The sequence below is a fragment of the Streptomyces sp. NPDC002994 genome, assembly GCF_040611155.1.
Classification (GTDB): Bacteria; Actinomycetota; Actinomycetes; order Streptomycetales; family Streptomycetaceae; genus Streptomyces.
Genome location: NZ_JBEXNQ010000022.1, coordinates 1 through 56,743 on the forward strand (window position 1 = coordinate 1; position 56,743 = coordinate 56,743).

Here is a 56,743-nt window from a genome sequence, read left to right on the forward strand (position 1 = left end):
CTCTCAGCCCCTCCGGCGTTTGAGGAGCGGGGTCTGGGGCGGAGCCCCAGCAGCCCACCCCCGGCCGCTTGAGCCCGTCCGGCGTTTGAGGACCGGGGTCGGGGGCGGAGCCCCCGTTCGGGAAGGGGCGGGGTGGGGTAAACGCGCCGCAGGCCCGTCCGCTCCCGCGCCGGGGCTAGAAGAACGTGCGGATGTAATCCGTCACCGTGCCGTCCGCCTCGACGACAGGGATCAGCTGCCACTTGTCGAACGACGTGCACGGGTGGGACAGCCCGAGGCCGAGCCAGTCGCCGACCTCCAGGTCTGCCCCCGGCTCCGTACGCACCCAGCCGTGCTGGTCCGACAGCCCGGTCACCGTGATGCCGGCCGCAGAGCGGAACTCCCCCGTCCGGGCGTCCCGTACCGCCTGCGCCACCGGCAGGTCGAGGTCGTACGCCGCATCCCGCTTGCCCGCGTTGAGGAAGGCCTGCTCCGGGGTGGGCCGGGACACGACCTGCGACCAGAGGCGGAACGCGGGCTGGAGCTCGCCCTCCTCCGCCACCCGGTTGAACGGGGTGAGCCGGCGGTAGTGGCCGTCGTCGTGCGACACGTACGCACCGGACCGCAACAGCTTGAGCACCGGCAGCGAAAGCTCGGGGATCTCCGCGAACACCTCCGCCACCGCGTCGAACCACGCGCTGCCACCCGCGCTGATCACGACCTCCGACGAGTCGGAGAACCGGCCCGCCTCGTCGAAGTCCGCAGCGAGAGACACCAGTTCGCGCAGCCACGCGCGGACCTTGTCGCCGTCCGCCTGCGGGACTTCGCCCTCGTACCCGGCCACACCGACCAGCCGCAGCGTGCCGCCCGTGGCCGCCACCGCGTCCGCGACCGCCGCGCAGTCGGCGGCCGTCCGGGCGCCGGTACGGGCCCCCTCGCCCGCGCCGAGCTCGACGACCACGTCCAGTGGGCGCGAGACCGAGGCCCCCTGAAGGGCCTCCGCCATCAGCTCCACGCCGCGCACCGAGTCGACGTAACAGATGAAGCGGAAGTCGGGGTCGGCGTCCAGTTCGGCGGCCAGCCAGCGCAGCGCTGCCGCGTCGACGACCTCGTTGGCGAGGAAGATCCGCTGGATGCCGTACGCCCGGTACACGCGCGCCTGGTGCGGCACGGCGGCCGTGATGCCCCACGCTCCGCGCTCCAGCTGGCGTGCGAAGAGCTGGGGCGACATGGACGTCTTGCCGTGCGGTGCGAACGCGAGGCCGTGGCGCTCGGCGTACGTCTCCAGGAGCGCGAGGTTGTGCTCCACCGCCTCGGCGGAGAGCGCGAGCACGGGGGTGGTGAACCCGCCCGTGAAGAGGTTGCGGCGCTCGGCCGCCAGCTCGCCGACCGTCAGGCCTTCGGCGTCCGGCGGGAGCGCCTTGAAGCGGTGGTCCACGCGCTCGTCGGCGAGTCGTCCGACCGGGTTGCCTGTGGCCATGGGAGTCTCCTGATATGTCGTGTTGCAGCATATGCAACGACCATTGCGCATATCGCTGAACGCTGTCTAACATCCGAGCCGATGCAGGGTCAATGGTGAGTCAGTGTGAGTCAGTGTGAGTCAGTGGTGAGGAGCCCGATCGTGACCGCGCCCGCGGACGAAGCAGCAGCAGTGGTGGATGTGGTCTGCCTCGGCGAGTCCATGGTGACGTTCCTGCCCTCCCGGCCCGGCCGCCTCGCCGACGTACCCTCCTTCGGCCGCGGCATCGGCGGCGCCGAGTCCAACGTCGCCTGCGCCCTCGCCGCCGCCGGGCACCGCACGCGATGGGTAGGCAGGGTCGGCGCCGATGGTTTCGGCGACCACCTCGTCGACGCCGTCGCCGCGTACGGCGTCGACACCACCGCCGTCCAGCGTGACCCGCACCGCCCCACCGGCATCTACTTCCGTACGGCGACCGACCGCGAAGCAGACGGCTTCGAGGTCGTCTACTACCGCGCCGGGTCGGCGGCCTCCGCGATGTCCCCGCGGAACATGCCGCTCGACGAGCTGGCCGCCGGCCGCGTACTGCACCTGTCCGGGATCACGGCCGCGCTGTCCGCCGACTGCCTGGCCCTGATGCGTGCGCTCACCGCACGCCGCCCCGGCCGCCCCCTGGTCTCCTTCGACGTCAACTACCGCGCCCACCTGTGGAGGAGCGAGGCCGAGGGCCCCCACGTCCTGCTCGACCTCGCCCGCGGCGCGGACCTGGTCTTCGTCGGCGAGGACGAGGCGCAGGCGGCCTGGGGCGTCCGGGGCGCGGCCGAGATCCGCCGGGCCCTGCCCGAGCCGGAGGTCCTGGTCGTCAAGCAGGGCGCGGCCGGCGCGACGGCCTTCACCCGGGAACCGACAGCACCCGACACCGGCACCGACACCGTGACCACCGTCCCCGCCCTGCGCGTCGACGTCGTCGCCCCCGTCGGCGCCGGGGACGCCTTCGCCGCCGGGTTCCTCTCCGCGACCCTGCGCGGTCTGCCCGTACGCGAACGGATCCGGCACGGTCACCTCATGGCCGCCGCCGCCCTCACCGTCCCCGGCGACCTCGGTACGCCACCCTCCCGCGCCCACGCCGACCGCCTCGCCGCACTGGACGCGGACGCCTGGGGGACACTTCGTCTCGGCCCCGGCTGGACCGACGTAACGCAGCCAATGGGCGCCGCCGACCAGGAGGTACGTACCCCATGAGCCAGACCGTCGACCGCGCGCTGAGCATCCTGCCGCTGCTCGCCCAGGGACCCGCCGACCTCGGCCAGGTCGCCGAACGCCTCGGCGTGCACAAGTCCACCGCGCTGCGTCTCCTGCGTACCCTCCACGAGCACGGTCTCGTCTACCGGCAGCAGGACCAGCGCTACCGCCTCGGCGCCCGCCTCTTCGCGCTCGCCCAGGAGGCCGTCGAGAACCTCGACGTACGCGAGATCGCACACCCGCACCTCGCCGCCCTCAACCACGAGTGCGGGCACACCGTGCACCTCGCGGTCTACGAGGAGAACGAGGTCCTCTACATCGACAAGGTCGAGAGCCGCTACCCGGTACGCATGTACTCGCGCATCGGCAAGCCCGTCGCGATCACCGTCGCCGCAGTGGCGAAACTACTGCTCGCCGACCTCCCCGAAGCCGAGCGCCGCACCCTCGCGGAAAAGCTCGACTACCCCACCTACACGTCCCGTTCGACGCCGAACGCCGCGGCCTTCCTCAAGGAACTGGCGCTCGTACGCGAACAGGGCTGGGCCACCGACCTCGGCGGCCACGAGGAGTCCATCAACTGCGTCGGGGCCCCCATCCGCGGTGCGGACGGCCGGGTCGTCGCCGCCATGTCGGTGTCCGCGCCGAACGTCGTCGTGACCGCCGAAGAGCTCCTCACCCTCCTGCCGCTGGTGCGCCGCACCGCCGACGCCATCAGCAGGGAGTACTCAGGAAATACACCCCCGAAGGAAGCAGCAAGCGCATGAGCAGCAGCGTCGAGAAGACCGCGATCACCCCGTCCACCCACACCGCCCCGCCCGCCAAGTTCTCCCACGGCGTCCGCAAGGGCAACATCCTCCAGGTCGCGGGCCAGGTCGGGTTCCTGCCGGCGGTCGAGGGCGAGGCGCCGACCCCCGCCGGCCCGACCCTGCGCGAGCAGACCCTCCAGACCTTCGCCAACGTCAAGGCGATCCTGGAAGAGGGCGGCGCGAGCTGGGACGACGTGATGATGATGCGCGTCTACCTCACCGACACCGACCACTTCGCCGAGATGAACGCGATCTACAACGCCTACTTCGAGGAGCAGGGCCTCAAGGAGGCCCCCGCCGCCCGTACGACCGTCTACGTCGGTCTCCCGGCCGGACTCCTCATCGAGATCGACGCGCTCGCCGTCCTCGGCTGACGCGCGCCCCCTCTTCGCCGCTTCTCCGTACGTCGTCACGGCACGGCGCGCACCGCTCGGGCGCCGTGCCGCGATCCCCCCTGCCCCGAAACGCTTCAGCCTTCATGGAATTACGAGGTTCTCCTCATGTCCCTGCTCGCCGCCGCCACCGCCCCCGTTCCCGCGGAGACCCCACCCCACACCGGCGGTCTCCTCACCCTCATCGACGGCACCGCCGGTCTGCTGACCGTCGCGACCCTCGGTATCGCCCTGCTGCTCTTCCTGATCATCAAGGTCAGGCTCCAGCCGTTCGTCGCGCTGCTCGCCGTCTCCATCGCCGTCGGCCTCGGCGCGGGCCTCTCCGTCACCGAACTCTTCGGTACGGTCCAGAAGTCGGCCGTCGTCTCCGTCATCGAATCCGGCATGGGCGGCATCCTCGGCCACGTCGCGATCATCATCGGCCTCGGCACGATGCTCGGCGCGATACTCGAAGTCAGCGGCGGCGCCGAGGTGTTGTCCTCCCGCCTGCTCGGCCTCTTCGGTGAGAAGCGCGCCCCGCTCGCCATGGGCCTCACCGGCCTCATCTTCGGCATCCCGGTCTTCTTCGACGTCGGCATCTTCGTGCTCGCGCCGATCGTGTACGCCGCCGCCAAGCGCTCCGGCAAGTCGATCCTGCTGTACGCGATGCCGCTGCTCGCCGGCTTGTCGATGACCCACGCGTTCCTTCCCCCGCACCCGGGACCGGTCGCCGCGGCGGGCCTCTTCCACGTCTCGCTCGGCTGGGTCATCCTCATGGGCATCGTCTGCGGCATCCCCGCCGTGCTCGCCGCCTGGGCGTACGCCGCCTGGATCGGGAAGCGCGTCTTCGTCGAGGTCCCGCACGACATGGTCGAGGCGGCCGAGGACGCGAAGGCCGCCGTCATCGCGGAGCAGACCGCCGCGGGCCGCACCCCGCACGAGCAGCCCGTCTCGCTGCCCACGGTCCTCACCATCATCGGTACGCCGCTCGTCCTCATCCTCGCGGCGACGTTCTCCTCGATCGCGCTGGACCCGTCCACCCTGCGCTCGGTCGTCGAGTTCTTCGGCAACCCCTTCGTCGCCCTGACGATCGCGCTGCTGATGGCGTACTACCTGCTCGGCATCCGGCGCGGCTGGTCGCGCAAGTCCCTTGAGCAGGTGTCGACTTCGTCCCTCAAGCCGGTCGGCAACATCCTGCTGGTCGTCGGCGCGGGCGGCATATTCGGCGCGGTCCTCAAGGCGAGCGGTGTGGCCCAGGCCCTGTCCGACACCTTCAACGACGTGGGTCTGCCGGTCATCGTCCTCGCGTACCTGATCTCACTGGTGCTGCGCGTCGCGCAGGGCTCGGCGACGGTCGCGATCGTCACCACGGCCGGCATCGTGCTCCCGCTCGTCGAGAACGGCGACCACTCGCAGGCCTTCCTGGCGCTGGTCATCATGGCGATCTCGGCGGGCTCGATCTTCGCGTCGCACGTCAACGACGGCGGCTTCTGGATCGTCGCGAAGTACTTCGGCATCTCGGAGCGGGACACGCTGAAGTCCTGGACGGTGCTGGAGTCGGTGCTGTCGGTCGCGGGCTTCGCGGTCGCGGCGGTGCTGAGCCTGGCGATCTAGGTCGTCCCGGGGCGCGGTCTCGCCTGTCGGCGATACTGGGCCCCGGAAACGAGAGCCGAGGAGGCCGACCTCAGTGGACCCCCAGCAGCCGCAGCCGCAGTACCACCCTCAGCCGCAGCAAGGCTTCGGCCCGCCGCCCCCGGCCTTCGCTCCCGCGCCTGTGCCGGTGCCCGCCGGCCCCGACTTTCTGGCTGCGGATCGGCGTAACGCTGTCGTGGTCGACGCCGAAGGCGTGTCGCTGGAACGCAACGGCGCCAGTCTGGACTTCCCGTGGCGGGACATCCAGACCGTGCACTACAAGGCCGGTCCCGGGGGTGAGGTCCTGATGGTGGCCGTGGTGCTGCCCGACGGCCGGTTCTTCGAGGGAGTGGTCGCCGCCCGCAACCGGGCCAGGCTCCAGGAGTGGTTCACGGAACTCGCCCCGGTGCTGGGCTTCTACCTTGCGGGCCGAGGTCGCTAGCCGCTAGAGGGAGTCCTGCGGAGCTGTTCCCCGACCCGCCCCTTCCCGAACTGGGGCGGAGCCCCAGTTCGGGAAGCCCCGCAGGGGAGTCCGGCTCAGCTACCGGCGGCGCAGTACTGCTGCTCCTTGCCGATGGACCGGTACATACAGTCCGCGTTCTCCAGCAGTTGCAGCACCGCGTCCCGGTTGCGGCTGGTCTCGCGCTCGATCACCTCGTCGGGTGGGTAGAAGCCGCCGCCGGAGGAACTGCGCGGGTACATCTCGAAGGTGTAGCCGAAGATCTTCTGGATGCCCCAGAGATAGTCGTCGATCGACCCGTCCGTGATGTACAGGTCACTCGACTGCTCCGGCGTGTAGCCGTTACTCGCGGCCATCTTCCGCCCGACGGTGGCGAACGCGTCGCGGTCGTCCTGGGTCATGCCGGGCGCCGTGTCCGCATTGGTGTAGCCGAACGGCCACAGCACCAGCTCGCTGTACGTGTGGAAGTCGATGCCGGCCTTGATCTGCTGCTTCCCGCCGACGATCCGCGAGCGGACGAAGTCGGCGACGACCTTCACCTCGGGGGCCGACTCGGGCGCGCGCCCCCGGTACGTTTCCGAGCTGAACGATCCCGACGAGCCGCCGCAGCAGCCCCACTTGTAGTCCCAGTTGCGGTTCATGTCCGTACCGACGTACGAGGAACCGGTGTTGGGCTGCCGGTTCTTGCGCCAGCTGCGGTACGAGCCGGAGGCGATGTCGTACTCGCCACCGTCCGGGTTGAGGTCCGGCACGATCCAGAGCTCGCGGTTGTTCAGGATGTTGGTGACCCGGGAGTCCGAGCCGTAGCTCGCGCCCAGCTCGCGCAGCAGGTAGAGCGCCATCTCGACGGTCAGGTGCTCGCGGGCGTGCTGGTGGTGGGTGAAGAGGACCTCGGGCTCGTTCTCGTCGGTCGCGACGTTGTCGCTGATCTTGATGGCGATGAGATCGCGGCCCTGGTACGACTTGCCGATGACGCGCTTGCTCATGAGGTTCGGGTACTGCTGGAGGCGCTGGTTGATCTCCGCGTTCATCTCGGCGTAGTTGTGATAGCGCGAGTCGGCGGGCGGGAAGTCGAACGGTTCGACGGCCAGTCCGTTGGTACGGGCGGGCGGCCCCGGCAGCGCTTTCGGGGCGTATCCGAGCGCCTTCAGCCGCTTGAGCTGCGCGGCGTTGGCGCTCACGACGACCGAGTGGTCGTCGGCCTCGTCCACCGAGACTCCGGTGGCCGCGACGGCGGTACGGGCGGCGGCGGTGGCCGGGCCGTGGATCTCGTACTGCCTGATCACTTCTTCGGCGGTGGCGGCGGGGGAGGGTTTTCCCTCGGCCGAGGTCGCGCTCGCGGTAAGTGGCGCCGCCAGGGCGAGTGCCACGAGGGCCGCGAGGGTGGCCGGCCCTCTTCCGCGTATGCGAAGTCGCATGCTGTCTCCTGGGTGGGGAGTGTGGGGGTGTGCGACGCATGTGGTGCGGCAGTGCTGATGTACGGGAGTACGGGAGTACGGGAGTGCTGGGGCACATCGTGGGTGCATGGCATGAACCGGTCAAGAGTGAGGTTCGGCCATTACGGCTGGCTCCCGATTACCTCTTGCGCGATCACCCCCCGCCCCGCTTTGGTGATCTGGATCACCATCGGGGACAAGCAGGAGGGTGCCGGAGATGACAGGCACGACAGAGAGCGGCACGGGAGAGGCGATCTCCCAGCCGCGCAAGTCCAGTTGGAAGTACATCGGCCCCGGCATCGTCGTCGCCGCGACCGGTGTCGGAGCCGGTGACCTCGTCGCGACGCTGATCGCGGGCAGCAAGTTCGGCTACACGCTCATGTGGGCCGCCGTCATCGGCTGCGTCGTCAAGATCTCCCTCGCCGAAGCCGCCGGCCGCTGGCACCTCGCCACCGGCCGCACCCTCTTCGAGGGCTGGCGCAGCCTCGGCCAGTGGACCACCGTCTACTTCGCGATCTACGTCGTCATCTGGGGCTTCGTCTACGGCGCTACGGCCATGTCGTCCTCCGCCCTCCCCATCGTGGCGCTCTTCCCCGACGGGCCGAGCCTCAAGGTGTGGGCGATCGTCACGGGCCTGATCGGCCTGGCCTTCGTCTGGTTCAACCAGTACGCCGTCTTCGAGAAAGTCATGACGGTGCTGGTCGGCGTGATGTTCGTGGTCGTCGTGTACGTCGCGGCCCGCGTCGGCCCGGACGTCGGCGCGTCCTTCGCCGGCCTGGTCCCGGTCCTCCCCGACGGCTCGCTCCTCTACACCCTCGGCCTGATCGGCGGCGTCGGCGGCACGATCACCATGGCGGCGTACGGCTACTGGGTGAACGCCAAGGGCTGGACCAACTCCGGCTGGATGAAGGTGATGCGCCTGGACAACCGGGTCGCGTACATCACCACCGGCATCTTCGTCGTCGCGATGCTGATCGTCGGCGCCGAGCTGCTGCACTCCTCCCAGCTCGCCCTCACCAAGGGCGACCGCGGCCTGATCGACCTCGGCAAGATCCTGGAGGACCGGTACGGCGCCGTCACGGCCAAGCTCTTCCTCGTCGGCTTCTTCGCGACGTCCTTCTCGTCCCTGATCGGCGTGTGGCACGGCGTGAGCCTGATGTTCGCCGACTTCGTCGAGCGCCTCCAGCGCGACCGCAAGGGCGCGCCGGTCGACGTCGGCACGGCGCAGGAGGTCGCGGCCGGAGTGAAGGAGCGCTCGCTCCCCTTCCGGGCGTACCTGCTGTGGCTGACGTTCCCGCCGATGGCACTGCTGTGGCTGGACCAGCCGTTCGGCCTGGTCGTGGTGTACGGCGTGCTCGGCGCGTTCTTCATGCCGTTCCTGGCGCTGACGCTGGTGTGGCTGCTCAACTCCTCCCGTACGCCCGCGGAATGGCGCAACGGCATGCTGAGCAACGTGATGCTGGTGGCGGCGGGCCTGCTGTTCGTCGTGCTGTGCGTGCAGCAGCTGCGCGAGCTGCCCTGGTGACGATCCTCTCGCGGCTGATGCCGGAAGATTCCCACCAGCTACCCGTGGCGGGTAGCTGGTGGGGCTTCACGCGTCCGCCTCCGCCGGTGGGCGGGACCTAGCAGTGCACGCACGGGCGCGCGCAACGTTCGTCCGAGGTGATACGGCGCCCCTGCGGCGACCGGGCCGAGATCATGATGTGCCGCAGCCGGAACGCACGCGGCAGCGCCGCCGGGGGAGCGGCGGCGCTGCACCGGGAACGGGTTGCCGTTACGGCAGGTTGTGTACGTGCGGGCCCACCGCGTTCGACCAGGCGTTGCTGGCCGTCGCGTCCCAGTTCGTGGACCACGTCATGGCGCCGCGCAGACCGGGGTAGGTCTTGGCGGGCTTGAACGATCCGCAGCCGGTCCCGCGCGTCAGGCAGTCCAGGGCGCTGTTCACGATGGACGGGGAGACGTACCCACTGCCCGCGCCCCGCGTGGACGCCGGTACGCCGATGCCGACCTGGCTCGGCGCCAGGCCGCCCTCCAGCTGAATGCAGGCCAGCGCGGTGAGGAAGTCGACGGACCCCTGCGCGTACACCTTGCCGTCGCAGCCCAGCATCGAACCGCTGTTGTAGTACTGCATGTTGACGACGGTCAGGATGTCCTTCATCGCGAGCGCCGTCTTGAAGTACTCGGTGCCGGTGTTCTGCATGTCGATGGTCTGCGGCGCCATCGTCAGGACGAGCCCGGAGCCGGCCTTCGCGGACAGCTGCCGCAGCGCCTTCGTCAGGTACGTCGAGTTGATGCCGTGTTCCAGGTCGATGTCGACGCCGCTGAAGCCGTACTCCTGCATCAGGGCGTACGTGCTGTTGGCGAAGGCCGTCGCGGAGGCGTCACTGTTGATCGTGACGTTGCCCTTCTCGCCGCCCACCGAGATGATCACCGACTTCCCGGCCGCCTTCTTGGCGGCGATGTCGGCCTTGAAGTCGGCGACTCCCGCGTATCCGACGGCCGGGTCGAGGTTGAAGACGATCTGGCCCGGCGTGGCGGTCGAGTCGGCGAACGAGACGGCGATGATGTCGTACTGCGCCTGTACGTCCCGCAGCTTCTGCACCGTCGCGCCGTTGTCGAAGTTCTGCCAGTAGCCGGTCAGCGCGTGCTTGGGTACGCCGGGCCCGGGCCCGGGGTTGCCGCCGCCGGGTGCCGTCCGGCCGCTGACGGTCGCGGACTTCGGGGACTCGCCAGCCGAGTTGGTCGCGGCGACCTGGAAGTCGTACGCCGTGTCCGCGGCCAGCCCCGAGACGGTCGCCGAGGTGCCGGTGACGGACTGGACCTTCGTACCGCCGCGGTAGACGTTGTAGCCGGTGGCGCTACTGACGCCGGACCAGGAGAGCGCGACGGACGACGACGTGGTCGCGCCGACCGTGAGCCCGGCGGGGGCGGCCGGGATGCCCGGCTCGGGGTCGGTGCCGCCGCCGCCGTCGGGGCCGAAGACCGAGAGGTCGTCGACGTAATAGGCGCTCTGGCCGTACCAGCCGTGCGTGTAGACCGTCACGGACGTCGTGGACGGCCCGGCCTTGAAGCTCGTGGTGAGCTGCTTCCAGCCGGAGGAGTCCGGTGTCCAGGTGGAGACGTCGGTCGTGCCGGTGCCGCTCGCGCCCAGGTAGGCGTACCCGCCCTGCACCCAGGCGCTGAGCGTGTACGTCGCACCCGGCTTCACCGTGACGGTCTGCGAGCAGCGGGCGTTGTCCTGCCCGCCGGGGGTGGCCTTGAGGGCAGCGGCGCCACCGTGGGCGGGGGAAGAGACGGTGGCGCCGCTGCCTGCGGAACAGGCCCAGTTGCTGAGCCCGGACTCGAAGCCGCCGTTCTTGGCGACGTTCAGGTCGGCCGCCTGGGCGGCGGGTGCGGCGAGACCTGCGGTGACGACAACGGCCGCGGTGAGGGCAGCCGTCAGGGCGTGGCGGGGGAGTGGTAGGCGGTCCACTTGCTGCCTCCGGTGGGGGAGTTTGGGGGAGGAGACGCTGGGACGGTGGCCACCGTTTGTTGTTGGTCGTTAAAATGGTTCAGACCAATTGAGTTGTCAAGACCTCTGGCACAGAAGGGGATTGGCGGGTGGCAAGCAGCGGGAAGTCGTACAGCTGTGGGCGGTGCTCGGCGACGACCGCCCGCAGTCGTGAGCTCTGCGACCAGTGGAAGCCCAGCGCCTCGGTGGCGCAGCGGAAGGTGACGTACTCCAGGCCGGGCGGGTTGTTCCGGGCCCGGACCTCGGTCAGCCAGGTGTCGAGGTGGGGCAGGGCGTCTTCGATCCGTTCCGTCACCGAGATCTCCTGCTTGCCGATCCGGGCCCTCTCACGCTCGCGCTCGACCTCGGAGAAGCCGTACGTGTCGATGCTGACTTTTTCGGCGGCGTCCAGGGTGCCGGGTGAGGCGTCGTACAGCGCGCGGGCGAGGGGGCTGAGCTCCAGAACCCGGTCCAGAGCGATCCGGTACACCCGAGCACTCGCGTCGGTCAGCGGAACCGGTGCCCCGGTGTCCCTGGTCACGCAGGCGCCCCGCAGTCCCCGGGCCGCCGCCGCCAGCAGGGCGCTGGCCTCGGAGGGGTGCCAGTCGAAGAGACCCTCGGCCCATACGGTGTCCCCGGGGCCGAGGGTGAAGTAGTCGTCGCCCAGGCGCGGCAGCAGCTGCCCCTCGGGCACTTCGCTGTCGAGACCGGGGCCGGCCAGGTACACGGTGGCCGGGACTCCGGCGGTGCGGCACGCGGCGACGGCCATGGCGTCCGGGAGCGGACTGGCGAGGGTGGGCTCGTCACCCCGGGCGACGATGTCACCGCCCACGTCCACGATCCGGACCTCGTCGGCGCCGCAGAAGTCGGCCGCCTCGGCGATCTGCCGTGCCAGGCCGGGGATGCCCGCGTACGGGTCGAGCAGCCCCAGCCGTACGGGAAGCTGCCCGGCGAGCCGCGGCAGGGTGGATCCGGCGGGCGGGACGGGCGCCGAGTCCGGCTCGACGACGTACACGTGCGGGGTGAGTCCGCGCAGTCCCGTGAAGTGGACGGGTCCCAGGGGGCCGGGGGTGGGGTCGACGGTCAGCCGCTCCCAGGCGTAGGTGAGGACGACAGCGTCCTCGTGAGGCGCTGTGGCCTGGTGGACGAGTGCGGTGCCGATGGGGTCGCCTCCCCCTCCGGCGGCTATGAGCAGTTGGGTCACCGGGGTGCGTTTCCTTTCGTGACGGGGCAGCGACGCGCCCCGGCCCGCAGGCCGGGGCGCGTCGCCCGGAAGAAGTGAGGGACTGAAACGAACTCAGGCAGGCTCAGGCCGGCTTGCTCACTGTGGCGCGGCTCGTGATGCCGGAGATGCGCAGCGGCTCGCCCATGACCTTCTGGGCCCGCTTGTTCTGCTGGTGCAGGTTCTCGTAGTACTCGCGGTCGAGGTCGACGACGTCGTCGGAGAAGAACATCCACGACAGGATGTCCCGGTACTTGAAGCCGTCCGGCGTGAGCTGGACGCGTCCGCCGGGCAGGCGGAGCAGCAGCCCCGTCTCCTCGCCCGCGGAGATGACGGGCTCGAAGAGGTGGGCCTTCTCCTGGTACCCGAAGCGGTCGAGCTCGCGCAGATTGAGGTCGAACAGGTCCAGGACCAGCCGCTTGCGGATGTTCTCCTCGGGGGTGAGGACGAAGCCGGTCTGCGGGGTCAGCTGGTGACTGCGCGCCTTGTCGATGTAGTTGCCGATCTCGGCCATGCTCGGCTTGACACTGCCCACCATGTAGTCGAGCACGCTGGAGTAACTGCGCGCGCCGACGCCCAGGCCGAGCAGCGGTACGCCGTGGAAGGTGAGGACCTTCTGCGCGTATCCGCCCCGGCCCAGCTTCTTGTAGCGGACGTTGGACTCCTGGACGTAACCGGCCTCGCGGAAGACCTGGTTCGCGTAGTCGTACCGCTTGTAGAGGTCGGGATTCCACATGTACTGGTAGGCGCCGGTCTTGGAGAACCAGGCGTCCGGGCGGACCGTAAGGAAGTACGTACTGATCGTTTCCGGGCTCAGTGCCGCGAGTTCGTCGACGGACTGGCGCCAGCTTTTGTCGGTCTGCCCGGCGAAGCCCATGATGAGGTCGGTGCTCAGGTCCGGGAGATTCTTTTCCCGGGTGATCTCGATGGCGCGCCGGATGACCTGCTCGTTCGCCTGGCCACGGCCGGCATCGCGGATCTCCTGGGGTACGAGCGACTGAATACCGACGTTGGCCCGGGTCAGGCCCAGGCGAATGAGCCCTTCGAGGGTGTCGGGTTCATTGACGATGGAGTCGGGAGTGGCCTCGATCGCCACTTCCTCGACGGTGCTCCGCCAGTTCGGGTAAATCTCGGTGATGGTGGAGAAGAGCTGCTCGAAGTGGCGCAGTGAGAGCAGGCTCGGGGTGCCGCCGCCGATGTAGATGGTCCGCAGCCTGCGGGCCTGGATGACCTCTGTGTGGTCGCGTAACTGCGTGCACAGGGCGTCCATGTAGGCGTCGTAGACGTCCTGGTCCTCGGATATGACGGTGTAGAGGTTGCAGAACCCGCATTTGTATCGACAGAACGGGACGTGCAGATAGAGGTTGAGTTCCGGTGTCTGGTGGTTCTCGAGATCCTCCGCCCAGATGTCGCCGACGTTCCACGAACTGTCCAGGGGGCGGTAGGTCGAACGTGACGGATAGGAATAGTTGAATGGCGGAATGACACCCTGCTCGATGTAGCTGCTGAGCACATTGGTGATGTCGTTCACGTAGTTCCCCTCGTCGGTGCCTGAGTGGACCACGTCAGTGAATCCGCGTACCGACGGGTACTGGAGGGTCGGGAACCACCAATTCTCCACTCGTGTCGGCGCACAACCCTGTGTGGACCTCCGAAATTGCGGCAAATCGCGTACACCGGGCGTCCCTATCCACTATGTTCCGCCGCCTCACCCCACTTGGGCGTAGCTACAAAACAACTGGGCCGATCGGGCCGCGCTTTGGACTTCGCGCTGATGGCCGCCTCCGACGAGCGTGCTGTCTACTGTTCGCCACTACCTGAACGGGGGCGGCAGCACGTGAAAAAGGTCCTGCTCATAGAGGCATTGGCCAACTCCGGCGCGTATTTGGTCGAAGCCGCGAATGGTCTGGGGATCGAGGCGTTCGTCGCGACGCACGCGGACATCTACGACACCTATCCCGAGGCGCTGCGGCGGGGATTACGCGGCGCCGTGTTCACCGATCTCGCCGACTCGCAGCGCGCGCTCAACGACATGGAGGCGTTCTGCCGCGCGGAGGGCATCAACGGTGTGGCGGGGTGCTGGGAGTTCTTCACCCCCCTGGTCGCGCAACTGGCCGCGCGGCTCGGGCTCCCCGGGAACGTACCGGAGCTGGCGGCCGCAGGCCGGAACAAGGCCGCCATGGCCGAGGCGTTCCGCGCGGGCGGCGTTCCCGCCCCGGCGACGGTGACCGCCCGTACGTGCGCGGAGGCGGTCGAGAGGATCGCCCGGGCGGGCATGGGATACCCCCTGGTGGTCAAGCCCGCCGAGCAGGGCGGCTCCTGGGGCGTGTCGGTGGTCGGCTCGGCGGCCGGGCTGGCGCAGGCGGTACGGGAGGCCCAGGCCTGGCCGGTGGCCGAGCCGCACCAGGTGAAACTCGACCAGCGGGTCGTCGTACAGGAGTACGTGAGCGGCGCCGAGTACAGCATCGACACCATCGCGTCGAAGGGCCGCTTCCGCCACATGCCCGTGGTGGAGAAGCACACCACGGGCGGGTCCTTCCGCGCCGAGCTGGGGCACACCGCGCCGGCGCCCCTCCACCGCGACGTGCTGCCGCGCGTCCACGCCGTGACCGAGCGGGCGCTGACGGCGCTGGGCATACGCGACGGCGTGGCGCACACCGAAGTCAAGATCGCGTCCCACGCATCCGACCCGGTGGTGCTGGAGGTCGGCGCCCGGCTGCCCGGAGACCACCTCGTCGACGTCGTACGCCACGCCTGCGGCGTCGACGAGGCACGCGCGTACCTCCAGGCCGTGCTCGGGGAGCGCCCCGACACCACGGCCACCCGTGATCATGCGTGCGCGATCCGCTTTCTGACGCCTCCCCGTGCCGGGATCTTCCGGGGAGTGCGGGTCCGGGGCCCGCGGGAGGAAGGTGAGGAAGGCGTGGAGCGCCACATTTCCGTGGAGCCGGGTACGCCGGTGCGCGATGCCCGTGACAACTCGGCCCGCGTCGGGCACCTCCTCGTCACCGCCGGGACTCCGGCTCAGGCGAACGCCGCCGCCGCGACCGCGCTCGCCGGCACATCTGTCGAAGTCGAAGTCGAAGTTGAAGACGAACCCGAAGTCGAAGCCGAAGTGAGCTGATACCAATGCGGCGACGCATCGCCTTTCTGCGGTCCGTGGACATCCAGCGGGCCGACCCCTACATCCACGGCATCGCCGGTGTGCTGCGCGCCCACGGCGCCGAGGCGAGACTGTTCCACACGCACGGCACCTGCGCCCCCGGGGAATTCCCCGGAAGCGCGGAGAAGGTGGACGCTTCGGCGACGCCGGACGAGATCGTCGAGCGGTTACGCCGCTGGGGCGCCGACGGCGCGATCTCCATCTCCCTGCCGGACGAGAACGCGCTCCGGGACTCCGTGATCAAGGACAAGCTGGCGGTGTACGGCATCCCGACGGTGATGACGCCACCGGCTGCCACGCGGGCGCTGTGCGACAAGTGGGAGACCAAGCGCCTCCTCACGGAGCACGGGCTGACCACGCCGCCAGGTGTCCTCGTCGACGGAGACCTGCTCAACGGCCGCGGCCTGCCGGTCCCGGCGTACGCGGACAGCATCCGCCTCGCCGCCCGGGACGTCGGCTACCCGCTCCTGTCGAAGCCGCTGTGGGACAGCACCAGCATGGGCATCCGCTTCATCGACAGCCCCGAAGCTCTTGACGACCTTCTCATCGACGCGCCGAGCGGCAACGTGATCCTCGAACGGTGCGTCGTCGGGGAGCTGTGCACGGTGGACATCGTCGGCGCGGAGGGCGAGTACCGCGTACAGCCTCTGTGCTGGACGGGTACGGCCGGTGGCCCGCCGGTCTTCACCTTCGCCGACCTGCGGTACTGCGGGCCGCGCGAGAGAGCCGACGCCGACTTCCGGCCGGTGGCGGAGCGCCTGAAGAGCATGTGCGCGGCGCTGGGTGTTCAGGGCTCCGTCAACGTCGACATGATCTACAGCGACGGCGTCTATCACGTGCTGGAGGTCAACCCACGGATCGGCGGGGCGACGACACTGTCCATCGCGGCCTCGGGGCACAACACGTTCGAGTCGCTGGTGCACATGCTGCTGGGTGACTGGCCACGGCCGGACGGAGCGGGTGAGAGCCCAGGAGGCCCCGGCCGCTGGGCGCTGGAGTGTCTGATCAGCAACCCGACGCCGGAGCTCGTGTCCCAGCTTCGGTCCCGCGTCGACCTGGTCACGGCGCACGACCTGATCATCGACGGCGAGAACCACGGCGGCATCATGACCTTCACCTGCCCGCGTGGTGACGAGGCCCGGGTGACGAAGGAGCTGGGGGAACTCGCCGCCGCTACCGGCTTCATCGCTCCGGAAATGCTGGAGAAGATCCGTAATCTGCTGACACCGGCAGCCTCGGCAGCCCGGTGACCGGCGCCACGCAGACACGCCAGGGCAGCCGTATCAGCAGGGCGGCACACGCCTGGGGGCTCCCCGATGTGTCCGGCGCGGGAAGATTCGTCGCCGCGAACGTCGTGGACAGCCTCGGCACCGGGCTCGTACTCGCCTTCACCGTCGTCTACTTCGCGAGCACCACGCCACTGTCCCTGGCAGCGATCGGCGCCGCGCTGACGACCGGCCATCTGCTGGCGTTACCCGCGCCGGCACTGGCCGGCGTACTGATGGACCGGTACGGGCCCCGCGCCGTCGTCGTATCCGCCAATCTCGTCTCGGCCGCCGGATTCGCCGGAGCCCTGTTCGCCGACAGGGCGTGGCACGTGGGCGCCGTGTACGCGGCGATCCAGGGCGGCATCAACCTGTACTGGACGGCGAGCCGTTCGCTCGTGGCGCTGGCCGCCGCGCCCGATCAGCAGCGCTTGTGGTTCGGCTTCCTCGGCGCGCTGCGCAACGTGGGGCTGGGCGCGGGGGCCGCGGTCGCGTCGGTCGTCCTGGCGGTGGCGGGGAGCGGCGGGCTCCGCGTGCTCGTCGCCGTGAACGCGGTGACGTTCCTGTGCGCGGCCTTCCTCTTCGGTACGTGGCGGCCGGCGGGGAAGGGAGATGTGGGGGCGCAGGCGCCGGAACCGGAGGACTCTCCCGCCACCGGCGGCAGCTGGCGCGACGTACTGCGCGACCGCCGCTATCTGCTGCTGGTGGGTACGAACCTCGCCTTCGTCTTCGCGCAGATGGTGCCGTCCGTACTGCTGGCCGTCTACATCACCGAGAGCCTGCACGCGGGAGCGTGGATCGCCGGCGCACTGCTCGTGATCAACACCGCCGCAGTGGCGCTGACGTCGACCCTGGTGACGCGGCGTGCCCAGAGTTACGCGCCGCACCGCGTCATCGCCGTGGCGTTCGCGCTGAGCAGCGGAGCCTTCGTGCTGTTCGCCGCGCTGACGGGCGCACCGGGGTGGCTGGTGGCCGCCGGCCTCCTCCTGGCGGTCCTGGTCTTCACCCTGGGCGAGATCCTGTGCTCGCCCGCGCTGAACGAACTCAGCGTCACCCTGGCGCCTGCCCTCCGTCAGGGCCGCCACCAGGCTGCCTTCCAGTTCTCCTGGTCGGCGGGGAGCGCCGTGGCGCCGGTCCTGTTCACCGCGCTGCTGGACCGGCACGCGGCACTGCCGTGGGTGTTCCTGGCACTGGTGAGCGTGCTGGCCGTACCCGCCGCGCTGACGCTGAAGGAGAGGAAACCCGCATCGTGAGACTGTCCTTTTCCCCCACCCTTGCCGCCGTCCCGCGCGAAGGGTGGGACGCCCTCGCCGGCACGGCGGGGCTCTACCTCAGCCACCGTTGGCTCACCGCGCAGGAGAGCGACCCCACCGCGCGACCGCATTACGCGCTCGTTCACGACGACGCGGGCGCCCTGGTCGGGGCGACACCTCTGTACGTGGTCCACTCCGAGCCCAACGCCCTCTACCGCGTGGCCGAACTCGTCCCCGGCGCAGCCCCCGAGCAGCGGGTGGTGGTGGCGGGCGCCCGGCGCGGATACCTCAACGCACCCCTGCTCCACCCCTCGCTCGAACCGGGCGAGCGGCGGCGCTGCCTGGAGCTCCTGGTCGAAGCCGCGCACACGCTCGGAACACGCCACGAGGCGCGACCCTGGTGGCTGTACGTGAAGGACTCCGCCGCCAAGGAACTGGCGGACGTCTGCGGCACGGACCCCGTACACCTCCAGCAGGACGCCGCCATCCCGCTGCCGGGCTCGTCTTTCGACGACTACCTGCGCACCCTGCCTTCGAAGCGCCGCGTGGTCATCCGGCGAGAGCGGCGCGCGTTCCAGGAGGCGGGTTACGAGGTCCGCGAGCTCAGGCTGTCGGACTGCGCCGACCGGGCGGGCGAGCTGCTGGCCGGACTCCAGGACCGCCACGGCCACGGCTCGGACCCTGCGGCCATGGCCGGCCTTCTTCGCCAACAGGCGGACGGAATGGGCGACTCCGGGACTGTACTGGGCTGCTTCCTGGGAGGCGTGATGGTCGGCTTCAGCCTCTTCTACCGTTTCGGCGGCACGGTATGGGTACGAGCGCTCGGCTTCGACTACGCGCGGCTGCGCGGCGCCGAGGAGTACTTCAGCCTGGCCTACTACCTCCCCGTCGAACACGCCTACCGGAGCGGCGAGACGGAACTGCACCTGGGGATGGACTCGATCCGCGCCAAGGCTTTGCGTGGCGCCGAGGTCTCACCACTCTGGGCGATCGCCAACGGATGACAACTCGCACCAGACGGTCTTGCTGTCGGCCCCCTGCCGAATCCCCCAGCGCAGAGCGACTGCGGCCAGCAGCGCCATTCCGCGCCCGGACTCGGCGTCGTCGACGGCCAGTAGGTGCACGGGCAGAGCACGGGGGTCGGGGTCGGTGACTTCGACGCGGGTGGTGCGGCGGTCCCGCGTCTCGCTCACCCGGAGCGTTACGGGAGTGCCTTCACCGACGTGCGTGATCACGTTGGTGAGCAGCTCACTGACGCAGAGCTGCACGTCGGCACATGGCCCACCGAGGTGCTGGCGCACGGCGCGGCGGAGTTCGGGGACTGCCTTGGGGATGGCGAGGAGTTCGACGTGGAGGTGGGTGGTGGGGATCACGGGCGTACGCCTTCCAGTGCACTGTGTGACGAATTGCTCACACAGTGACGCGATCCGCCCTACCGTAGAAGGGCTTTGGGGTCCACACGGGTAAGCGTGGAAGGTGATCAACTGTGGGACGGCGTAAGGATCTTGATGCGTCGCTGAGCGTGCCGTCGTTCTACGGTGGTGAGTTGCGCTGGAAACGGGAGCAGGAGGGGCTGACGCTTGCTGATGTCGTGGAGGGCAGCTTCTACAGCCCCACGCTCCTGAGCGAGATCGAGCTCGGCAACCGGCGAATGCCTGCGGACCTGGCCCAGCACGTGGACCGTGTACTGAAGACGGACGGTTTTTTCGAACGGCGCTGCGAGGACGTACGCAGGGCCCGCAGGGGCGCGCATGCGGAGTATTTCCTCAACACGCTGGAACTTGAGAAGCGGGCCCAGGAGATCGAAGAGTGGGCGCCTATGCTCATTCCCGGCCTTTTGCAGACGGGAGCCTATGCGCGGGCGGTCATCGAGTCGGCTCACCCCATGCAGCAGCCGGACGAGGTCGACGCGAAGATCACCGCTCGCCTGGAACGGGCGCAACTCTTCGAGGACCCCAGGGTCCCCGAGTTCTGGTGTGTTCTCCACGAGTCGCTGCTGCGGCAGCCGATCACCGGCGACGAGGCGATGGCCGAACAGCTGGACAGCATCGCGGCGTTGGTGCGCAGGCGGCGGATCGTTCCACAGATCGTTCCGTGGAACGTTGGTGCGCATCCCTTCATGATGGGCATGACGAAGCTCATGACCTTCGATGACGCCCCGCCGGTGGTGTACACCGAGGGCATGTACAGCGGGCAGCTCATCGATGAACCGGCACTCGTGAAGCTTTATGCGAAGGCATACGCTCGGCTCAGGGCTGCCGCGCTGCCGCCAGCGGTGTCCCTGGCCATGATCGAGGCTGCGGCAGAGGACTACCGAAATGGCAAGCAGCGAGAGTGACTTCAGCGCCGCAGTGTGGCGTAAGAGCAGCTACAGCAACGGCGACGGCGGCGACTGCGTAGAGGTCGCCGAGCGCTTCCCCGGCGCCGCGACGTGGCGTAAGAGCACCTACAGCAACGGCGACGGCGGCGAGTGCGTCGAAGTCGGCCACGGCCTCACCGGCATCGTGCCCGTACGCGACAGCAAGACTGCCCCCCACGGTCCCGCCGTCGTCGTCCCCGCCCACGCCTGGGCAAGCTTCGTCGCGGCGGTCCAGCGGGGCCACCTCACCGCCTGAGCGTCATTCGGCGGTCCACTTGATCCATCCCGGTGGACGCCAGGCCATGCGCGCTCACCGCGGCAGCGATCGGTCAGGTTCATCTACAAGAGCCAAAAAAATTCGGACGGTGATGTCGAGAACGCGTGACCGGCTCCGTCCCCGGAGTGAACGCGACCACAATGGGTCGCACCAGCACCGAGGAGAACCACCATGGCCAAGTACTTGCTGCTCAAGCACTACCGTGGCGCCCCGACTGCCGTCAACGACGTGCCCATGGACCAGTGGACGCCGGAGGAGATCTCGGCCCACGTGCAGTACATGCGCGACTTCGCGACCCGGCTGGAGGGGACCGGCGAGTTCGTCGACGGTCAGGCGCTCGCCCCCGAGGGGACGTTCGTCCGGTACGACGGCGAGGGCCGCCCGCCGGTCACCGACGGCCCGTTCGCCGAGACCAAGGACCTCATCGCCGGCTGGATGGTGATCGACGTAGACAGCTACGAGCGTGCCATCGAGCTGGCCGGGGAGCTGTCGGCCGCCCCCGGGGCGGGCGGGAAGCCGATCCACGAGTGGCTCGAGGTGCGCTCCTTCCTGGCCGCGCCGCCCACCATCACGGAGTGACCTCGCCAATGAACGAGGCCCTGCTCCGAAGCCTCACACCGAGCGTGCTCGGAATCCTCGTCCGCCGCGGAGCCGACTTCGCGGCGGCCGAGGACGCCGTACAGGACGCGCTCATCGAGGCGTCCGCCGTCTGGCCGACCGACCTGCCGCGCGACCCGAAGGGCTGGCTGGTCACCGTGGCCTGGCGCAAGTTCCTCGACGCGACCCGCGCGGACGCCGCCCGCCGCCGGCGTGAGGACCTCGTCGACGAGGAGCCGGCGCCCGGGCCCGCGCCCACGGTGGACGACACGCTCCAGCTCTACTTCCTGTGCGCCCACCCGTCGCTGACGCCGTCGTCGGCGGTCGCGCTCACGCTGCGCGCCGTCGGCGGGCTGACCACGCGCCAGATCGCCCAGGCCTACCTGGTGCCCGAGGCGACCATGGCGCAGCGCATCACCCGGGCCAAGCGCACCGTTTCCGGCGTGCGGTTCGACCAGCCCGGCGACGTCGCCACCGTGCTGCGCGTCCTCTACCTGGTGTTCAACGAGGGCTACTCCGGCGACATCGACCTCGCCGCCGAGGCCATCCGGCTCACCCGGCAGCTCGCGGCCGCGATCGACCACCCCGAGGTGGCGGGGCTGCTCGCCCTCATGCTGCTCCACCACGCCCGGCGCACGGCCAGGACCGCACCCGACGGCAGCCTGGTGCCGCTCGCCGAGCAGGACCGCAGCCGGTGGGACACCGAGTCGATCGCCGAGGGCGTCGAGATCCTGCAAGCGGCCCTCGCCCGCGACCGGCTGGGCGAGTTTCAGGCCCAGGCCGCCATCGCGGCACTCCACGCCGACGCGCCCACCGCCGAGGAGACCGACTGGGTGCAGATCGTCGAGTGGTACGACGAGCTCGCGCGCCTGACCGACAGCCCGGTCGTCCGGCTCAACCGCGCGGTGGCCGTCGGCGAGGCCGACGGACCGCGCGCCGGCCTGGCGGCGCTCGCGGCGCTGGACGACTCCCTGCCCCGCCACGCCGCGGTGGCGGCGTACCTCCACGAGCGCGACGGCGACCTGGCGACGGCGGCACGGCTGTACGCCGAGGCGGCCCAAAAGGCACCCAACCTCGCCGAGCGCGACCACCTGACGCGCCAGGCCGCCCGGCTCAACGCCCGCCGGTGGCGCTGACGGTTCGGCTGCGCGAAAGCGGCTCACCCGGCGGCTGTGACCGAGATCAGGAGTGTCAGTGCCCCGTGCAACACTGCGGCGCATGTCTCTCATCCACCTGACTCTTGACCAGTGGCGGTCACTGGACCTGCCCGCCGCGCGACGAGTGGTGCAGGAGGCGGCGGACCAGGTCGGCGGCCGTGTGACGCTCCTCGAAACCGTCGAGCACCTGGGCTCCCCGCTCCACCGCACGCACGTGGAACGGGACGGGCAGGAATTCGCCCTGATACCCGGCGGCACAGTGAGCCTCGGCTTCGACCTCGACGCCTGGCAGCCGACCCCCGAACAGCTCGCCGACTACGCGGACAGCCTGAGCGAGGGCTTCGGCCACGAACCTGACCTGAAGAGCCACCTTGCCGAGCTGCTCAGCCCACGCCGGACCGTCACCCTGGCCACGGTCCTCATGGCGGTGGAGGACGAGAACCTGACCGATCTTCCTGCCGAGATGCCGGCCCTGCTTGCGGCGCGCGGACTGCGGATGCCCAGTGCCGACGAGTGGGAACACGCCTGCGGAGCCGGAGCCTCCACCCTGTTCCGGTGGGGCAACCAATGCTCCCTCGACCTCACCCCGTACGAGGACAACACCGGCCCCCAGCACCAGCTGAACGCCTTCGGTCTGCGCATCGCATACGACGTCTACCACGCGGAGCTGAGCAGCGACGTCACCGCCGTCCACGGCGGAGACGGCGGCGAGGCCGTCTGCGGCGGATACGGCAGCCTGCTGGCGTGGCTGCCCCTGGCCACCGCCAACCGCAACCCGTACATGGCCGAGTTCGTACACAGCCCGGACGGAGAAGACCTCTACGAAGACTTTTCCACCCGCCCCGTCCTTACGCTCGCCTGAAGTGGACCGGCCGCCTCACAGGAGACGGAGCGCGTGACCGACTGGACAGGCCGTACTCCGCGCTGGGTGGTGATGCTGGTCTTCACCATCGCAGCCGCCCTCCTGTTCGTGGGCGCTGTCTCGCATATCAGTGCGCAGGAGTGGACCTGGTCTGCGTCATCATGGCAACCGACGTCGCTGCCGACTGGTATGCGGCCTACGCCATCCAGCACAGCGACCTGTTCGATCAGCCCGGCCTTCAGCGGGTGACGGCCTTCGCCGTACTGGTCCTCGGCTCAGCACCGTTCACCCGGCGCCACTTGAGCCACTAACTCGACACTCCGTCCCCGCTCGTGGGGTCCTCCGCCTCCCAGCGCAGCAGGTCTCCCGGCTGGCACTCGAGCGCCTCGCAGAGCGCGGCGAGCGTCGCGAAGCGCACCGCCTTGGCACGTCCGTTCTTGAGCACCGCCAGGTTGGCGGGTGTGATCCCGACGCGATCCGCGAGCTCGCCCACGGACATCTTCCGCTTGGCCAGCATCACGTCGATGTCGACGGCGATCGGCATCAGATCACCTCATCCAGCTCGGCCTGCATCTGCGCCGCCTCGACGTCGCGAGCGACGGCCTGGGCGAGCAGCATCCGCAGCACGAGCACGATGAGCGCGACCCCCAAGACGGCTACGACTGCCCCGCACATCAGAAGGACAATCCCCGGGGCGACGGCCTCGCCCGGCGCCAGGACGACCGCGAGCGCGAACAGGAGGCCGGCGGCCGCCACGATCGCGCCGATCACGACGTGCACGTACCGGAAGGCGGCGGGGGAGAACACGGTTCCGCGCCGCACCATCGTCACCAGCCGCCACACGCAGACCAGGACGACCTGTACCGCTACGACGCCCAGAACTGTGATCACGAGGATCGGGATCCGCCGGTCCGCAAGGTCCCCGCCGCTCTCCTCCAGGTCGGTGGCCAGCAGCGCCACCATCACTGTCTGTACGAACACCGAACCGGCGAGCAGCACCACAAGCACGGCCCGCAGCGCAAGCACTGTCAGCTTCCCCATCATCTCTCCTCGATCGACCTACGATGGAAATCTATCGATAGTCGATAGGTGTGGCAAGACGGCCGGCGTGAGCACACCGGCACGCCGCCGACACAGGCCCGGTTCCGGGCTCGGAACGCGACGAACCCGGCACATGGCGAATCTCAACGCCCGTCCAGTCCCACTCACCTCACCCGTTTCACTTCCGGCCATCACGGGAGCGCTTCAACCCACGTCCGCCCGGCACGATCGTGTGGCCGGACGGCTCACTGACCGTCGGCCCGGCGGCCTGACGGGAACAAGGCACCAGTAGCCCCGGACACGGTGGCCGAGACGTCCATCCCGACGCAGTCGGGGTCCAACTAACGCCCGAACTCTCTCCCTTGGCGAGCTTCGGCCGCTCCCGCAGCCCGACTCGGGGGCCGGGAACGCAACAAACCCAACACATGACGAATCCCAACGCCGCTCCACTCCCACCAGTCCCAGCCGTATCGCCTTTGAGCCATCGCGGGAGTGTTTCGACCCATCCGCTGCCAACGGACGGCGCTGGCCGATGGAAGGGAGTCGGCCGGTGGGCAGGACGGGGCTGGCGGGGCTCGTGCAACTGGCACGTCCGGGTTGTGGCCGCCGATGTCCTGCCGCATTCCGCGTTTCAGTGCGCCGCCACCCCTCCACCTCAGCAACGGGCTTGTAGCTCAACCGGCCACCCACCGGGGCGGACGCCCGAACCCGCCCGAGTCCCCCATTGAACTGTCGCGCCCCACCCGCGCCCGGGCCGGTCCGCAGGTCGACCGGCCGGCCGGCCGTCCAACCGACTTGGGTGCGCGTGTACGTCGGAATGGGAATGCCGCACCAACGGCCGTTCCCGCAGTCGCTGAGCCTGGGGCCGAGCCGCCCCCTCAACCTGCCGCGCCCCATCCACTCAGCCGTCGGCCGGCAGCGGCACAGCGGCCACTTGCCGGGGTTTCCCCGTGGGCTCCCCCCGGGGGCCGCCCCCCAGATGCATTGCGGCGGAGGTCCGGCGGTCAAGGGGGGAGCGGAGCGGAATCGCCGTAGGCGACGCGACGTAGGAGCGCCCTTGAGGGGCGGGGCTCCGGCGCCACACTTACATGTGGCGACCCCCATCGCCAGAAGCGATCAACGCCCCAGGACACGCTGGTTGCCGGTCAAGCGTTTGCCGGTGCGGGCGCACGCGCTCTCCCGTGCTCCCCCTTCCGCCCGGGGGGAGCGGTAGGCCCGTATGAGAAAAAGGAAAAGTGTTCTCCGCCACGTAGGCCGTGGATAAAGTGCTGGTGCAGCACGACGGAGCAGTATCGATCTGCGGGCGCCGGGAGCAGCGGCGTACGGAGTGAACGGGGAAACCAACGTGCCGACCGCGATCGCAGTCACCAGCGCCGACTTGGTGTTGCCGCCCACCGATCAGCAGACGCCCACCGCCGCCCTGCTCCAGGCCCCGGACGCGCAGCCGCTCGAAGCCGCGCTCGTCGACATGAACGTCATGCTGGAACGGTACGGGTACGTCGTCGCCCTCTACCCCTCCTCGATTCCCACCGCCCACGAACGCCGCCTCCACACCATCCGGTCGATGCTCGAAACCGACCGGCTCGCCCTGCTGAAGCTCGATCTGCCGCCCCTCGCCGTCGCCGTACTCGTGCGTCAGCTGCGGCAGTTGTCGATCTGCGACTTCAGCGCCGGCGTCGTCGCGTCTGCCGCCCGCCTGCTGTCCCACTACATCTACGCCGGCGCGCTGCTCAACTCCGTCACGAAGCTCGACCGGGTTCCCGTGAGTTTGAAAGCGCACGCGAAGTCGTGGATGCCGGGCACCCAGTTCGGCGTACTGGCCAATCCGAGCCCGCAGTTGATCAAAATTGGCAGCACGGGTGCGGGTACGGGTGCGGATACCCGTACCGGCGCAAGCGCAAGAACCGGCGCCGGGCTCACCGGCCCCGAATTCGCCACCCAGCTGCTCGTCGGAAAAGGAACCCTGGCTTCCGACTGGGTCACCGGAACCCTCGCCCCCGCCTGGCAGGTCTCCGGCGTACAGGAGACCGGACTGCCCGCCGACTCCCCCCGCTGGTGGGGCACAGCGAAGGTGATCGAGTTCGCCGCCTTTCTGCCGGACATTTCCGTGCTCTATCAACTGGTGGCGTCCGTACGGCGGGAGAAGTGCCACTGGTGCGGTATCGAACTCATCGGTGACCGCTGCGGGTTCTGTTCAGCCCCACTCACACCACCACCCGAGAACCAATCCCGCGCGGTCGGTGTCTTGAACCAGGGGTCGCCCTAGCACCGGGCGGGGCACCATATCCCTGTATCCCTCAAGCAGCACAACTGTTCCATGGCTTGCTCACTGTCCGTTGATCCGACGTTCTGATCGAGGTAGCCCGTCTCCATGAATTCACGTCAGCGCCGCGGCGTCATTCTGCTGCTCCTGTCGGTTCTCTGCGCCTTCGGGGCGTTCGCCGGCGTGCTCTCCGTGATCAGCGATGTGAACTCCAAGGTGGGGCCGGAAGTCGCGGCGTACCGGCTCAAGAGCGACGTGGCGCCGTACAAACAGCTCGACGCGGGCCAGTTCGAAAAGATCTCGATGCCGAAGCGGTGGCTTTCCGCCAATGCCGTGACGGACATTTCCGAAGTGCGCGGCAAGATCGCGGTGACCCAGCTCCAGAAGGGCTCCCTCCTCCAGAGCGACATGATCGTGAAGAAACCCGAGCTGGGCTCCGGGGAGCAGGAAATCGCGATCATGATTGACGCGGCGACCGGGGTGGCGGGCAAGATCAACCCCGGTTCGAGCGTGAACATCTACGCCACCTTCGAGGGCGAGGACGAAGGGCAGCCGAACAAGTCCCAGGTCATCGTCTCCGGCGCCCGCGTGCTCGACGTAGGCAAGATCACGGCACTCGAGCCGGGCAAGAACGACCGCAGCCGCCGGGCGACCGACGCCGTACCGATCACGTTCGCTCTGAACACGCTCGATGCCCAGCGCGTGGCGTACGCAGAGTCCTTCGCCGAGCATGTGCGCCTGGCCCTCGTGGCCGACGGCAGCGACACCACCATCTCGCCGCGCGACCGTGAGTACACCCTCGACGGGGACAAGTGAGGACCGGCGTATGACGACTCGTATCCTCCCGGCGGTCGGCGACCCTGATGCCGCCCGCGCCATCACGACCCTCCTCAGTCAGCTCCCCGACGCGGAACCGGCCCCTCCCGTCACCGACTCGACGTCACTCCTCGACACCCTCGCGCGGCTCGCGGGCGAATCGCTCGACGAGCTGCCCGAGGTGGTCCTCGTACACGAACGCATCGGGCCGGTGCCCGCGCTGGAGCTGATCCGGGAGGTGGCTCTGCGCTTCCCGGCGGTCGGCGTCGTCCTCGTCACCGCCGACACCGGTCCCGCCCTCTTCACGGCCGCCATGGACTCCGGCGCGCGCGGATTGGTCGGACTGCCGCTCGGTTACGAGGAGTTGGCGGCCCGCGTGCAGGGCGCCGCCTCCTGGTCCACGGGCGTACGCCGCCACCTGGGCACGGGACCGGACGTCTTCACGGGACCCGGCGGCACGGTGGTGACGGTGACCGGCGCGAAGGGCGGCACCGGGGCCACGGTCGTCGCCGTGCAACTGGCGCTGGCGGCAAGGGCTTCGGGGCGTACGGTCGCATTGGTAGACCTGGACCTGCAGTCCGGGGACGTGGCGTCGTACCTCGACGTGCAGTTCCGCCGCTCGATCGTCGACCTGGCCGGCATCGCCGACATCTCGCCGCGCGTACTCCAGGACGCGGTCTTCTCCCACCCCACGGGCGTCAGCCTGGTGCTGGCACCGGCCGAGGGCGAGCGGGGCGAAGAGGTCACCGACCGGGTGGCGCGGCAGGTGGTGAGCGCGCTCCGTAACCGCTACGAGGTCGTGGTCGTCGACTGCGGTACGCAGATGAACAGCGCGAACGCCGCCGCCATCGAGATGGCCGACCAGGCGCTGCTCGTCGTCACACCGGACGTGGTGGCGGTACGGGCGGCCAAACGCATGGTGCGGATGTGGGACCGGCTGCAGATCCGCAAGGCGGAGGAGACGACCACCGTCGTCAACCGGCACAACCGGAACACGGAGATCCAGCCGCCGTTGGTCGAGCGGATCACGGGCACGAAGGTCGCGCGGGCCGCGATCCCGGCCAACTTCAAGGAACTCCAGGCGGTGACGGACGCCGGCCGCATGCAGGACCTGGACAGCCGGAGCACCGTCAAACAGGCACTGTGGGCGCTCGCCGGTGAGCTGGGGCTGGTGAAGCCGGCGGCGGGCGCGGGGGGCAAGGGCGGCGGGAAGCTGCTGAGGAGCGACCGGGGAGCGATCGGGTTCCTGGGGAGGGGCAAGGACCGGGGAGCTGTGACCGTCGAGCTGGCGGGCATGGCGCCTCTGATCCTCTTCGTGATGATCGCGATGTGGCAGGCGGTGCTGTTCGGCTACACCTTCTCGCTGGCGGGCAACGCGGCGGACGAGGGCGCGCGGGCGGCTACGGCGGCCGCGACGAGCGGTGGCGGCACGGCGGCGGCGTGCGAGGCCGCGGCCACGGAGCACCTGCCGTCGTCGTGGCAGGACGATGCCGGGAACATCAGCTGCGTGCAGGAAGGCAACCTGTGGAAGGCCCGCGTCGAGCTCAATACGCCCATCCTTTTCCCGGGGGCCGGCAGCTTCCCATGGGACGTGACCGGCAATGCGGGCGCCGCGCTGGAGGGGGACTAACCAATGAGACCTTTACGCCGCCGGATCAGTGGCCGGGGCAGTGGCCGGATCTCCGGCCCCGACCGTGGCCGTATCAGCGGCCATGACCGTGACCGAGGCGCGGCCATCCTGGAGTTCGCCGGCTTCCTGCCCGTCCTGCTGCTGGTCGCCATGGCCTGCATCCAGCTCGGCATCGTCGGTTACGCCGCCTCCCAGGCGGGCACCGCGGCGCGGGCAGCGGCCCGTACGGAGGCGCAGGAGGAGCTCCGGGGCCAGGGAGAAGTCACGGGCAAGGCGGCCATGAGTGGCTGGCTGGCCGAGGACACGGACATCGAATTCGGGGGCAACGTCACCGCGACAGCCAAGGTGTCGATCCCGTCGGTCGTCCCCGGTATCGAGAACTTCGGCGAGATCGAGCGCTCAGTGACGATGCCGGCCGACGAGGAGGAGCGGTAGCAGCCCCCCGCCCCGTACGCCGAGATCCGCTGGAGCGATCGATCCGCACGAGCGAGGAGTTACGCACATGAGTCTGCGGGCACGCATCACCGCCCCCGACGAGCACGCGGGCGGACGGGAGGACGGCCACCTGGTCGCCACCTACCGGACCAAGCTGCTCGAAGAGATCGACCTCGCGGAGATGTCCTCGCTCGCGGCGGCCGAGCGGCGGGCCCGGCTGGAGCGCGTACTCGCCCACATCATCAGCCGCGAGGGCCCCGTCCTCTCCACCGCCGAGCGCTCCCAGCTCATCCGCCGGGTCGTCGACGAGGCGCTGGGACTCGGCGTACTCGAACCGCTCCTCGAAGACGCCTCCATCACCGAAATCATGGTGAACGGCCCCGACTCGATCTTCGTCGAGCGGGCCGGCCGGGTCGAGCAGCTTCCCATGCGCTTCGCGTCCAACGAGCAGCTGATGCAGACCATCGAGCGCATCGTCTCGACCGTCAACCGCCGCGTCGACGAGTCGAATCCGATGGTCGACGCCCGCCTGCCGTCCGGCGAGCGCGTCAACGTCATCATCCCGCCGCTGTCCCTGACCGGCCCCACCCTCACGATCCGCCGCTTCCCGCGCGCGTACCGCCTCCAGGAGCTGATCAGTCTCGGGACGCTCGACGAGCAGATGCTGATGCTGCTCTCAGCTCTCGTGCGCGCCCGCTTCAACGTCATCGTGTCCGGCGGTACGGGCTCCGGGAAGACCACGCTCCTCAACGCGCTCTCCGGCCTCATCCCGGACCACGAGCGCATCATCACCGTCGAGGACGCGGCCGAGCTGCAGCTCCAGCAGGCGCACGTCATCCGCCTGGAGACCCGCCCGCCCAACGTCGAGGGCAAGGGCCAGATCACGATCCGCGACCTCGTACGCAACTCCCTGCGCATGCGCCCCGACCGCATCATCGTCGGTGAGGTACGCGGCGGCGAGACGCTCGACATGCTCCAGGCGATGTCGACCGGCCACGACGGCTCGCTCGCCACCGTTCACTCCAACAGCGCCGAGGACGCGCTGATGCGCCTGCAGACTCTCGGCTCGATGTCGGAGGTCGAGATCCCCTTCGAAGCGCTGAAGGACCAGATCAACAGCGCCATCGACGTCATAGTCCAGCTCTCGCGCATGGCCGACGGCTCTCGCAAGATCAGCGAGATCGCGATCCTGGTGTCCCACGGCCGGGAGCGGTTCCAGATCGCCACCGTCTCGCGCTTCGTCGCCCAGCCGATGAGCGCGGACCGCATCGTCCACGGCCGGTTCGAACACCTCGGTCTGCCCCGCCGCATCGCGGACCGGCTCCACCTCGCGAACGAGCCGATCCCGCCCGGCTTCGGCGTCGTAACGGAACTCGACGATCCGCTCAGCCCGCTCAGCCCGCTCAGCCCGCACTACGTCCGAGAGGTCCAGTAGGTACTGCCATGAACAATCCCGCAATGCTGGCGATCGGCAGCACGCTGCTCTGCGGCGCCCTGGCTGTCGCCGGGCTGCACACCTACGTCTCGGGCAAGGCCCAGCGTGCCGCCCTCGTCGAGCGCCTGGCCATCACGGGGCCGCACGCCGTGGGCCGGCGGCGGCGCTTCATGGGGGTCGACCGGCGGCTGCGGAAAACGGCGCTGGGCAAGAAGATCCACGTACGGCTTTCGGCCACCGGACTCGACCTGACCGCAGGCGAGTTCTTCGTCTACCTGGTGATCGGCGTGGCCGCCCTGTGGCTGATCGCCTCCTCGGTACTGGCGCCCTTCTTCGGCCCCGTCGCCGGTCTCGTCGCCCTGTGGAGCGGCAGCGCGTTCCTCAACTGGCAGCGGCAGAAGCGCATCGAGGCCTTCATCAACCAGCTCCCCGACCTGTCCCGGATACTCGCCAACGCGACCGCTGCCGGACTGGCCCTCCGTACGGCGCTGAGCATGGCGGCCGAGGAGCTGGAAGCCCCGGCGGGCGAGGAACTGGCGGGGGTCGCGAACCAGCTGGCGGTCGGGCGGTCCATCGACGACGCCCTGGGGGAGCTGGCCGAACGCCTGCCGTCGCGCGAACTCGTCGTCCTGGTCACGACCCTGGTGCTCTCCAACCGGGCCGGCGGAACGGTCGTCGGATCGCTGCGCAACCTCACCGAGACGCTGGAGGAACGCAAGGAGACGCGCCGCGAGGTCCGCACCATGCTCGCCGAGGTCAATGCCACCGCGTACACGATCCCGCTTCTCGGCCTCGGCGCGATGATCATGCTCAACTCCGTCACCCCGGGCTCCATGGAACGGATGACCGGCAGCCCGGTCGGCCAGATCATCGTGGTCGTGGCCATAGGTCTCTACGCACTCGGCTTCATAGTGATGCGCCGCCTCGGCAAGATCGACGTCTGAATTCGCCGTCTGAATTCTCTGGAACAGGAGGTATCCGGCATGGGACTGCTTCTCGCGCTGGTGGTCGGTCTGAGCGTCGCGGGCGTCTTTCAGGGCATCAAGATGTACCGCGCCGAGGCCAAGATCCCCGGGGACCTGGCCGTCGCCCTGGAGATCGGCGCGTCGCGCGTCTCGGGTACGGAGTCGGCCGTCGACCGCCTGGGCATGCGTTTCGCGCCGAGCGTGCTCCGCCTCATGGGGCCGAGGCTGGTCGACAAGAAGCGCCGCAAGATCGACATGGCGGGAAACCCCGGCGGCCTCACCATCGACCGGTACGCCGCGCGCCGAGCCGTATACGGCCTGTTCGGCGGCTTCTCGGCCCTCGTACTTCTGCTAAAAGATCTGCCGCTCTTCGGTGTCTTCTGCATCGCCTACGGGTGGCTGGCGGCGGACGTCACCATCTGGCAGGCGATCCGCGAACGCAAGGACGTTATCGAGCGGACCCTGCCCGACTTCCTCGACGTACTCGCCGTCGTCGTCAGCGCGGGCCTCGGCTTCCGGCAGGCGCTGGACCGCGTCTCGGAGAAGTACGAAGGCCCGTGGGCCGACGAACTCCGCATCACCCTGCGCCAGATGGACATGGGCGTAAGCCGGCGCCAGGCCTTCGACGAGCTGCGCAGACGCAACGAATCCGAACAGGTCTCCCAGTTCGTTACGGCGCTCCAGCAGGGCGAGGAACTCGGCGCACCCATCGCCGACACCCTGATCCAGATCGCCAACGACATGCGCCGCACCGATGCCCAGAACTCCCGGCGCCGCGCCGCCAAAGCGATCCCCAAGACGACGGTCGTCACGCTCGCCTTCATGGTCCCGGCCACGCTGCTCCTCATCGTGACCAACATGTTCCTGGGGTCGGAGACCGACTTCGGTTCGGTCTTCGGCGGCTGACGGCCATGGCGACGCTTCCCACGATCCGGCTCCGGCTCGGGCTCGGGCTCGGGCCCGGGCTCGGGCTACGGCCCGGCCTCAGTGGCGGGACAGTTCGGGGCGGCGTGGCCGCTCCGGAGGTGGCCCCCGCGTCCGCCCTCGCCGACGACGTACCGGCACCAAGCATCCCGATCCAGATCAACGCCCTCCAGGCGCTGTGCCGCCAGGTCTTCGGCTTCCGCCTCGCCATGATCGCGCTGGGCGCGCCCTTCGCGCTCGCGAGGGCCGGAGGGCAGTTCGGCGGCTGGCTGGTGGGGGGTGCGGTCGTCTTCAGCTTCGTGGGGTCGTACGCGATGCTCCGGGACTGGGAGGTGTTCGGCCCCCTGCTCATCAAGTACCGCACGCTGATGGGCGTAGACCTGATCTTCGGCTCCGTCCTGCTGCTGACGGCCTCCCCGGACTCGGCCCTCGGCTACGCCACCGTTTGTACGCCGCTCCTCGCGGGCCTGCTGTACGGCTGGCGGGGCGCGGGCATCTTCACCGCGATCCAGATCCTCCTGCTGGCGGCGGCCTACTCGGCGTGGGCGGAACGGATGGCCAGCCCGGCCAGCACGCTGCTGATCAGCGGTTTCTGTGTGGCGGCGGGAATCATCGGCGTGACGTTACGCAACTTGATGTTCCGCTTCGGCGCCGCCACCCAGGCCCTGTCCGAGGCCAACGCCCGGCTCGCGGTCACGGACGCGGTGGAAGGCGAGCGCGCGCGCCTGGCCCGCGAGATGCACGACTCGGTGGCCAAGACCCTGCACGGCGTCGCGATGGCGGCGGAGGGACTGGCGCAGTCGGCCGACCGTATGGACCCGCTGACCGTCAAGCACCAGGCGGGCATGGTCGCGCGCTCGGCACGGCGGGCGGCGGCGGAGTCCCGCGAGATCCTGTCCGACCTGCGCAGGCAAGCGGACTACGACACCGGGGGAGTGGTGGTCGCCGACGAACTGGCAGCGCGGCTGGCGGACTTCGGGCAGCGAACGGGCATCGAGACGGCCTTCCACATGGTGGGAGGTTCTGCTTCTGCCTCTGCTGCTTCGCCGTCGCCTGTGCCGACCGTTCCGCACGCGGTCGCGCGCCACCTGCTGACGATCGCTACGGAGGCCATGGAGAACAGCCACCGCCACGCCCACGCCTCCCGGGTCACGGTGGAGTTCGGCCTGGTCGGCGGAGTGCTGCGCATCAGCGTGCTCGACGACGGCCGGGGCCTGCCCGCCGGTATCAGCCTCGACGACCTCCGCAGGGCCGGCCACTTCGGCCTGGTGGGGATGGTCGAGCGAGCGGCCGGTATCGGCGCTCGCATCAGCATCGGACGGGGCCGCAGCGCGGGGGGCACGGAAGTACGCCTGGAACTCCCGGCGGCGGCACTGGCGCCGCCGCGCGCCACCGGCCCACACTCGCTCCCGCCCTTGGCGGCACTGCCACCGCTTCCGCCACCGATACAGCTCTAGAACTGAACCGCCGATCCACCGCCCACCGCCCACCGCCCACCGTCTCCATCGTCCCCGCTCACTCTCCCGAGAGGAGGCCGCACCATGCCGGACGAAAACTCGTACAGCTCCGGGCCCCGTCAGTCCGTGTCGTCGCCGTCCCACGTGTCCCAGCACACGTCGTCGCACACGGTCGAACCCCGCTCGGAACACACCCCCGCCGGGGTCCGCGTTCCCCCGCCGGCGGCGGCATTCCAGGATCCGTCCCCCTTCGACAGTGCCGACCCCTTCGGCCCGCCGAGCGTCCTGCGCGTAGTCATCGCCGACGACAATCCGGTCGTACGGGCAGGCCTCACCGCCCTGCTCGGCAGCCGCGACGACGTCGAGGTCGTCGCGGAGACGGCCGACGGCCGCCAGGCCCTGGCAGCAGCCCAGCAATACCGGCCGGATGTCGTGCTGCTGGATGTCCGGATGCCGGGCGTCGACGGCATCTCCGCGCTGCCGTACCTGGTCCAGGTGGCGCCGGTGATGATGCTGACGTACAGCCGCGAGAGCGAGATCGTGCGCGAGGCGTTGCGGCTGGGCGCGGGCGGCTACTTGGTGCACGGCGAGTTCACCGCCGAGCAGCTGGTCGGCGCCGTACGCGACATCAAGGAGGGCCGCGCCCACTTCACGGCGTCTGCCCAGGACGCGCTGCTGGCCCATATGCGGGCCGGGGGCGGCGCTGGCCCGGCCGGGGCAGGACAGCTCCCGGAGGGACTCGGCACGGTGTACGCGACTGGCCAGCCGTACACGGGAGCGAGCAGGATCCCTGGCCACGCAGCGGCTAACGATGCGACTGCACACACCTCACCTGAGCCCAACGGTGTGCCAGATGTCTCGAATTCGGGGCGACTGCGAGAAAACTCTTCGCAGGTGCAATCTGACATGGCACAGTATTCAACGGGTCGGCAGTCGGCCCAACGTGCGCGTAATGTCCAGGACTTCGGGCTGAGTGCGAGGGAGGTGGAGGTCATGGACCTGATCGCGTCAGGCATGAGCAACCAGCAGATCGCCGCCACCTGCTTCATCAGCGAGAAGACGGTCAAGAACCACATCAACCGCATCTTCGCGAAACTTCACAGCGCGAGCAGGAGCGAAGCGATCGCGCTGTGGCTGGGATCTGCGAGGGGGACGACGAGTCATGGCTGAGCGCACGACGACGCCCCCGCTGCTGAGGGCCCAAGTCGCGATTTGGGCCCGGGGTTGGGCCCACGGGCCCTCTGGTGGGACCCCTGTCCCGACGTACGTTTCTCGTGTCGAAGGCGAGACGCACACGTCGGCCCAACTCGGAGGGGTACCCCATGTCGAAGAACCTCACGCTCAAGACCGCGACGAAGGCCCAGCTTGCGATCAGCAACTGGCGGAACACGGTCGTGTCGCGCATGCAGAAGCGAGCGGACGAGGGCGCGAGCGTCGTGGAGTACGCGGGCCTGGTCGTAGTGATCGCGCTGATCGTGGTGGCGGTCCGGGAGCTGGACTTGGACCAGACGATCTCGGAGGCGATCAGCGACGCAGTGGACGACATCACCGGCGGGTGATGTTGAACAGGCTTCGGCAGGACCGAGGGCAGACTCTCCCCATGTACGTCGTGGTGGTGGGGGGTCTGCTCTTTCTTGCGTTCGCATACTTTGCCTTCGCTCAGGCAGCTGTTGCCCGCAATGGCGGTCAGTCGGCCGCTGATGCGGCCGCGCTCGCAGGTGCTCAGGAAATACGAGACGAGCTGACCGACGGCTTCATCAGTTCCTTCGGCACGCCGGACGAACTAGCCGGCTGGCTCAACGGTGAGAGGTTCGACGGCACTGGTGGTGAGGCTTCCGCAGCACAACTAGCCGGTGAGAACGATTCGGAACTCGTTGATTTCGGTGTGGGCATAGACGGCCCGTCGTTCACAGCGGAGATCGAGACGTACTTTACGGTGGGCGACTCGGTGATTCCCGGGACGGAGAGCACTCGTGCCAAGGCCGATGCCACCGCTGTGGTCGAGCCTCGCTGCTGGATCACGCCGAACAGCGATCCGGTGAAGCTTATTGAGCTTGACTGCGAGGACAGCATTCATTGGGAGATTGATCCCAAGGACTTCGTCGAAGCCGACCTGCCGTATCCGAATGATCTGTTCTCTGTCCATCTGGCTGAGTGATGAGCGAACGTTAAAGACAAGGAAGAGTTGATTATGGGCATGCGGCACACCATGAAGGCCCGAAGGGCACTGACCGCGGTGGCGATCACGACTGGCTTGGTCCTCACGGTGGCCGGTTGTGGCGGGGACGGCGGCGAAAAGCCTGATGCGACCTCTTCTTCGAGCCCGACCGACAAGGGCAACGAGGAGAAGCCGAAGGACGAGGAGCCTAAAGCTCCAGAGGAATCGGTCTTGGCTGAAGTGAAGGGGGGTGCGGACAACACCACCCTTACGATCAATACTGCTGTACGGGACGAAGGAGGCTTTCTTACCGTCAGCGGAAGGGTGAAGAACGGAAAGGGTGGGAGTTGGAATCCGACCCCGTGGAGGGGTGAGGAGAAGGAGTTGTCCGGTAACTCCGCCTCCATGGCAGGCGCCTCGCTTGTGGACCGAACTGGAAAGAAGAAGTACCTCATCCTGCGGGACACTGATGGGCGCTGCCTTTGCACTCAGTTCAGTGGGGCATTCAAGGACGGGGAGGAGCAGACCTGGTTCGCTCAGTTCCCCGCGCCGCCGGATGAAACCACGAAGGTGGACTTCCAGATCGCCGACATGCCCGTGGCGACCATCGAGATCTCCGATGGTGAGTGACTTCATGTCTTTCACCATCCTCCGAAGCCGCCCAGCGCATCGCGCTACTGCCGCCATCGCGATGGCGGTACTTGTCACAAGTCTGACCGTCACGAGTGCGCAAGCCGAGCCCTCTCCCGGCGCACCCCCCGGCAGCACCACAACATCGCCGCCCCCCGACGTCGACTCCAACTCGCCGGGTCTCAAATTGGGCGACGGGGCGACCCTCGCCCCCGCCCGCGTGATCGACATCAAGTCCGTCGTCGAAGACCTCGGCGGCGAGGAGCGGCGCGAGGACACGAACTCCGACGTGAAGTTCGCGCTGCAGGCCGAGGTGCTCTTCGGCAAGGACAGCGCGAAGCTCAACTCCGAGGCCGCGTCCCGTATCAAGGCCATCGCCGACGAGATCATCGCCCAGAAGGCCACCAAGATCCGGGTCTTCGGATTCACCGACGACCTCGGCTCGTACGAGCACGGCAAGGTGCTGTCCAAGAAGCGCGCGGACGCCGTGCAGCAGGAGCTGAACAAGTCGCTGGACTCGACCATCACGTTCGAGATCCGCGGATACAGCGAGGACTATCCGATCGCCGACAACGACTCGGAAGAAGGCCGCAAGAAGAACCGCCGAGTCGAGGTCTCGTTCCCGCGCGGCGAAACCGCCGGCAGCCAGAGCTGACGCTCGTCACCGGCCGGGTCCCATGGGACGGCTCCCCGCTCCCTGCGGCCCGGCCGCTCAGCTCTCCGCAGGAGCCGGTACGAGACCGTCGGCCACCAGGCCGGCCAGCACCGCCTCGCCGAGGGCGTGCACTGCGGACTGCGGCCGCACCATCACCGTGAACTCCTTGATCAGGCCCTCCTCGTCGAAGTGGAGTAGGTCGATGCCGTGGATCGCCTTGCCGTTCACGACGGTACGGAAGAGGAGGGCGGCAGAGGGGGCTTCGCCGCCGTCCGCGCTCGTCTCCACCGTGCCGCTGTACTCGCCAACGTAACGGAACTCCTCGAAGGTGCGCAGCAGGACGCCGAAGAGCCCCATCACCATCGCTTTGCCCTCGAACGGCTGGAACTTCACCGGGCTGTAGAGGCGGATGTCTTCCGCGAACAGCGCGTCCAGCGCACCGAGGTCCTCCTTCTCCACGGCGGCGCGGAAGCGTTCGGCGGTAGCGGTACCGGCAGCGGTCTCGGTCTCCATGTGTCGCTCACTCCTCCATAATCATCAATCTGACTACTCACTTTCTTGAGTATGATGATGCGGGGACGTACGACGAAAGGGAAGGGGCCGCAACGATGGCTTTGCGACACGCCGTACTGGCCGCGCTGCTGGCAGGCGACGGCAGCGACGGGGACGGCCGGGGTGAGTACAGCGGGTACCAGCTGGCCAAGGCCTTCGACATCGGAGTGGCGAACTTCTGGCATGCCCTGCCCCAGCAGCTGTACGCCGAGCTGGCCAAACTGGAGAAGGAAGGCCTGGTCGCAGGCCGGCAAGTCGTCCAGGAGGCGCGGCCCAACAAGCGCCTGTTCCGCGTCACCGAAGCCGGTCTCGCCGAGCTCGAAGCCTTCGCCGCCGCCGCGTCGAAGGTCTCCTTCATCCGCGACGACCTGCTGGTCAAGGTCCAGGTCGCCGACTCCGTCGACAACGGCCCGCTGATCGAACAGCTGGAGGAGCGGGCGTCCCTCGCCGAGGCCAAGATCGAGCTCTTCGGCAAGATGCTCCGCAAGATGCGCGGCGGCCTGGACGAGGAGGAGTTCCTGCGCCGGGGCGACCGGATCGGCCCGTACCTCACCTGTCTGCGCGGACTGGCCCTGGAGCAGGAGAACCGGGACTGGGGCCTGCGCGTCGCGGCCGTCCTGCGCGAGAGGCGGGCGTCCCATGTCGAGCGATGAGCAGCCCGAGCCGTCCGGCATGTCGGTGCCGTACGCGCGTTACGTCGCCCTGGGCGACAGCCAGACCGAAGGCCTCGGCGACGGCGACGACATCGCCGGCCTCCGAGGCTGGGCGGACCGCCTCGCCGAACACCTCGCGGCCGCCAACCCCCGCCTTGAGTACGCCAATCTGGCGGTACGGGGCCGACTCGCCGGCCAGGTTCGCGCCGAGCAGCTGGCGCCCGCACTGGCCATGCGTCCCGACCTCGTGACGGTCGTCGCCGGGGTGAACGACCTGATGCGGCCCAAGTTCGACGTCGTCGAGGTGGTCGGTCATCTGGAGGCGATGTTCGCCGCCTTCACCGCGACCGGGGCCCGGGTGGTGACGGTCACCTTCCCCGACATGGGGAAGGTCGTGCCGCTGGCCCGGCCGTTGCGCCCCCGCGTGTACGCCCTCAATGCGGGCATCCGCGCGGCAGCTGCCCGCCACGGCGCGGCCGTCGTCGAAACCGCCGCCCACGCCTTCGCCGTCGACCCGCGCATCTGGACCGCGGACCGGCTCCACCTCAGCCCCCTCGGCCACGAACGGTTCGCCGCCGCTGCCCACGCCGTCCTGCTCCCCGGCGCCGACGACGCATGGACGCACCCCCTGCCCCCGCAACCCGCCCTCGCCGGGTGGCTGGCGGCGAAGGCCGAACTCCGCTGGGCCGCCGCCCACCTCGGCCCCTGGCTGGGCCGACGCCTGCGCGGCCGGTCTTCCGGCGACGGACGTACGGCGAAACGGCCGCGGCTGCTGGCGGTGGGTCCGGTGGTACGTCCGGCGGGACTGGCGCCGCAGTCTCCACCGCAATCGCCGCCCGTACGTCCGAGGCCGCCCGCCGGGGAAGCGACGTAACAACCACCGGGGCGGCGGCTGTTTCGCCCCTGCCATCACGGCCGTGTTTCGACCCACGTGGACGGCCGGAAAAATCGGTGGAGCCAGCCTCCCTTCCGCCCTTGGTGTGGTTCGGTCGCTCCAGCATCCGGTGTGCGGCCGTTGGCGTGCACTGAACCCGGCACTTGGCGAACTTCGAGCCGCCCCAGCGTGCTGATAGTGGGGCAAATGGGATGCCCAAGTTCGCCTTCTGCTGGGTTCGTCCCATCCCGCCCGGCTGAGACCGTCGAACCTCTGCCGACTTGGCCGTTACCGTCGTGCCGGCACCGACCGCAGCTCGTCCGGGCGGACTATCGGCAGGGCCACTTGCCCCTGGGCGCCCTTCCACCCCACTCACATCAGCCACGTGCTTGCTGCTCAACCGACCGCCGGACGGGGTGGACGCCACACCGTCTCGAGTCCCCCCATTCAACTGTCGCGCCCCACCCGCGCAGAGGTGAGTCCGCAGGTCGGCCCGATCGGCCAGCCGTCCACTGGTGTGGGTGCTGGTATGCGTGGGAATGGGGGTGTCGCACCAGCGGCCGTTGCCGCACCCGCTGAGCCTGGGGCCGGGCCACTTCCTCAACCTGCCGCGCCCCACCCACTCGGCCGACGGCCACCGAGCCGGCCCGCGCCCATTCCCCAGCTCGCGTGCAGGGCGTTTTTCTTTGGGCCGTCCCCGTATAAGCGTTAGCGGTGGGCCGGGGCGGCGGGTCAAGGGTGGGCCGTAGGCACATCGCGCAGCGACGCGACCGTAGGGAGCGCCCTTGACGCGGCGTCACGGCCCACCGACACTCGAGCGCTCGGGACGGCCCGACCCCCAGAAGCGATCCTTGGTTCCCCCCGCCCCAGCCCCCGCCCCCCGGCCACCCCCGCCCTCGCCTCACCCCCTCGCCAGCGCGAGTGCCCTGCGGATCTCTTCGATCATCGCGTCCGGGCGGCGGTAGACATCGATCGCGGTGAAACGCAGCGACCGGCGGATGCGTTCACACAAGGTGAGTTCGTTGAAGCGGCGGACGTCGCGATCGTGCGCCGCTCGGTCCCCGTGGTACGCGTAACCCTCGATCTCGACTGCCACGCCCTCCGCCCGGAACAGAAAGTCCACCGACAGACGCCGGCCGCCCGGCGGTCTGACATGCGCCTGCGGCTCGGGGTGCAAGCCCGCGTCGTGTATGCGCAGACGCGCGACGGTCTCAGCCGGTGAACCGCTCCTCCGGTCGGCGAGCCTGAGCGAGGCGCGCCCCATCCGTACGCCCCGCCGTGGGCCGGATTCCAATGCGGTGGCAACCGCTCCAAGGTGCGTGAACGCGGGGCGGTGTGCCCTTGGATCGGCCCGCAGGGGGCGGATGGACACAGCCGACTCGACCGCGACCAGCGCCTCCTCCCGAGGGCTCGACCGCAGCAGGTCTGCAAGCGTGCGAGTGACCGTGGTGACACGGATGCCCGCCACGTACGCCGTGGCGTCTACGGCCAACGACGCCCGGTGCACCCGGTCCCGCGGAGGCAGAGCTAGCGACGTGCTCGCGGGAGCGGGAGCGGTGAACTCCAGGCCAGGCTCCCCTGCGGTCGTCGTCCACGGCAACTCGATCTCGTGCAGCCACGCCGCCGTTCCGTGGCTGGCGACCAGTCGCGGGTGCGCCAGCTGGATTGCCCGTAGCCGCACCATCCGGTCGACAGCCAGGCCGGGCTCGGCCCAGCTGCCGCGCCGGACTTGAGTCCAGCCGTCCCGTCTGAGCAGGCGGTTGAGACGGGACGGTGTCCAGCCCAGGTCGATGGCTTGGCGCGTCAGCAGAACGCCGCGTTGGCGCTTGGCCAATGCGGTCAGCGAGACCAGTTCCCCCGTAGTGCGAGTCATGTAGCCGAGGGTCGCAGTCGGCCTCCGGCCTCGCGACCCCTGTGGATAACTCTCATTGACGGCTGTCCGCCTGCCGTCCGCCCAGACCGACTCACCACGCGGCAGCTCCGCTCCGCCTTCATCCGGGCGATGACAGTGGCGGGGTCGTGGGGTCCGAGCCACCCGCCGTGAACTCCCCCGTCCGTCGCCGGCGACAGCCCCCCGGAGGCCACCCGCCAGCACTTCCACCGGCCGCAGCGTCACGCCGAACGTGTAGAGGCGTGGCGGCAGAGGTGGCAGAGGCGGCGTCCCCCACTGCCGCCAGCTCCGCCAGCTCCGCCAGCTCCGCCAGCTCCGCCAGTGCGCAGGCTCGCGATCACCGCCGTACGGACGGGGGCCTGCCTCGACGCAGACGCAGACGCAGACGAAGACCCAGACGCGGACGCTGGCGCTGGCGCTGTGTGGACCCAGGTGCCCATGGCCCCCCTCAGGGCGCGCCATAAAACGCCTGCCGTGCCATTTGGGTCCGTGGGCCCGGGCACATGAGGCCGTTCGTTGTTACCGTGCGTGCGTTCAGTCGTCGTACGCACGGGGAGCGGTGAGGCGTGAAGGCACGTTCAGTACGTTCGCTACAGAAGGCGGCTACGGCGGTCGCCGCAGCGGCAGTTCTCTGCCTCACGGCGGCGTGCGGCGGGGCATCCTCCGATGTCGGCGACAAGAGCGGTGGCCGGGCGGCGGCCGAGACGAAACCGGCCGCCTCGGCCGCCGCCGACAAGCCCGTCAGCAGCACCGGCGAGACCCTCGACGAAGGCGAGCTGAAGAAGGTCGCCCTGGTGAGCGGTGACGTACCCAACTTCGCCGTTACGCCCCTCCAAGGCGGCGACGAAACCGGTACGGAGCGCGCCGAGCAGCCCGAATGCCAGCCGCTCGCCGCCGTCATCAACGGAGCCCCCGAGCCCACCCCGTCCGCAGCCGTCCACCGCACTCTCATGGACGAGTCGGAGGAGGGCAACGACGACCAGACGGTCGTCACCGAGATCCTCACCTCCTACCCCGAAGGGCGCGCCATGCAGGTGCTCCGGGGCGTCAAGAACGCCATCGGCGCATGCGCCGGCGGCTTCAAGACCACGGGCGGCGACGGTCCCTCCACCTACACCGAGGTAAAGGAACTCCCGGCGCCCAAGGCCGGACAGGAAGCCCTCGCCTACCAGGTCACCGGGTCCTTCGAGGGGACGAAGGTGCCGCTCGTCTTCCAGCTCGTCCGCAGCGGGTCGACGGTCGTCATCTTCTACGCCGCCAACTTCATCGATGCGAAGACCCCCGAAATCCCCGCAGGGCTCGCCACGGCCCAGGCAGCGAAGCTGCCATGACCCGGATTTGAGCCCGCGTTGGGCCCGTGGGCCCATGCCCCGTGAGCAGGGTCATCCGTACGGTCATGGGCATGGCACTCCACCTCGGTCGGCCCCGCAGACGTCAACCACGCACTGACGCCCGCCTGTTGGGACTGCGCAAGGCGCAGTCGGGGCAGACGACGCTGGAGTACGCGGCACTGGTGCTGGTCGTCGCCGCCATCATCGGGGCTCTGGTCGCCACTGGGCTCGGGCAGACGATCTCCGAGCAGGTGGGCGCGGCGGTGTGCCGGGTCACCGGCGGCGGCGACTGCGGGGACGGTGGCGGCGGCGACCCGCAGGCGCGGGACGACGGCGGGAGCGGCCAGGGCGACGACGAGCAGCCAGTGTCCGACGGCGATGGGGACGGCCACGCCGACAGCACCAAGTCGCCCGAGCAGCTCGCGTACGAGAAGGCCCTCAAGGAGCTCCAGGACGCCAAGAACGCCGAGCAGAGCGACTCCGAGAAGGCCAAGCAAGCGGCAAAGGAACTCGGCAAGATCCTGGCCGAGGAACTCGGCATCACCGACGCCGTCGACTGCGTCACCAAGGGCGACGCCGGAGCCTGCACGGACACCCTCATCAACGTCCTGACCAGCCTGATCGGCGGAGCCGTCGGCAAGCTCGCGGCGAAGTACGGTGCGCCGTGGAAGTGGAAGAAGGCTGCCGAGCTCGTACGAAAACTGAAGAAGCACGGCGACGACCTGTACGACGGCCTCACCGGCATGGTGAAGAACCGCAAGCGCGTCAAGGAAGCCCAGGACAAACTCGACGACGCCCAGCGCAAGCTCGACGAGAAGAAACCCGACAAACCCGATAACCGGCCCATCACCTGCGCCGCCGCGCACAGCTTCCTGCCCGGCACCCTGGTGCTTCTCGCCGACGGCACCCGCATCCCCATCGAGACCGTACGCATCGGCGACCGCGTCACTGTGACTGATCCCGTCGGCGGGACCACGACCGCGACTACGACCACGCGCCGCGTCACGAACACCATCACCACGTACGACGACAAGGACTTCACCCGCCTGACCATCCGGACACCGGCCGGGCTCCGGGCGGTCACTGCCACCGACACGCATCCCTTCTGGCTGAGCGGCACCAGCAGCGGCACCAGCACCGGCACCGGCGCGCACCGCTGGGTCGACGCCGGCGACATCAGGCCCGGCGCGCAGCTCCGCGCCCCCGACGGCGCCGCCCTGCCCGTCACCGCAGTCGCGCACCAGACCCGGAGGCAGACCACCCACGACCTCACCGTCGACGGAATCCACACCTACTACGTCGGTGTGGGGGACCAGAACGTCCTCGTCCACAACAACGACTGCGTGGACAAGGAACTCCTGGACGAAATGAAGGAGACGGGCGTCAAGTTCGACCCCGAGAAGGTCATCAGGGCCGAGCGCGACGCCGATGGGAAGATCGTGTTCCTGGAGGAAGGCAACTCGCGGGCCGGCCTCAAGCACATCATCGAAGAGCACGCGGATGATTTCGAGCGGAGCGGAATCGCCCGGGAGGACATCCCGGACCTCGTCATGCAGGCCGCGACCAAGGGCAAGAAGGTCGGGACGCAGGGCAAGGGAGACGGGCGGCCCATCTACGAGGTCGAATTCAAGGGGCAGAAGCGGAGGGTGGCGGTGACGGTCGGAGGCAACGGCTTCGTCGTCGGCGCCAACCCCAAGAGCGCGGGTTAGCGGAACGGACAGGTGACGGTGTGAGCGCAGGAGCAGGAGCAGGCGCGGAGGCAGGAGCAGGAGCAGAGGCAGGCGCAGGCGCAGAAGCAGTCGTACGGCAGGTGCGGCTGGCCGCGGACTACGACTGTCATCCGGTGTGGGTTCGCGGCAGCGACGGCGTCAACGACAACGTCGCGCCCGGCGAGCTGCCGGTCGACCAGGGCCTCGCGGAGGACCTGGAGCGCTGGGGCGACGCGTATGACGCCACGCTGAACCGTGACGACCCGATGGCGTCCGGCTTCCCGGACCCGCGGGATGAGGCAGCGTTCGCCGAGCGGGGGGCGGAACTGGCCCGGGAGCTGGCGCGGCAGCTGGGGGTGGGGTGGCGGGTCACGTACTACGATCCGCGCCTTGCCGAGGATGTCCCGTACGGACCCGAGTAGCTGGGCGGAGTATTTTCCTGCCTTCAGGCTTGCCCAGTGCCCCCACCCACCCGCACCCGCACCCGGACCCGCGCCCCCGGCCGCACACCCCACCCCTCCATCGCGCCCGCCTCCGCCTCCAGCACGTGCCGCGCCCGCAACCGCGGCAGGCCCAGTCGCCCGGGGGGCATCCTCCGTACAGCCATCACCCCCAACTCCCTGTCCAGATAGGCCACATCAATCGCGAACCGCATCCCGAACGTATGCACACTGCTCGCCGGGCTCAGCAGCATCGCGCCCGTGATCCCGTCCCGGCCCAGCAGCCCGCGGGTCCGTGCCCGCGAGGACGCCGCGATCTCCAGCGGTACGGGCCGCTCCTCGCCGCCCTCCACCGTGAACGTCCCAGCCCCGTCTGCCCATTGCCCCATGAGGCCGACCGTAGCCCTCACCGCCACCCCTCTGGGCCTCGCTCCGCCCCCCTCTGGGCCCACGGGCCCATGACCCGGCCCCCCGCCCCGCCCTAGGCTCCGTGGCGTGTACGCCTCCGCCTCCGCCACCACCGCCATCCTGATTGCGGCCGCCGCCCTATGGGGCGCCGCCGCCGGGCTGCTCGTGCCCCGCGCCGCCTACCGGCTCGCCGTCGAGCCGGAGGAGGGGTGGCGCGCGGCCTGCCCCGCCGGGCACCCGTTCACCGGCCCCGCCTGCGGCTGGCTCGGCATCGCCCGTTGCACGGAGTGTGCGGCAGTGGTGGGTGCGGCCGCGTCGGGACGTACCCCGGTCGGCGCACCGCACCAGGGTTCCGCCCCCAAACGCCGGACGGTGCCGTACGCGCCCACCGTCCGCCACGCCGCCGTCACCGCCCTCGCCTGCGCACTGCTCGTCGCCGCGACCGGGGTCAGACCGGAGCTCGTCGTATGGCTGCTGCTGGCGCCGTTCGCGGTGCTCCTCGCGGTCGTGGACCGGCGCGTACACCGGCTGCCCGACGTACTGACCCTGCCCCTCGCCGCCGCGACCGCGGCCCTGCTGGGCCTTGCCTCGCTGCTGCCGGGCCACGGCGGGTCATGGCCGACCGCGCTGCTCGGCGGCGTCGCGCTCGGCGGCGGCTACTTCCTCCTCTTCCTGATCAACCCGAACGGCATGGGCTTCGGCGACGTCAAACTCGCCGTGGCCCTCGGAACCGCGCTCGGTTGGTACGGATGGACGGTGTTCTTCGCCGGAGCGTTCGCCGGGTTTCTGCTGGGTGCGGTGTACGGCGTCGGGCTGGTGATCCTGCGGCGCGCCGGGCGCAGGACCGCGATCCCGTTCGGCCCCTTCATGATCACTGGGACGCTGGCGGGGCTGTTGCTGGGCGGACTCGCCGTTTCCGCCGTCTGAGAGCGCGCGCCAGCCACGCAATCGTGAGAAGTTGCCATGAGACGCATGTAACGCACGTAATGCATGTACGGCATAAAAAAGCATGCAATGCACCGCACGTACGGACGGGCGGCACGGGAAGCCGCCTGCCCGCGATCCACAGCCGCAGCCGCAGCCAGGAGTGCCCGAATGACGCAGCCGACCCGCCCCACCCCGGAACTGCTCGCCGAACTGCGCAAGCCACGCCCGTACCCGGCGGTGTCGGTCACACTGCCCACGCACCGGCACTGGCCGGAGAGCCAGCAGGACCACATCCGCCTGCGCAATCTTCTCGCCGAGGCCGAAAAGCGCCTCGCGGACGATCCCGAGGTCTCGAAGGTGCAGGCGGCAGAGGTGGCGCAGCAGCTGGCCACCGCCGCCGACAGGCTCGACCCGGAGTACTTCGGTGACGGCCTCGTCGTCTACGCCTCGCCCGAAGAGCACCGGAGCTTCCTCGTCGGCGGGACCGTTCCCGAGCGCATCGTGATCAATACGACGTACCTCACCCGCAACCTGGTCGCCCTGGAAGCGCGCGAGCGGCCGTATCTGGTCCTCGTACTCAGTACGGGCGAAGTGCGGCTGTGGCGAGGGCAGGGCGACCAGGTGGCCGAGGACCACGATTCCGGCTTCCCGGTCATCTCGTCGGGCGCGGAGCGCGACAAGGCGCCCAGCCGTGACGGGGGGCAATGGACCACCCAGGACTTCCGGAACATGCTCATGGAAGCCGACAGGAAGCTCACAGGGGTCCTCCAGGCGAGCCCGCTGCCGGTCATTCTGGTCGGGTTGAGCAAGCACATCGCGATCTACCGCGAGGTCACCCGCCACGGGCAGGCGATCGCCACCGAGGTCGAAGTGGGCGGGCTGGCGAACGCGACGCCGGCGGAGATGTCCGCCCAGCTGGCTCCGGCCCGGCAGGCCCTCGCCGAGGCCGACACGGCGCGTGCGCAGCGCGGACTCGACGAGGCGCGCAGCGGCAAGCGGTACTCGGCGGGCGTGCAGGACGTTTGGCAGGCGGCGGGTGAGGGGCGGGTCGCGCTGCTCGTCGTCGAGGAGAGCCTGCGGGTGACGGCCCGGCCGGACACGGTGGAGGGCGCGGAACGCGCGACGCTCACTCTGCTGGAGCCGGAGGAAGCGGGCGTGGTGGCGGGTGCGGAGGAGGACATCATCGACTCGCTGGTGGAGACGGTGCTGTCGGCGGACGGCGAGGTCATCTTCGTCCCGGACGAGTCCCTGACCGACGCCCATGGAGTCGCGGCGGCTCTCCGCTACTGACCCCGGGGCGGCCTGGCAGCTGCGCGGGGCCACTGTGCGGCTCCGCCGAGTGAGAGGCTCCGCCCCAGACCCCGCTCCTCAAACGCCGGAGGGACTGGACGGTGCGGCCATATCCAGCCCGTCCGGCGCTTGAGGACGCGCCCGCCGGGCGCCCTGGGGGGCGTCCTGGGGGCCTCCGGGCGGGCGGGGTCGCTTGCCCCCGCGCCCCGTAGCCGCGAATGTCGCTGCCGGGAAGGGGCGGGTCGTGGCGGGTCAGGGGAAGTTCCTCCGTGCCTCCGGCCTAGGATCCCGGCGTATGCGGAGTATGCGGACAAATAGTGACAGCGGTGGGGTGAGGGTCGGCGTAGCCGGTACGGCGGTGCGCGCGGTCTCCCGGACCACCGCTCCCGCCCGGGAGCGATTGACGGCGTACCGTCTGCGTCTCCGTCTCCCCCTCTGGTGGGGCTGGGCCGCAGGGCTCTTCGTGCTCTACGCCGTCGTCTCCGGGCGGCGCCACGCCCTCCTCAGGACCACCGGCTACGACCTCGGCATCTTCGAGCAGGCCGTACGCGCCTACTCCCAATTCCGCGCCCCCGTCACCCCCTTGAAGGGCCAGGGGTTCAACCTCCTCGGCGACCACTTCCACCCCGCGATCGCCGCCCTCGCCCCCCTCTACCGCCTCTGGCCGTCCCCGTACTGCCTTCTCCTCGCCCAGGCCGCCCTCCTCGCCCTCGCCGTCGTCCCCCTCGCCCGCTGGGCCACCCGGGCTCTCGGCTCCGGCGCCGGGCACGTCGTCGCGTTCGGGTACGGCGTGAGCTGGGGCATCGCCTCCACCGTCGCCTTCGACTTCCACGAGGCCGCCTTCGCCGTCCCCCTCCTCGCCTTCTCCCTCACCGCCCTCGGCAACCAGCGCTGGCGCCTCGCCGTCGCCTGGGGCCTGCCGCTCCTCCTCGTCAAGGAGGACCTGGGTCTGACGCTGGCCGCCGTCGGCGCGTACATCGCGCTCAAGGGCCCGCGCCGCCTCGGCATCGCCACCGTCTGCGCCGGTGTGGCCGGCACGCTCCTCACCACCCAGGTGCTGCTGCCCGCCTCCAGCGCCACCGGAACGTACGCCTACGGGGAGTACCTCGAAGGCGACCGCGGTTCCCTGCTCGCCGGCCTGGCCCTCGCGCCCCTCGACGCCCTGCGCCCCGACACCAAGGCCATCACCGTCGTCCTCGTGCTCGCCGTCACGGGGTTCGTCGCACTGCGCTCGCCGCTCGTCCTCATCGCGGTGCCGACCCTCGGCTGGCGCATGCTGTCGCAGCACGACAACCACTGGGGTACGGCGTTCCACTACAGCGCCGTCCTCATGCCCGTCGTCTTCGCGGCCCTGATCGCCGCCCTCACGCCGTACGCCCGCACCAGCGACCCCCTCGCCCGCCGCCACCTGCGGGCCTCACTGGGCGCCACCGTCACGGTCACGCTCGTACTGCTGCCCTCGTTCCCGTTCGCCCTCGTCGCCCAGCGGGCCACCTGGCGCACCACCGCCCACGTCGAGGCCGCCCGCGACCTGCTGAGCCGCATCCCCGACGGCGCGACCGTCGCCGCCTCCAACCGCCTCGCGCCCCAGCTCACTTCGCGCTGCACCGTGGTGCTGTTCCCCGGCTATCCGATCCCCGGGAAGCTGTACGACGCCTCCGGGCAGCCCCCGCGGCCCACCGCCGACTGGATCGTCCACGACCGCAGGCCCCCGGAGTCCTGGCCGCTGCCGCAGGGCCACTGGCCGTACCCGCTCGGCCGCCAGCTGGCCGAACTCGCCGCCGCCCAGCGGAAGTACGGCTACGAGCTCGTCGCCGCGCGCGACGGACTGACGCTGCTGCGTCAACGCCCGCTCCCGTACAGTCGGTGACAGCTGTTGCAGAGCAGAGGACGCAGAAAACGCAGAGGAGTTGGCTGTTGAGCAAGGACACCGGGCCCTACGTCTGCGGCCTCGACGCCGCGATGGACGTGGTCGGCGGCAAGTGGAAGGCCCTGATCCTCTGGGCGCTGCACCACGACGGCACCCTCCGCTTCGGGCAGCTCAAGCGCGAGGTGCCGGGTGTCAGCGAGAAGATGCTGATCCAGCAGCTGCGCGAGCTGGAGGCGGACGGCATCGTTCATCGCGAGGTGTACCGCGAGGTCCCGCCCCGCGTCGAGTACTCGCTCACCGCGATGGGGGAGGCCCTCAACGCGGCCCTCGGCCCGCTCGGCGACTGGGCCAACCAGCACATGGAGCAGATCCTCGCCGCCAAGCAGCGCGAAGTGGCATGAGCCGCGCAGTGGCATGAGCGCCGTGGCATAAGCGACTGGCGTAAGCGACTGGCGTAAGCGTTCGGCGTAAGCGGAGCGTCAAGTCGGCTCCCCTCGCCCCATTAGCTCTTGGGGGGTACGGGCGGCGCTCCGCAGAAGCGTATTTTCCCTAGTGCCTACTGGCCTCACGGCCCCCGCAGTGCTCCGCCCGAAAAAATCCCTGGCGACTTTCGGCACGGCGTGGGCGCGAGCACCCTTTACGAAGGGTTATGGTGGAAACCCCCCCCTCGGGCCGGTCCGTATCCCCCCCACGGACCGGCCCGTTTTTTGTGCCCGAGGGCACAGACCTCACACGCGCGCCCTCAGCCCCGCCCGGCCCAGATGTTCGTGCCCGCGGTGTCGACCGCGAAGGTGTCGATCTCCTTCAGCTCCTCGTCGGTCAGCTCGGGCCCGCCCAGCGCCGCCACGTTCTCCTCCAGCTGCGCCACGCTCGACGCGCCGATCAGCGCCGACGTCATGCGCGGATCGCGCAGCACCCAGGACAGGGCGAGCTGGGCCAGCGACTGGCCTCGCCGCTGCGCGATGTCGTTCAGGCCGTTGAGGCGGCGTACGACCTCGTCCGACAACAGACCCGGGTCCAGCGACTTGCCCTGCGTGGCGCGCGAGCCCTCCGGGATCCCCTTCAGGTACTTCCCGGTGAGCAGGCCCTGCGCCAGCGGCACGAAGGCGATGCAGCCCATGCCGGCCTCCTCCAGCGTGTCCAGCAGGCCGTCGTCCTCCGTCCAGCGGTTGATCATGGAGTACGAGGGCTGGTGGATCAGGGCCGGTACGCCCATGTCCCGCAGCAGCCCGGCCGCCTCCGCCGTCTGCTCCGCGTTGTACGACGACACGCCGGCGTACAGCGCCTTGCCCTGCCGCACCGCCGTCGCCAGCGCGCCCATGGTCTCTTCGAGCGGGGTCTCCGGGTCGAAGCGGTGCGAGTAGAAGATGTCGACGTAATCCAGGCCCATACGGCTCAGCGACGCGTCGAGCGACGACAGCAGGTACTTGCGCGAGCCCCACTCTCCGTACGGGCCCGGGTGCATCAAGTAGCCGGCCTTGGTGGAGATGATCAGCTCGTCCCGGTACGGGGCGAGGTCCTGCGCGAAGAGCTTTCCGAAGTTCAGCTCGGCGGAGCCGGCCGGCGGTCCGTAGTTGTTCGCCAGGTCGAAGTGGGTCACACCGAGGTCGAACGCGCGGCGCAGGATCGCGCGCTGCGTGTCCAGCGCGCGGTCGTCGCCGAAGTTGTGCCAGAGGCCGAGCGAGACGGCGGGCAGCTTCAGCCCGCTGCGGCCGGTGAGCCGGTACTCCATGGAGTCGTAGCGGTCACCGGCGGCGAGGTACGAAGGGGAATCAGTCACATTCCCCTCCTTATCACGGACTTGTGACAGGCCGGGTTGGGCCGCTGATACGCCTGCGCAGTAGTGTGGCCGCTTCGGGACCGCACGTGTCCGGCTGGGGGAGCCGCGCGTGCCGGATGGTCCCGGGGGACGTACCGAACCCGCACGATGCCATGAGGTGAGACCCAGTGAACCTGCGCGACCTGGTGTACAGGCTCTACGCACGCCGGGTGGAAGGCCGCCTCGATCACGACCAGGTGCCCAAGCACATCGGCGTGATCCTCGACGGCAACCGGCGCTGGGCCAAGGCCTCCGGCGGCACCACCGAGCAGGGCCACAAGGCGGGCGCCAGCAAGATCCAGGAGCTGCTCGGCTGGTGCGCCGAGACGGACGTCGAGGTCGTCACGCTCTGGATGCTCTCCACCGAGAACCTGGACCGTCCCGAGGCGGAGCTGACGCCGCTGCTCGGCATCATCGAGGGCGCGGTCCGCGACCTCGCCGCCGACGGCCGCTGGCGCGTGCACCACGTCGGGACGCTGGACGTGCTGCCCGCCCGTACCCAGTCCGTACTCAAGGAGGCCGAGCAGGCCACGATCGGCAACGACGGGATACTCGTCAACGTCGCCGTGGGCTACGGCGGCCGCCAGGAGATCGCGGACGCGGTCCGCTCGCTCCTGCTGGAGCACGCCGAGAAGGGCACCTCGCTGGAGAAGGTCGCCGAGATCGTCGACGTCGAGCACATCTCGGAGCACCTCTACACGCGCGGCCAGCCGGACCCCGACCTGGTGATCCGTACGAGCGGCGAGCAGCGGCTCTCGGGCTTCATGCTCTGGCAGAGCGCCCACTCGGAGTACTACTTCTGCGAAGTCTTCTGGCCCGCCTTCCGCAAGGTCGACTTCCTGCGCGCCCTGCGTGACTACGCGGCCCGCCACCGGCGTTACGGGTCCTGATCATCCCCAGGTACGGGTCCTGATCATCCCCCGTTACGGGTCCTGACCCAACTCCCCGCCCAGCCCCGGAAATGTTCCGGCTCACGACGTGTCATATGCCATGGCATGGCGGCGGGTGTTCGAGGGAATACCCCTTCCAGGTCGACGTCCGGTCCACGGACGTCGTATCTCAGTGAGCGGCAAGTCCGCTCGCCCGGGAGGCCCTTTGTACCAGGACGACCACGCGCTGAGTGTGGACGAAGCGGAGGGCCGGAGCTCGGCCCGCGCATCGTGGCCTGAGCCCGGTCCCACCGCTCGCGACGCCGTCGCACCCCAACCTCAGGCTCGTCTTCAGAGGGGGTACGTCCTTCCGTGGTGACCAGCACAAAGCGCCGCATGCCCGACAGGCGCACTTACGTTCTCGACACCAGCGTCCTGCTGGCCGACCCCAACGCCATGTCCCGCTTCGACGAGCATGAAGTCGTGCTTCCGATCGTCGTGGTCACGGAGTTGGAGGCCAAGAGGCACCATCCGGAACTCGGCTACTTCGCCCGGCAGGCCCTGCGCCTGCTCGACGACTGCCGCGTGCGGTACGGACGCCTCGACGCCCCCATCCCGATGGGCGACCTGGGCGGAACGCTCCGTGTCGAGCTCAACCACTCCGATCCCGGCGTGCTTCCGGCCGGCTATCGATTGGGGGACAACGACTCACGGATCCTGGCGGTGGCACGCAACCTCCAGGCCGAGGGGTTCGACGTAACAGTCGTGTCGAAAGACCTGCCGCTGAGGATCAAGGCGTCCTCGGTCGGCCTGCTCGCCGAGGAGTACCGCGCCGAGCTCGCCATCACCGACTCCGGCTGGACCGGGATGGCGGACCTGTCGCTGACCGCCGACCAGGTGGATCTGCTCTTCACAGAGGAGACGGTGTACGAACCGGCCGCGGCGGACCTTCCCGTACATACGGGTCTGGTCATCCAGTCCGAGCGCGGCAAAGCGCTTGGCCGGGTCACCGCCGACGGCATGGTCCGGCTCGTACGCGGCGACCGGGAGGCCTTCGGCATCCACGGGCGCAGCGCCGAGCAGCGGATAGCGCTGGACCTGCTGCTCGACCCGGACGTCGGGATCGTCTCGATGGGCGGCCGGGCGGGTACGGGAAAGTCGGCGCTGGCACTCTGCGCGGGCCTGGAGGCCGTGCTGGAGCGCCGGCAGCACAAGAAGGTGATGGTCTTCCGGCCGCTGTACGCGGTGGGCGGCCAGGAGCTCGGCTATCTGCCGGGCTCCGAGTCCGAGAAGATGAGCCCCTGGGCGCAGGCGGTCTTCGACACGCTGTCGGCCGTGGCGGGCCGCGAGGTGATCGAGGAAGTGCTGGGGCGCGGCATGCTCGAAGTGCTGCCGCTCACGCACATCCGGGGCCGCTCGCTGCACGACGCGTTCGTGATCGTGGACGAGGCCCAGTCGCTGGAACGGAACGTCCTGTTGACCGTTCTGTCCCGGATCGGGGCGAATTCACGCGTGGTGCTGACCCACGATGTCGCCCAGCGCGACAACCTGCGGGTCGGCCGGTACGACGGAGTGGTCGCCGTCGTCGAGAAGCTGAAGGGCCATCCGCTCTTCGCGCATGTCACCCTCACCCGCTCGGAGCGCTCGCAGATCGCCGCGCTGGTGACCGAAATGCTGGAGGACGTGCACCTCTGAGCCCTCTGGTCTCACTCTGAACCCTCTGATCCCATAAGGGATGAAAGGCAGTTGGCGCCGCCCGGCCGAACGCAGGATCCTAGCTGGGCGGCGTCCTGCTGCGCTCAAGTTTCCGTAAAACTCCTGGTGTAAACGGCGTGTGAGCTTTCCCACGCAACGGAGAATTGCTTACCGGCGTCTGCTTCCGGCAGAGTCTTGCTTCCGTCAGGCCCCGCATACGGCACACCTGCAACACCAGACAACTCAACAGCCGTCGCCGTATGCCGCCCGAGTTACTACGCGGCGCTCCCGCAAAGGAGTTGCCCACCGGGTCCGCGCCTCCCGTGACCTAGCGATAGGGGAGGCCAGTGCCAGGGGCACGATTGCGTCCGCGAGGTCACCCAAGCGGGCACTGCTGGAAGGAAACCGTGTGAGCCGGATTTCGGTCCGGGGATTCGCCGTGGCTTCGGCTACCGCGGTCACCACTGTCGGCGCCGTAGTGGGCGTCGCCTCGGGCGACACTCAGCCCTCGAACGACAACTTCGAGGTGACCGCAGCTGACACGACGCTCCTCGCAGATATCCCTGCCGGCCAGCAGGCCCAGGTGCAGACCGCGTCCCTGACGCAGCAGGCCGACGCACAGGCCTACGCCGCCGACGTGACCGCGAAGAAGTCCGCGGAGGAATCGGCCCGCCTTCAGGCCGCCAAGGACGCCAAGTCCAAGAAGGAAGCCGCCGAGGCGAAGGCCGAAGCGGAGGCTGAGGCGAAGGCGAAGGCCGCCGCCGAGGCCAAGGAGCGCGAGGAGGAGAAGCAGGCCGCCGCCAGCCGCTCCGCGACGCGTGACGCGTCCAGCTTCTCCGCGAAGAGCTCCTACACCGTCGCCGAGGTCCAGGCGATGGCGCGGCAGATGGTCCCCGGTGACCAGTTCCAGTGCTTCAGCAACATCGTGAACCACGAGTCCACGTGGAACTACCAGGCGAGCAACCCCTCGTCCGGTGCCTACGGCCTCATGCAGGCGCTGCCCGGCTCCAAGATGTCGTCCGCGGGTGCCGACTGGCAGACCAACCCGGCCACCCAGATCAAGTGGGGCCTGAACTACATGGACGAGCGCTACGGCAGCCCCTGCGGCGCCTGGTCGTTCTGGCAGGCCAACAACTGGTACTAGTACCAGCAAGTGGTCGCACAACCTCGCAGAGCCCCTCACCGTCCTACGGTGAGGGGCTCTGCGCGTGTACGGTCGGGTCTGGTGTCTCCCCGGGGGGAGCGAGCATGCGACGGGGAGAAGAGAGAGCGACATGTCAACACAGCCACAGCCGCAATCACAGCCACCGCTGGGATGGCTCGGCCGTACGGGCGCCAAACTGACCAGGATGGGGGAGCGGTTGAACGAGCGCCGCGCCCAGGCCGAGGCCGCGTCCGAGGCCGCTGATGCCGCGGCCCCCGGGGGCGCGGCGTCGTACGGCTCGGGCACCACGGAGACCGCGGGCGTCGCCACGGTCGACAACGTCCCCGCGCCGCCCGCCTACGCCCCCGCCGTCGCCGCCAGGCCCGACCCCGTCGCCGCTGTCCCGTGGGGGATGCGCGTCGCGGCCGAGGCGAGTTGGCGGCTGCTCGTACTGGCGGGCACGCTCTGGGTGCTGATGAAGATCATCACCGCCGTACAGCTGGTGGTGCTCGCCTTCGTCGCGGCCCTGCTCGTCACCGCGATGCTCCAGCCGACGGTCGCCCGACTGAAGCGGATCGGGCTGCCGCGCGGTCTGGCCACCGCCGTCACCGCGATCCTCGGCTTCGTCATCATGGGCCTGGTCGGCTGGTTCGTGGTGTGGCAGGTCCTGGAGAACATCGACAACCTCTCCGACCGCGTCAAGGACGGCATCGAGGAACTCAAACGCTGGCTGCTCAACAGCCCGTTCCACGTGACCGAGAAGCAGATCAACGACGTCGCGAAGAACCTCACCGACGCGATCGGCACGAACACCGAGTCAATAACGTCGGCCGGCCTCCAGGGCGTCACCGTCATCGTCGAGGTGCTCACGGGGATACTGCTCGCGATGTTCTCGACGCTCTTCCTGCTGTACGACGGGAAGCGCATCTGGCAGTGGACGCTCAAGCTGGTGCCCGCGCAGGCCCGGCCCGGTGTCGCGGGCGCGGGGCCGCGCGCGTGGCGCACGCTCACCGCGTATGTGCGGGGCACGGTGATAGTCGCCCTGATCGACGCGATCTTCATCGGCCTCGGGATCTGGTTCCTCGACGTGCCGATGGCCGTGCCGCTCGCCGTCTTCATCTTCCTGTTCGCCTTCATCCCGCTGGTCGGCGCGGTGATGTCGGGCGCGCTGGCGGTGGTCGTGGCTCTTGTGACGCAGGGCGTGTTCACGGCGCTGATGGTGGTGGTCGTCGTACTGGCCGTACAGCAGATCGAGGGCCACGTGCTCCAGCCGTTCATCCTCGGGCGCGCGGTGCGGGTGCATCCGCTGGCGGTCGTCCTCGGGGTGGCGGCGGGCGGCCTGGTCGCCGGCATCGGCGGCGCGGTGGTGGCGGTGCCGCTGGTGGCGGTGACGAATACGGTGGTCGGCTACTTGCGGGCGTACAGCATGGAGGCGGCGGTACGTGCGGTGCCGGCACCGGCGCCGTCGCCTGAGCCCGTTGAGCCCGTTGAGCCCGCTGAGCAAGTGGCGGGCGGCCGGGAATGATCTCCGAACCGGAGATGGTGGGGGACTTTCCGGCTTGGCCCGAAGCCGAGACCGCGACGAGCGAGGATCGTCCCGTGACGCCGCGCGGCCACCGGCCCTGGCTGTGGGCAGTCGGCGGCGCGGTGGCGGCTTCGGCGGTGTGGGCGGGTGGGCTGTACACGTACGGGAGGCAGGAGCCGGTCGATACGCGGGGGTATCAGGTGGGCGAGGGGCTCTGCGAGAAGGCCGAGCCGGCGTCCCTCTTCGCGGCGCTTGGGGGCAGGCCGAGCGATCCGACGGAGATGCTTACGGAGCACAGCGCCCTGGA

The 56,743-nt window shown here is 69.5% G+C and carries 55 protein-coding genes (1 of these 55 cut by a window edge); 43 read left to right on the forward strand and 12 right to left on the reverse strand.

The features are described 5' to 3' along the window. Positions 1-175: 175 nt before the first annotated feature. Complete coding sequence (locus tag ABZX79_RS26565) at positions 176-1,459, reverse strand: amino acid deaminase (protein WP_355262626.1); 1,284 nt, start codon at positions 1,457-1,459, stop codon at positions 176-178. 141 nt (positions 1,460-1,600) lie between these two features. Here ABZX79_RS26565 and ABZX79_RS26570 point away from each other — a divergent pair, with 141 nt between their 5' ends. From ABZX79_RS26570 to ABZX79_RS26590, 5 genes are all read left to right on the forward strand, one after another. Beyond that, on the forward strand, positions 1,601-2,680 hold the full coding sequence (locus ABZX79_RS26570) for a sugar kinase (protein ID WP_355262629.1): 1,080 nt from the start codon (positions 1,601-1,603) through the stop codon (positions 2,678-2,680). After that, complete coding sequence (locus ABZX79_RS26575; protein WP_355262632.1) at positions 2,677-3,444, forward strand: IclR family transcriptional regulator; 768 nt, start codon at positions 2,677-2,679, stop codon at positions 3,442-3,444. Before ABZX79_RS26570 ends, ABZX79_RS26575 begins: the two co-directional genes overlap by 4 nt. Then, positions 3,441-3,860, forward strand: coding sequence for a RidA family protein (locus ABZX79_RS26580; protein WP_355262635.1), 420 nt, complete (start codon positions 3,441-3,443; stop codon positions 3,858-3,860). Before ABZX79_RS26575 ends, ABZX79_RS26580 begins: the two co-directional genes overlap by 4 nt. 126 nt (positions 3,861-3,986) lie before the next feature. After that, positions 3,987-5,471, forward strand: coding sequence for a gluconate:H+ symporter (locus ABZX79_RS26585; protein ID WP_355262638.1), 1,485 nt, complete (start codon positions 3,987-3,989; stop codon positions 5,469-5,471). Between the two features lie 73 nt (positions 5,472-5,544). After that, positions 5,545-5,931 (forward strand): hypothetical protein, encoded by a 387-nt coding sequence (locus ABZX79_RS26590; protein WP_355262641.1) that lies wholly within the window; start codon positions 5,545-5,547, stop codon positions 5,929-5,931. A gap of 95 nt (positions 5,932-6,026) precedes the next feature. Here the strand turns inward: ABZX79_RS26590 and ABZX79_RS26595 are convergent, their stop codons facing one another. Continuing rightward, entirely contained in the window at positions 6,027-7,367 is a 1,341-nt protein-coding gene (locus tag ABZX79_RS26595) for a M14 family metallopeptidase (RefSeq protein WP_355262644.1), read from the reverse strand. 226 nt (positions 7,368-7,593) lie between these two features. Here ABZX79_RS26595 and ABZX79_RS26600 point away from each other — a divergent pair, with 226 nt between their 5' ends. Continuing rightward, on the forward strand, positions 7,594-8,910 hold the full coding sequence (locus tag ABZX79_RS26600) for an Nramp family divalent metal transporter (protein WP_355262647.1): 1,317 nt from the start codon (positions 7,594-7,596) through the stop codon (positions 8,908-8,910). A 249-nt stretch (positions 8,911-9,159) separates the two neighbouring features. On the opposite strand, the gene ABZX79_RS26605 is transcribed toward ABZX79_RS26600, so the two are convergent. The 3 genes from ABZX79_RS26605 to ABZX79_RS26615 all read right to left on the reverse strand — a co-directional run bounded on the left by ABZX79_RS26605 (position 9,160) and on the right by ABZX79_RS26615 (position 13,628). Then, on the reverse strand, positions 9,160-10,827 hold the full coding sequence (locus tag ABZX79_RS26605; protein WP_355262948.1) for a glycoside hydrolase family 18 protein: 1,668 nt from the start codon (positions 10,825-10,827) through the stop codon (positions 9,160-9,162). A 109-nt stretch (positions 10,828-10,936) separates the two neighbouring features. Beyond that, a complete protein-coding gene (locus ABZX79_RS26610; RefSeq protein WP_355262650.1) occupies positions 10,937-12,079 on the reverse strand; it encodes a DUF1152 domain-containing protein in 1,143 nt (380 codons plus the stop codon). 103 nt (positions 12,080-12,182) lie between these two features. Then, positions 12,183-13,628 (reverse strand): radical SAM protein, encoded by a 1,446-nt coding sequence (locus ABZX79_RS26615; RefSeq protein ID WP_355262653.1) that lies wholly within the window; start codon positions 13,626-13,628, stop codon positions 12,183-12,185. 306 nt (positions 13,629-13,934) lie between these two features. On the opposite strand from ABZX79_RS26615, the gene ABZX79_RS26620 reads away from it, so the two are divergent. Genes ABZX79_RS26620 through ABZX79_RS26635 form a run of 4 tightly spaced genes read left to right on the forward strand, consistent with a single transcriptional unit; the run spans position 13,935 to position 18,782 of the window. Further along, positions 13,935-15,221 carry an ATP-grasp domain-containing protein gene (locus ABZX79_RS26620; RefSeq protein ID WP_355262656.1) on the forward strand — a complete coding sequence of 429 codons (1,287 nt, stop codon included), beginning with the start codon at positions 13,935-13,937 and terminating at the stop codon, positions 15,219-15,221. A 5-nt stretch (positions 15,222-15,226) separates the two neighbouring features. Further along, a complete protein-coding gene (locus ABZX79_RS26625) occupies positions 15,227-16,510 on the forward strand; it encodes an ATP-grasp domain-containing protein (RefSeq protein WP_355262659.1) in 1,284 nt (427 codons plus the stop codon). Next, entirely contained in the window at positions 16,507-17,778 is a 1,272-nt protein-coding gene (locus ABZX79_RS26630) for an MFS transporter (protein ID WP_355262662.1), read from the forward strand. The genes ABZX79_RS26625 and ABZX79_RS26630 overlap by 4 nt, the downstream gene beginning before the upstream one ends. Then, a complete protein-coding gene (locus tag ABZX79_RS26635; protein WP_355262665.1) occupies positions 17,775-18,782 on the forward strand; it encodes a GNAT family N-acetyltransferase in 1,008 nt (335 codons plus the stop codon). Before ABZX79_RS26630 ends, ABZX79_RS26635 begins: the two co-directional genes overlap by 4 nt. Here the strand turns inward: ABZX79_RS26635 and ABZX79_RS26640 are convergent. Beyond that, positions 18,753-19,151, reverse strand: a complete 399-nt coding sequence (locus ABZX79_RS26640) for an ATP-binding protein (protein WP_355262668.1) — start codon at positions 19,149-19,151, stop codon at positions 18,753-18,755. The two genes, ABZX79_RS26635 and ABZX79_RS26640, sit on opposite strands and share 30 nt — an antisense overlap. Positions 19,152-19,264: 113 nt before the next feature. On the opposite strand from ABZX79_RS26640, the gene ABZX79_RS26645 reads away from it, so the two are divergent. From ABZX79_RS26645 to ABZX79_RS26670, 6 genes are all read left to right on the forward strand, one after another. Continuing rightward, entirely contained in the window at positions 19,265-20,116 is an 852-nt protein-coding gene (locus tag ABZX79_RS26645) for a helix-turn-helix transcriptional regulator (RefSeq protein ID WP_355262671.1), read from the forward strand. Beyond that, on the forward strand, positions 20,097-20,393 hold the full coding sequence (locus ABZX79_RS26650) for a DUF397 domain-containing protein (protein WP_355262674.1): 297 nt from the start codon (positions 20,097-20,099) through the stop codon (positions 20,391-20,393). The genes ABZX79_RS26645 and ABZX79_RS26650 overlap by 20 nt, the downstream gene beginning before the upstream one ends. Before the next feature lie 192 nt (positions 20,394-20,585). After that, positions 20,586-20,993, forward strand: coding sequence for a YciI family protein (locus ABZX79_RS26655; RefSeq protein ID WP_355262677.1), 408 nt, complete (start codon positions 20,586-20,588; stop codon positions 20,991-20,993). 8 nt (positions 20,994-21,001) lie between these two features. Continuing rightward, positions 21,002-22,147 (forward strand): DUF6596 domain-containing protein, encoded by a 1,146-nt coding sequence (locus ABZX79_RS26660; protein ID WP_355262951.1) that lies wholly within the window; start codon positions 21,002-21,004, stop codon positions 22,145-22,147. Between the two features lie 82 nt (positions 22,148-22,229). Beyond that, complete coding sequence (locus ABZX79_RS26665) at positions 22,230-23,030, forward strand: hypothetical protein (RefSeq protein WP_355262680.1); 801 nt, start codon at positions 22,230-22,232, stop codon at positions 23,028-23,030. 161 nt (positions 23,031-23,191) lie between these two features. Continuing rightward, entirely contained in the window at positions 23,192-23,341 is a 150-nt protein-coding gene (locus ABZX79_RS26670; protein WP_355262683.1) for a hypothetical protein, read from the forward strand. Here ABZX79_RS26670 and ABZX79_RS26675 read toward each other — a convergent pair. Then, positions 23,338-23,574 carry a helix-turn-helix transcriptional regulator gene (locus ABZX79_RS26675; RefSeq protein WP_355262686.1) on the reverse strand — a complete coding sequence of 79 codons (237 nt, stop codon included), beginning with the start codon at positions 23,572-23,574 and terminating at the stop codon, positions 23,338-23,340. The genes ABZX79_RS26670 and ABZX79_RS26675 overlap by 4 nt on opposite strands. After that, positions 23,574-24,071 carry a DUF2975 domain-containing protein gene (locus tag ABZX79_RS26680; RefSeq protein ID WP_355262689.1) on the reverse strand — a complete coding sequence of 166 codons (498 nt, stop codon included), beginning with the start codon at positions 24,069-24,071 and terminating at the stop codon, positions 23,574-23,576. Before ABZX79_RS26680 ends, ABZX79_RS26675 begins: the two co-directional genes overlap by 1 nt. A gap of 1,345 nt (positions 24,072-25,416) precedes the next feature. Between ABZX79_RS26680 and ABZX79_RS26685 the strand changes: the two genes are divergently transcribed. The 13 genes from ABZX79_RS26685 to ABZX79_RS26745 all read left to right on the forward strand — a co-directional run bounded on the left by ABZX79_RS26685 (position 25,417) and on the right by ABZX79_RS26745 (position 37,439). Then, positions 25,417-26,337 (forward strand): hypothetical protein, encoded by a 921-nt coding sequence (locus tag ABZX79_RS26685; RefSeq protein WP_355262692.1) that lies wholly within the window; start codon positions 25,417-25,419, stop codon positions 26,335-26,337. A 105-nt stretch (positions 26,338-26,442) separates the two neighbouring features. Continuing rightward, positions 26,443-27,150 carry a Flp pilus assembly protein CpaB gene (gene cpaB, locus ABZX79_RS26690; RefSeq protein ID WP_215135671.1) on the forward strand — a complete coding sequence of 236 codons (708 nt, stop codon included), beginning with the start codon at positions 26,443-26,445 and terminating at the stop codon, positions 27,148-27,150. 10 nt (positions 27,151-27,160) lie between these two features. Beyond that, a complete protein-coding gene (locus tag ABZX79_RS26695; RefSeq protein ID WP_355262696.1) occupies positions 27,161-28,780 on the forward strand; it encodes an AAA family ATPase in 1,620 nt (539 codons plus the stop codon). A 3-nt stretch (positions 28,781-28,783) separates the two neighbouring features. Then, entirely contained in the window at positions 28,784-29,215 is a 432-nt protein-coding gene (locus ABZX79_RS26700; protein ID WP_355262699.1) for a TadE family protein, read from the forward strand. A 67-nt stretch (positions 29,216-29,282) separates the two neighbouring features. Then, positions 29,283-30,650: a CpaF family protein gene (locus tag ABZX79_RS26705; protein WP_355262702.1), complete on the forward strand. Its 1,368-nt coding sequence runs from the start codon at positions 29,283-29,285 to the stop codon at positions 30,648-30,650. A gap of 8 nt (positions 30,651-30,658) precedes the next feature. Further along, positions 30,659-31,594 carry a type II secretion system F family protein gene (locus ABZX79_RS26710; protein WP_355262704.1) on the forward strand — a complete coding sequence of 312 codons (936 nt, stop codon included), beginning with the start codon at positions 30,659-30,661 and terminating at the stop codon, positions 31,592-31,594. A 39-nt stretch (positions 31,595-31,633) separates the two neighbouring features. Next, positions 31,634-32,521 (forward strand): DUF5936 domain-containing protein, encoded by an 888-nt coding sequence (locus tag ABZX79_RS26715; protein ID WP_355262707.1) that lies wholly within the window; start codon positions 31,634-31,636, stop codon positions 32,519-32,521. Positions 32,522-32,526: 5 nt separating this feature from the next. Next, entirely contained in the window at positions 32,527-33,996 is a 1,470-nt protein-coding gene (locus ABZX79_RS26720) for a histidine kinase (RefSeq protein WP_355262710.1), read from the forward strand. A gap of 84 nt (positions 33,997-34,080) precedes the next feature. After that, positions 34,081-35,166, forward strand: a complete 1,086-nt coding sequence (locus tag ABZX79_RS26725) for a response regulator transcription factor (RefSeq protein WP_355262713.1) — start codon at positions 34,081-34,083, stop codon at positions 35,164-35,166. Positions 35,167-35,318: 152 nt separating this feature from the next. Beyond that, positions 35,319-35,555, forward strand: a complete 237-nt coding sequence (locus ABZX79_RS26730; RefSeq protein ID WP_355262715.1) for a hypothetical protein — start codon at positions 35,319-35,321, stop codon at positions 35,553-35,555. Then, the gene (locus ABZX79_RS26735) at positions 35,555-36,154 is read left to right on the forward strand and encodes a pilus assembly protein TadG-related protein (protein ID WP_355262954.1); all 600 of its coding nucleotides are present in this window, start codon (positions 35,555-35,557) and stop codon (positions 36,152-36,154) included. Before ABZX79_RS26730 ends, ABZX79_RS26735 begins: the two co-directional genes overlap by 1 nt. 39 nt (positions 36,155-36,193) lie before the next feature. After that, the gene (locus ABZX79_RS26740; protein WP_355262717.1) at positions 36,194-36,784 is read left to right on the forward strand and encodes a hypothetical protein; all 591 of its coding nucleotides are present in this window, start codon (positions 36,194-36,196) and stop codon (positions 36,782-36,784) included. Positions 36,785-36,845: 61 nt separating this feature from the next. Further along, positions 36,846-37,439, forward strand: a complete 594-nt coding sequence (locus ABZX79_RS26745) for an OmpA family protein (protein ID WP_355262719.1) — start codon at positions 36,846-36,848, stop codon at positions 37,437-37,439. 57 nt (positions 37,440-37,496) lie between these two features. Here the strand turns inward: ABZX79_RS26745 and ABZX79_RS26750 are convergent, their stop codons facing one another. Further along, complete coding sequence (locus tag ABZX79_RS26750; protein ID WP_355262721.1) at positions 37,497-37,952, reverse strand: nuclear transport factor 2 family protein; 456 nt, start codon at positions 37,950-37,952, stop codon at positions 37,497-37,499. A gap of 95 nt (positions 37,953-38,047) precedes the next feature. Between ABZX79_RS26750 and ABZX79_RS26755 the strand changes: the two genes are divergently transcribed. Further along, positions 38,048-38,644 carry a PadR family transcriptional regulator gene (locus ABZX79_RS26755; protein ID WP_355262723.1) on the forward strand — a complete coding sequence of 199 codons (597 nt, stop codon included), beginning with the start codon at positions 38,048-38,050 and terminating at the stop codon, positions 38,642-38,644. Continuing rightward, positions 38,631-39,518, forward strand: coding sequence for an SGNH/GDSL hydrolase family protein (locus ABZX79_RS26760; protein ID WP_355262725.1), 888 nt, complete (start codon positions 38,631-38,633; stop codon positions 39,516-39,518). Before ABZX79_RS26755 ends, ABZX79_RS26760 begins: the two co-directional genes overlap by 14 nt. A 901-nt stretch (positions 39,519-40,419) precedes the next feature. On the opposite strand, the gene ABZX79_RS26765 is transcribed toward ABZX79_RS26760, so the two are convergent. Beyond that, positions 40,420-41,391, reverse strand: coding sequence for a type IV toxin-antitoxin system AbiEi family antitoxin domain-containing protein (locus tag ABZX79_RS26765; RefSeq protein ID WP_355262728.1), 972 nt, complete (start codon positions 41,389-41,391; stop codon positions 40,420-40,422). A gap of 584 nt (positions 41,392-41,975) precedes the next feature. Between ABZX79_RS26765 and ABZX79_RS26770 the strand changes: the two genes are divergently transcribed. From ABZX79_RS26770 to ABZX79_RS26780, 3 genes are all read left to right on the forward strand, one after another. Next, positions 41,976-42,740 (forward strand): hypothetical protein, encoded by a 765-nt coding sequence (locus ABZX79_RS26770; protein WP_355262731.1) that lies wholly within the window; start codon positions 41,976-41,978, stop codon positions 42,738-42,740. 71 nt (positions 42,741-42,811) lie between these two features. Then, a complete protein-coding gene (locus ABZX79_RS26775; protein WP_355262734.1) occupies positions 42,812-44,449 on the forward strand; it encodes a Hint domain-containing protein in 1,638 nt (545 codons plus the stop codon). A 20-nt stretch (positions 44,450-44,469) separates the two neighbouring features. Then, positions 44,470-44,871, forward strand: coding sequence for a hypothetical protein (locus ABZX79_RS26780; protein WP_355262736.1), 402 nt, complete (start codon positions 44,470-44,472; stop codon positions 44,869-44,871). Positions 44,872-44,894: 23 nt separating this feature from the next. On the opposite strand, the gene ABZX79_RS26785 is transcribed toward ABZX79_RS26780, so the two are convergent. Beyond that, complete coding sequence (locus ABZX79_RS26785) at positions 44,895-45,278, reverse strand: DUF192 domain-containing protein (protein WP_355262739.1); 384 nt, start codon at positions 45,276-45,278, stop codon at positions 44,895-44,897. Between the two features lie 106 nt (positions 45,279-45,384). Here ABZX79_RS26785 and ABZX79_RS26790 point away from each other — a divergent pair, with 106 nt between their 5' ends. The 4 genes from ABZX79_RS26790 (at position 45,385) to ABZX79_RS26805 (ending at position 49,785) form a co-directional block, all read left to right on the forward strand. Further along, on the forward strand, positions 45,385-46,224 hold the full coding sequence (locus ABZX79_RS26790; RefSeq protein WP_355262742.1) for a prepilin peptidase: 840 nt from the start codon (positions 45,385-45,387) through the stop codon (positions 46,222-46,224). 168 nt (positions 46,225-46,392) lie between these two features. Continuing rightward, positions 46,393-47,514: a chemotaxis protein gene (locus tag ABZX79_RS26795; protein WP_355262744.1), complete on the forward strand. Its 1,122-nt coding sequence runs from the start codon at positions 46,393-46,395 to the stop codon at positions 47,512-47,514. 331 nt (positions 47,515-47,845) lie between these two features. Further along, positions 47,846-49,384 carry a DUF2079 domain-containing protein gene (locus tag ABZX79_RS26800; protein ID WP_355262747.1) on the forward strand — a complete coding sequence of 513 codons (1,539 nt, stop codon included), beginning with the start codon at positions 47,846-47,848 and terminating at the stop codon, positions 49,382-49,384. Positions 49,385-49,476: 92 nt separating this feature from the next. After that, positions 49,477-49,785 carry a helix-turn-helix domain-containing protein gene (locus ABZX79_RS26805; RefSeq protein ID WP_355262957.1) on the forward strand — a complete coding sequence of 103 codons (309 nt, stop codon included), beginning with the start codon at positions 49,477-49,479 and terminating at the stop codon, positions 49,783-49,785. Between the two features lie 341 nt (positions 49,786-50,126). Here ABZX79_RS26805 and mgrA read toward each other — a convergent pair whose 3' ends face one another. Further along, entirely contained in the window at positions 50,127-51,164 is a 1,038-nt protein-coding gene (gene mgrA, locus ABZX79_RS26810; protein WP_355262750.1) for an L-glyceraldehyde 3-phosphate reductase, read from the reverse strand. Positions 51,165-51,331: 167 nt separating this feature from the next. Between mgrA and ABZX79_RS26815 the strand changes: the two genes are divergently transcribed. The 5 genes from ABZX79_RS26815 to ABZX79_RS26835 all read left to right on the forward strand — a co-directional run. After that, a complete protein-coding gene (locus tag ABZX79_RS26815; protein ID WP_355262752.1) occupies positions 51,332-52,093 on the forward strand; it encodes an isoprenyl transferase in 762 nt (253 codons plus the stop codon). Positions 52,094-52,444: 351 nt separating this feature from the next. Next, entirely contained in the window at positions 52,445-53,767 is a 1,323-nt protein-coding gene (locus ABZX79_RS26820) for a PhoH family protein (protein WP_355262755.1), read from the forward strand. Positions 53,768-54,176: 409 nt separating this feature from the next. Further along, entirely contained in the window at positions 54,177-54,911 is a 735-nt protein-coding gene (locus ABZX79_RS26825) for a transglycosylase SLT domain-containing protein (RefSeq protein ID WP_355262758.1), read from the forward strand. A 130-nt stretch (positions 54,912-55,041) separates the two neighbouring features. Then, complete coding sequence (locus ABZX79_RS26830) at positions 55,042-56,436, forward strand: AI-2E family transporter (protein ID WP_355262761.1); 1,395 nt, start codon at positions 55,042-55,044, stop codon at positions 56,434-56,436. Further along, positions 56,433-56,743, forward strand: the beginning of a protein-coding gene (locus ABZX79_RS26835; protein WP_355262764.1) for a hypothetical protein. It continues 418 nt past the right edge of the window; 311 of the gene's 729 nt are visible here — the first part of the coding sequence; it begins with the start codon at positions 56,433-56,435; its stop codon lies off the right edge, out of view. Before ABZX79_RS26830 ends, ABZX79_RS26835 begins: the two co-directional genes overlap by 4 nt.

Bases quoted from the DNA above. Each gene is read 5' to 3' on its own strand.
- ABZX79_RS26565 (WP_355262626.1), bottom strand. From the start codon at position 1,459: ATGGCCACAGGCAACCCGGTCGGACGACTCGCCGACGAGCGCGTGGAC.
- ABZX79_RS26575 (WP_355262632.1), top strand. From the start codon at position 2,677: ATGAGCCAGACCGTCGACCGCGCGCTGAGCATCCTGCCGCTGCTCGCC.
- ABZX79_RS26580 (WP_355262635.1), top strand. From the start codon at position 3,441: ATGAGCAGCAGCGTCGAGAAGACCGCGATCACCCCGTCCACCCACACC.
- ABZX79_RS26585 (WP_355262638.1), top strand. From the start codon at position 3,987: ATGTCCCTGCTCGCCGCCGCCACCGCCCCCGTTCCCGCGGAGACCCCA.
- ABZX79_RS26595 (WP_355262644.1), bottom strand. From the start codon at position 7,367: ATGCGACTTCGCATACGCGGAAGAGGGCCGGCCACCCTCGCGGCCCTC.
- ABZX79_RS26625 (WP_355262659.1), top strand. From the start codon at position 15,227: ATGCGGCGACGCATCGCCTTTCTGCGGTCCGTGGACATCCAGCGGGCC.
- ABZX79_RS26650 (WP_355262674.1), top strand. From the start codon at position 20,097: ATGGCAAGCAGCGAGAGTGACTTCAGCGCCGCAGTGTGGCGTAAGAGC.
- ABZX79_RS26655 (WP_355262677.1), top strand. From the start codon at position 20,586: ATGGCCAAGTACTTGCTGCTCAAGCACTACCGTGGCGCCCCGACTGCC.
- ABZX79_RS26660 (WP_355262951.1), top strand. From the start codon at position 21,002: ATGAACGAGGCCCTGCTCCGAAGCCTCACACCGAGCGTGCTCGGAATC.
- ABZX79_RS26665 (WP_355262680.1), top strand. From the start codon at position 22,230: ATGTCTCTCATCCACCTGACTCTTGACCAGTGGCGGTCACTGGACCTG.
- ABZX79_RS26670 (WP_355262683.1), top strand. From the start codon at position 23,192: ATGGCAACCGACGTCGCTGCCGACTGGTATGCGGCCTACGCCATCCAG.
- ABZX79_RS26675 (WP_355262686.1), bottom strand. From the start codon at position 23,574: ATGCCGATCGCCGTCGACATCGACGTGATGCTGGCCAAGCGGAAGATG.
- ABZX79_RS26680 (WP_355262689.1), bottom strand. From the start codon at position 24,071: ATGGGGAAGCTGACAGTGCTTGCGCTGCGGGCCGTGCTTGTGGTGCTG.
- cpaB (WP_215135671.1), top strand. From the start codon at position 26,443: ATGAATTCACGTCAGCGCCGCGGCGTCATTCTGCTGCTCCTGTCGGTT.
- ABZX79_RS26695 (WP_355262696.1), top strand. From the start codon at position 27,161: ATGACGACTCGTATCCTCCCGGCGGTCGGCGACCCTGATGCCGCCCGC.
- ABZX79_RS26700 (WP_355262699.1), top strand. From the start codon at position 28,784: ATGAGACCTTTACGCCGCCGGATCAGTGGCCGGGGCAGTGGCCGGATC.
- ABZX79_RS26705 (WP_355262702.1), top strand. From the start codon at position 29,283: ATGAGTCTGCGGGCACGCATCACCGCCCCCGACGAGCACGCGGGCGGA.
- ABZX79_RS26710 (WP_355262704.1), top strand. From the start codon at position 30,659: ATGAACAATCCCGCAATGCTGGCGATCGGCAGCACGCTGCTCTGCGGC.
- ABZX79_RS26715 (WP_355262707.1), top strand. From the start codon at position 31,634: ATGGGACTGCTTCTCGCGCTGGTGGTCGGTCTGAGCGTCGCGGGCGTC.
- ABZX79_RS26720 (WP_355262710.1), top strand. From the start codon at position 32,527: ATGGCGACGCTTCCCACGATCCGGCTCCGGCTCGGGCTCGGGCTCGGG.
- ABZX79_RS26725 (WP_355262713.1), top strand. From the start codon at position 34,081: ATGCCGGACGAAAACTCGTACAGCTCCGGGCCCCGTCAGTCCGTGTCG.
- ABZX79_RS26730 (WP_355262715.1), top strand. From the start codon at position 35,319: ATGTCGAAGAACCTCACGCTCAAGACCGCGACGAAGGCCCAGCTTGCG.
- ABZX79_RS26735 (WP_355262954.1), top strand. From the start codon at position 35,555: ATGTTGAACAGGCTTCGGCAGGACCGAGGGCAGACTCTCCCCATGTAC.
- ABZX79_RS26740 (WP_355262717.1), top strand. From the start codon at position 36,194: ATGCGGCACACCATGAAGGCCCGAAGGGCACTGACCGCGGTGGCGATC.
- ABZX79_RS26745 (WP_355262719.1), top strand. From the start codon at position 36,846: ATGGCGGTACTTGTCACAAGTCTGACCGTCACGAGTGCGCAAGCCGAG.
- ABZX79_RS26750 (WP_355262721.1), bottom strand. From the start codon at position 37,952: ATGGAGACCGAGACCGCTGCCGGTACCGCTACCGCCGAACGCTTCCGC.
- ABZX79_RS26755 (WP_355262723.1), top strand. From the start codon at position 38,048: ATGGCTTTGCGACACGCCGTACTGGCCGCGCTGCTGGCAGGCGACGGC.
- ABZX79_RS26760 (WP_355262725.1), top strand. From the start codon at position 38,631: ATGTCGAGCGATGAGCAGCCCGAGCCGTCCGGCATGTCGGTGCCGTAC.
- ABZX79_RS26765 (WP_355262728.1), bottom strand. From the start codon at position 41,391: ATGACTCGCACTACGGGGGAACTGGTCTCGCTGACCGCATTGGCCAAG.
- ABZX79_RS26775 (WP_355262734.1), top strand. From the start codon at position 42,812: ATGGCACTCCACCTCGGTCGGCCCCGCAGACGTCAACCACGCACTGAC.
- ABZX79_RS26785 (WP_355262739.1), bottom strand. From the start codon at position 45,278: ATGGGGCAATGGGCAGACGGGGCTGGGACGTTCACGGTGGAGGGCGGC.
- ABZX79_RS26795 (WP_355262744.1), top strand. From the start codon at position 46,393: ATGACGCAGCCGACCCGCCCCACCCCGGAACTGCTCGCCGAACTGCGC.
- ABZX79_RS26805 (WP_355262957.1), top strand. From the start codon at position 49,477: ATGGACGTGGTCGGCGGCAAGTGGAAGGCCCTGATCCTCTGGGCGCTG.
- ABZX79_RS26830 (WP_355262761.1), top strand. From the start codon at position 55,042: ATGTCAACACAGCCACAGCCGCAATCACAGCCACCGCTGGGATGGCTC.